Annotated in this window: 61 protein-coding genes (2 of these 61 running past the window's edge); 27 read left to right on the top strand and 34 right to left on the bottom strand. The window is 66.8% G+C overall.

The genetic code is table 11. From position 1 onward, the window contains the following. The 4 genes from QM841_RS36450 to QM841_RS36465 form a co-directional block, all read right to left on the bottom strand. Positions 1-2,297, bottom strand: partial view of an ATP-binding cassette domain-containing protein gene (locus tag QM841_RS36450; RefSeq protein WP_283335739.1) — the 5' portion only. 199 nt of this gene lie to the left of the window's left edge; the window shows 2,297 of its 2,496 coding nt (coding positions 1-2,297); it begins with the start codon at positions 2,295-2,297; the stop codon falls past the left edge of the window. A gap of 52 nt (positions 2,298-2,349) precedes the next feature. Then, complete coding sequence (locus QM841_RS36455; protein ID WP_005260756.1) at positions 2,350-2,763, bottom strand: VOC family protein; 414 nt, start codon at positions 2,761-2,763, stop codon at positions 2,350-2,352. Between the two features lie 13 nt (positions 2,764-2,776). After that, positions 2,777-3,217 carry a helix-turn-helix transcriptional regulator gene (locus tag QM841_RS36460; RefSeq protein WP_105414745.1) on the bottom strand — a complete coding sequence of 147 codons (441 nt, stop codon included), beginning with the start codon at positions 3,215-3,217 and terminating at the stop codon, positions 2,777-2,779. A 63-nt stretch (positions 3,218-3,280) separates the two neighbouring features. Next, complete coding sequence (locus tag QM841_RS36465; protein WP_009476923.1) at positions 3,281-3,448, bottom strand: hypothetical protein; 168 nt, start codon at positions 3,446-3,448, stop codon at positions 3,281-3,283. 200 nt (positions 3,449-3,648) lie between these two features. Here QM841_RS36465 and QM841_RS36470 point away from each other — a divergent pair, with 200 nt between their 5' ends. The 12 genes from QM841_RS36470 (at position 3,649) to QM841_RS36525 (ending at position 13,707) form a co-directional block, all read left to right on the top strand. Next, positions 3,649-4,350 (top strand): RNA polymerase sigma factor, encoded by a 702-nt coding sequence (locus QM841_RS36470; RefSeq protein WP_283335740.1) that lies wholly within the window; start codon positions 3,649-3,651, stop codon positions 4,348-4,350. A 12-nt stretch (positions 4,351-4,362) separates the two neighbouring features. Further along, the gene (locus tag QM841_RS36475) at positions 4,363-4,587 is read left to right on the top strand and encodes an anti-sigma factor family protein (RefSeq protein ID WP_105414927.1); all 225 of its coding nucleotides are present in this window, start codon (positions 4,363-4,365) and stop codon (positions 4,585-4,587) included. Positions 4,588-4,705: 118 nt separating this feature from the next. Next, the gene (locus QM841_RS36480; protein ID WP_283335741.1) at positions 4,706-5,011 is read left to right on the top strand and encodes a hypothetical protein; all 306 of its coding nucleotides are present in this window, start codon (positions 4,706-4,708) and stop codon (positions 5,009-5,011) included. Positions 5,012-5,132: 121 nt separating this feature from the next. Beyond that, a complete protein-coding gene (locus tag QM841_RS36485) occupies positions 5,133-6,002 on the top strand; it encodes a MurR/RpiR family transcriptional regulator (RefSeq protein WP_283335742.1) in 870 nt (289 codons plus the stop codon). 148 nt (positions 6,003-6,150) lie between these two features. Then, entirely contained in the window at positions 6,151-7,320 is a 1,170-nt protein-coding gene (locus QM841_RS36490) for an ABC transporter ATP-binding protein (RefSeq protein ID WP_283335743.1), read from the top strand. After that, positions 7,320-8,678: an extracellular solute-binding protein gene (locus QM841_RS36495; protein ID WP_283335744.1), complete on the top strand. Its 1,359-nt coding sequence runs from the start codon at positions 7,320-7,322 to the stop codon at positions 8,676-8,678. The genes QM841_RS36490 and QM841_RS36495 overlap by 1 nt, the downstream gene beginning before the upstream one ends. A gap of 30 nt (positions 8,679-8,708) precedes the next feature. After that, positions 8,709-9,458, top strand: a complete 750-nt coding sequence (locus tag QM841_RS36500; RefSeq protein ID WP_283335745.1) for a tyrosine-protein phosphatase — start codon at positions 8,709-8,711, stop codon at positions 9,456-9,458. A 25-nt stretch (positions 9,459-9,483) separates the two neighbouring features. After that, the gene (locus tag QM841_RS36505) at positions 9,484-10,347 is read left to right on the top strand and encodes a phosphodiesterase (protein WP_283335746.1); all 864 of its coding nucleotides are present in this window, start codon (positions 9,484-9,486) and stop codon (positions 10,345-10,347) included. Then, positions 10,347-11,300, top strand: a complete 954-nt coding sequence (locus QM841_RS36510; RefSeq protein ID WP_283335747.1) for a carbohydrate ABC transporter permease — start codon at positions 10,347-10,349, stop codon at positions 11,298-11,300. The genes QM841_RS36505 and QM841_RS36510 overlap by 1 nt, the downstream gene beginning before the upstream one ends. A gap of 8 nt (positions 11,301-11,308) precedes the next feature. After that, positions 11,309-12,202, top strand: coding sequence for a carbohydrate ABC transporter permease (locus QM841_RS36515; protein WP_283335748.1), 894 nt, complete (start codon positions 11,309-11,311; stop codon positions 12,200-12,202). A 32-nt stretch (positions 12,203-12,234) separates the two neighbouring features. Then, positions 12,235-13,077, top strand: coding sequence for a metallophosphoesterase family protein (locus QM841_RS36520; protein WP_283335749.1), 843 nt, complete (start codon positions 12,235-12,237; stop codon positions 13,075-13,077). Positions 13,078-13,248: 171 nt separating this feature from the next. Further along, positions 13,249-13,707 (top strand): nitroreductase family deazaflavin-dependent oxidoreductase, encoded by a 459-nt coding sequence (locus QM841_RS36525; protein ID WP_283335751.1) that lies wholly within the window; start codon positions 13,249-13,251, stop codon positions 13,705-13,707. Between the two features lie 82 nt (positions 13,708-13,789). On the opposite strand, the gene QM841_RS36530 is transcribed toward QM841_RS36525, so the two are convergent. The 5 genes from QM841_RS36530 to QM841_RS36550 are packed head-to-tail and all read right to left on the bottom strand — an operon-like array spanning position 13,790 to position 18,416. After that, positions 13,790-14,977, bottom strand: coding sequence for a serine hydrolase domain-containing protein (locus QM841_RS36530; protein WP_283335752.1), 1,188 nt, complete (start codon positions 14,975-14,977; stop codon positions 13,790-13,792). A 49-nt stretch (positions 14,978-15,026) separates the two neighbouring features. Next, on the bottom strand, positions 15,027-15,335 hold the full coding sequence (locus tag QM841_RS36535; protein WP_283335753.1) for a DUF202 domain-containing protein: 309 nt from the start codon (positions 15,333-15,335) through the stop codon (positions 15,027-15,029). Next, positions 15,332-15,670 carry a YidH family protein gene (locus QM841_RS36540; RefSeq protein ID WP_283335754.1) on the bottom strand — a complete coding sequence of 113 codons (339 nt, stop codon included), beginning with the start codon at positions 15,668-15,670 and terminating at the stop codon, positions 15,332-15,334. Before QM841_RS36540 ends, QM841_RS36535 begins: the two co-directional genes overlap by 4 nt. Continuing rightward, on the bottom strand, positions 15,667-16,851 hold the full coding sequence (locus tag QM841_RS36545) for an acyl-CoA dehydrogenase family protein (protein ID WP_283335755.1): 1,185 nt from the start codon (positions 16,849-16,851) through the stop codon (positions 15,667-15,669). The genes QM841_RS36540 and QM841_RS36545 overlap by 4 nt, the downstream gene beginning before the upstream one ends. A gap of 14 nt (positions 16,852-16,865) precedes the next feature. Then, positions 16,866-18,416, bottom strand: coding sequence for an acyl-CoA synthetase (locus tag QM841_RS36550; RefSeq protein WP_283335756.1), 1,551 nt, complete (start codon positions 18,414-18,416; stop codon positions 16,866-16,868). A 119-nt stretch (positions 18,417-18,535) separates the two neighbouring features. Here QM841_RS36550 and QM841_RS36555 point away from each other — a divergent pair, with 119 nt between their 5' ends. Next, a complete protein-coding gene (locus tag QM841_RS36555; RefSeq protein ID WP_283335757.1) occupies positions 18,536-19,156 on the top strand; it encodes a TetR/AcrR family transcriptional regulator in 621 nt (206 codons plus the stop codon). On the opposite strand, the gene QM841_RS36560 is transcribed toward QM841_RS36555, so the two are convergent. After that, positions 19,102-20,448, bottom strand: coding sequence for an MFS transporter (locus QM841_RS36560; protein ID WP_283335758.1), 1,347 nt, complete (start codon positions 20,446-20,448; stop codon positions 19,102-19,104). The two genes, QM841_RS36555 and QM841_RS36560, sit on opposite strands and share 55 nt — an antisense overlap. Positions 20,449-20,771: 323 nt before the next feature. Here QM841_RS36560 and QM841_RS36565 point away from each other — a divergent pair, with 323 nt between their 5' ends. Beyond that, a complete protein-coding gene (locus QM841_RS36565) occupies positions 20,772-21,452 on the top strand; it encodes a class I SAM-dependent methyltransferase (protein ID WP_283335759.1) in 681 nt (226 codons plus the stop codon). Between the two features lie 13 nt (positions 21,453-21,465). Here QM841_RS36565 and QM841_RS36570 read toward each other — a convergent pair whose 3' ends face one another. Then, the gene (locus tag QM841_RS36570) at positions 21,466-22,686 is read right to left on the bottom strand and encodes a cytochrome P450 (protein WP_283335760.1); all 1,221 of its coding nucleotides are present in this window, start codon (positions 22,684-22,686) and stop codon (positions 21,466-21,468) included. Positions 22,687-22,830: 144 nt separating this feature from the next. Between QM841_RS36570 and QM841_RS36575 the strand changes: the two genes are divergently transcribed. Together QM841_RS36575 and QM841_RS36580 are read left to right on the top strand one after the other, a co-directional pair. Then, positions 22,831-23,610, top strand: coding sequence for a hypothetical protein (locus QM841_RS36575; RefSeq protein ID WP_283335762.1), 780 nt, complete (start codon positions 22,831-22,833; stop codon positions 23,608-23,610). 203 nt (positions 23,611-23,813) lie between these two features. Further along, the gene (locus tag QM841_RS36580; RefSeq protein WP_283335763.1) at positions 23,814-25,220 is read left to right on the top strand and encodes a guanine deaminase; all 1,407 of its coding nucleotides are present in this window, start codon (positions 23,814-23,816) and stop codon (positions 25,218-25,220) included. Between the two features lie 54 nt (positions 25,221-25,274). Here QM841_RS36580 and QM841_RS36585 read toward each other — a convergent pair whose 3' ends face one another. The 6 genes from QM841_RS36585 to QM841_RS36610 all read right to left on the bottom strand — a co-directional run bounded on the left by QM841_RS36585 (position 25,275) and on the right by QM841_RS36610 (position 29,190). Beyond that, positions 25,275-25,742, bottom strand: coding sequence for an SgcJ/EcaC family oxidoreductase (locus QM841_RS36585; RefSeq protein ID WP_283335764.1), 468 nt, complete (start codon positions 25,740-25,742; stop codon positions 25,275-25,277). 86 nt (positions 25,743-25,828) lie between these two features. Beyond that, on the bottom strand, positions 25,829-26,992 hold the full coding sequence (locus QM841_RS36590; RefSeq protein ID WP_283335765.1) for a Gfo/Idh/MocA family protein: 1,164 nt from the start codon (positions 26,990-26,992) through the stop codon (positions 25,829-25,831). A 216-nt stretch (positions 26,993-27,208) separates the two neighbouring features. Further along, positions 27,209-27,493: a hypothetical protein gene (locus QM841_RS36595; RefSeq protein WP_283335766.1), complete on the bottom strand. Its 285-nt coding sequence runs from the start codon at positions 27,491-27,493 to the stop codon at positions 27,209-27,211. After that, positions 27,490-27,771 (bottom strand): hypothetical protein, encoded by a 282-nt coding sequence (locus tag QM841_RS36600; protein ID WP_009476898.1) that lies wholly within the window; start codon positions 27,769-27,771, stop codon positions 27,490-27,492. The genes QM841_RS36595 and QM841_RS36600 overlap by 4 nt, the downstream gene beginning before the upstream one ends. A gap of 155 nt (positions 27,772-27,926) precedes the next feature. Further along, entirely contained in the window at positions 27,927-28,328 is a 402-nt protein-coding gene (locus QM841_RS36605) for a LapA family protein (protein ID WP_280782807.1), read from the bottom strand. Positions 28,329-28,401: 73 nt separating this feature from the next. Further along, complete coding sequence (locus QM841_RS36610) at positions 28,402-29,190, bottom strand: hypothetical protein (protein ID WP_283335767.1); 789 nt, start codon at positions 29,188-29,190, stop codon at positions 28,402-28,404. Positions 29,191-29,273: 83 nt separating this feature from the next. On the opposite strand from QM841_RS36610, the gene QM841_RS36615 reads away from it, so the two are divergent. Together QM841_RS36615 and QM841_RS36620 are read left to right on the top strand one after the other, a co-directional pair. After that, complete coding sequence (locus tag QM841_RS36615; protein WP_283335768.1) at positions 29,274-30,722, top strand: GlnX family signal transduction membrane protein; 1,449 nt, start codon at positions 29,274-29,276, stop codon at positions 30,720-30,722. Next, positions 30,722-31,744 carry a glutamate ABC transporter substrate-binding protein gene (locus QM841_RS36620; protein ID WP_280782814.1) on the top strand — a complete coding sequence of 341 codons (1,023 nt, stop codon included), beginning with the start codon at positions 30,722-30,724 and terminating at the stop codon, positions 31,742-31,744. The genes QM841_RS36615 and QM841_RS36620 overlap by 1 nt, the downstream gene beginning before the upstream one ends. 515 nt (positions 31,745-32,259) lie before the next feature. On the opposite strand, the gene QM841_RS36625 is transcribed toward QM841_RS36620, so the two are convergent. Together QM841_RS36625 and QM841_RS36630 are read right to left on the bottom strand one after the other, a co-directional pair. Beyond that, positions 32,260-32,841 (bottom strand): hypothetical protein, encoded by a 582-nt coding sequence (locus QM841_RS36625; RefSeq protein WP_280782815.1) that lies wholly within the window; start codon positions 32,839-32,841, stop codon positions 32,260-32,262. Further along, a complete protein-coding gene (locus QM841_RS36630) occupies positions 32,838-33,599 on the bottom strand; it encodes a ParA family protein (RefSeq protein WP_280782816.1) in 762 nt (253 codons plus the stop codon). The genes QM841_RS36625 and QM841_RS36630 overlap by 4 nt, the downstream gene beginning before the upstream one ends. A 380-nt stretch (positions 33,600-33,979) precedes the next feature. Between QM841_RS36630 and QM841_RS36635 the strand changes: the two genes are divergently transcribed. Then, positions 33,980-34,447, top strand: a complete 468-nt coding sequence (locus tag QM841_RS36635; protein ID WP_283335769.1) for an SRPBCC family protein — start codon at positions 33,980-33,982, stop codon at positions 34,445-34,447. Positions 34,448-34,475: 28 nt separating this feature from the next. Here QM841_RS36635 and QM841_RS36640 read toward each other — a convergent pair whose 3' ends face one another. Further along, positions 34,476-34,817: a DUF6537 domain-containing protein gene (locus tag QM841_RS36640; RefSeq protein WP_283335770.1), complete on the bottom strand. Its 342-nt coding sequence runs from the start codon at positions 34,815-34,817 to the stop codon at positions 34,476-34,478. 353 nt (positions 34,818-35,170) lie between these two features. Between QM841_RS36640 and QM841_RS36645 the strand changes: the two genes are divergently transcribed. Further along, the gene (locus QM841_RS36645; protein ID WP_283335771.1) at positions 35,171-36,625 is read left to right on the top strand and encodes a carboxylesterase/lipase family protein; all 1,455 of its coding nucleotides are present in this window, start codon (positions 35,171-35,173) and stop codon (positions 36,623-36,625) included. Positions 36,626-36,697: 72 nt separating this feature from the next. On the opposite strand, the gene QM841_RS36650 is transcribed toward QM841_RS36645, so the two are convergent. The 8 genes from QM841_RS36650 to QM841_RS36685 form a co-directional block, all read right to left on the bottom strand. Next, positions 36,698-37,459, bottom strand: coding sequence for a dienelactone hydrolase family protein (locus QM841_RS36650; protein ID WP_283335772.1), 762 nt, complete (start codon positions 37,457-37,459; stop codon positions 36,698-36,700). Between the two features lie 235 nt (positions 37,460-37,694). Continuing rightward, the gene (locus QM841_RS36655; protein ID WP_283335773.1) at positions 37,695-38,273 is read right to left on the bottom strand and encodes a dihydrofolate reductase family protein; all 579 of its coding nucleotides are present in this window, start codon (positions 38,271-38,273) and stop codon (positions 37,695-37,697) included. Positions 38,274-38,456: 183 nt separating this feature from the next. Next, positions 38,457-38,942: an SRPBCC family protein gene (locus tag QM841_RS36660; RefSeq protein ID WP_283335774.1), complete on the bottom strand. Its 486-nt coding sequence runs from the start codon at positions 38,940-38,942 to the stop codon at positions 38,457-38,459. A 3-nt stretch (positions 38,943-38,945) separates the two neighbouring features. Beyond that, positions 38,946-39,287, bottom strand: a complete 342-nt coding sequence (locus QM841_RS36665; protein ID WP_280782828.1) for an ArsR/SmtB family transcription factor — start codon at positions 39,285-39,287, stop codon at positions 38,946-38,948. A gap of 836 nt (positions 39,288-40,123) precedes the next feature. Continuing rightward, positions 40,124-40,753 (bottom strand): sigma-70 family RNA polymerase sigma factor, encoded by a 630-nt coding sequence (locus QM841_RS36670; RefSeq protein WP_283335775.1) that lies wholly within the window; start codon positions 40,751-40,753, stop codon positions 40,124-40,126. 465 nt (positions 40,754-41,218) lie between these two features. Further along, the gene (locus QM841_RS36675) at positions 41,219-42,052 is read right to left on the bottom strand and encodes an ABC transporter permease (protein ID WP_283335776.1); all 834 of its coding nucleotides are present in this window, start codon (positions 42,050-42,052) and stop codon (positions 41,219-41,221) included. Next, on the bottom strand, positions 42,049-42,978 hold the full coding sequence (locus tag QM841_RS36680; protein WP_283335777.1) for an ATP-binding cassette domain-containing protein: 930 nt from the start codon (positions 42,976-42,978) through the stop codon (positions 42,049-42,051). The genes QM841_RS36675 and QM841_RS36680 overlap by 4 nt, the downstream gene beginning before the upstream one ends. Before the next feature lie 160 nt (positions 42,979-43,138). Next, the gene (locus tag QM841_RS36685) at positions 43,139-43,645 is read right to left on the bottom strand and encodes an NAD(P)-binding protein (protein ID WP_283335778.1); all 507 of its coding nucleotides are present in this window, start codon (positions 43,643-43,645) and stop codon (positions 43,139-43,141) included. 101 nt (positions 43,646-43,746) lie between these two features. Between QM841_RS36685 and QM841_RS36690 the strand changes: the two genes are divergently transcribed. The 6 genes from QM841_RS36690 (at position 43,747) to QM841_RS36715 (ending at position 48,140) form a co-directional block, all read left to right on the top strand. Then, positions 43,747-44,610: a helix-turn-helix domain-containing GNAT family N-acetyltransferase gene (locus tag QM841_RS36690; RefSeq protein ID WP_283335779.1), complete on the top strand. Its 864-nt coding sequence runs from the start codon at positions 43,747-43,749 to the stop codon at positions 44,608-44,610. 25 nt (positions 44,611-44,635) lie between these two features. Beyond that, complete coding sequence (locus QM841_RS36695) at positions 44,636-45,166, top strand: DinB family protein (protein ID WP_283335780.1); 531 nt, start codon at positions 44,636-44,638, stop codon at positions 45,164-45,166. A 454-nt stretch (positions 45,167-45,620) separates the two neighbouring features. Then, positions 45,621-45,935: a hypothetical protein gene (locus QM841_RS36700; RefSeq protein ID WP_283335781.1), complete on the top strand. Its 315-nt coding sequence runs from the start codon at positions 45,621-45,623 to the stop codon at positions 45,933-45,935. Positions 45,936-45,986: 51 nt separating this feature from the next. After that, on the top strand, positions 45,987-46,613 hold the full coding sequence (locus QM841_RS36705; protein ID WP_283335782.1) for an alpha/beta fold hydrolase: 627 nt from the start codon (positions 45,987-45,989) through the stop codon (positions 46,611-46,613). 60 nt (positions 46,614-46,673) lie between these two features. Beyond that, positions 46,674-47,591 (top strand): alpha/beta hydrolase fold domain-containing protein, encoded by a 918-nt coding sequence (locus QM841_RS36710; RefSeq protein WP_283335783.1) that lies wholly within the window; start codon positions 46,674-46,676, stop codon positions 47,589-47,591. A 66-nt stretch (positions 47,592-47,657) separates the two neighbouring features. Further along, a complete protein-coding gene (locus tag QM841_RS36715; RefSeq protein WP_029539728.1) occupies positions 47,658-48,140 on the top strand; it encodes a carboxymuconolactone decarboxylase family protein in 483 nt (160 codons plus the stop codon). A gap of 12 nt (positions 48,141-48,152) precedes the next feature. Here the strand turns inward: QM841_RS36715 and QM841_RS36720 are convergent, their stop codons facing one another. The 5 genes from QM841_RS36720 to QM841_RS36740 all read right to left on the bottom strand — a co-directional run bounded on the left by QM841_RS36720 (position 48,153) and on the right by QM841_RS36740 (position 54,375). Next, entirely contained in the window at positions 48,153-49,046 is an 894-nt protein-coding gene (locus tag QM841_RS36720; RefSeq protein ID WP_283335784.1) for a LysR family transcriptional regulator, read from the bottom strand. 90 nt (positions 49,047-49,136) lie between these two features. Then, positions 49,137-50,408 carry a glucarate dehydratase family protein gene (locus QM841_RS36725; protein WP_283335785.1) on the bottom strand — a complete coding sequence of 424 codons (1,272 nt, stop codon included), beginning with the start codon at positions 50,406-50,408 and terminating at the stop codon, positions 49,137-49,139. Beyond that, on the bottom strand, positions 50,408-51,343 hold the full coding sequence (locus QM841_RS36730) for a 5-dehydro-4-deoxyglucarate dehydratase (RefSeq protein ID WP_280782839.1): 936 nt from the start codon (positions 51,341-51,343) through the stop codon (positions 50,408-50,410). The genes QM841_RS36725 and QM841_RS36730 overlap by 1 nt, the downstream gene beginning before the upstream one ends. 25 nt (positions 51,344-51,368) lie before the next feature. Then, positions 51,369-52,964: an aldehyde dehydrogenase (NADP(+)) gene (locus QM841_RS36735; RefSeq protein WP_283335786.1), complete on the bottom strand. Its 1,596-nt coding sequence runs from the start codon at positions 52,962-52,964 to the stop codon at positions 51,369-51,371. Positions 52,965-53,013: 49 nt separating this feature from the next. After that, the gene (locus QM841_RS36740; RefSeq protein WP_061044312.1) at positions 53,014-54,375 is read right to left on the bottom strand and encodes an MFS transporter; all 1,362 of its coding nucleotides are present in this window, start codon (positions 54,373-54,375) and stop codon (positions 53,014-53,016) included. 190 nt (positions 54,376-54,565) lie between these two features. Here QM841_RS36740 and QM841_RS36745 point away from each other — a divergent pair, with 190 nt between their 5' ends. Next, positions 54,566-55,153, top strand: coding sequence for a GNAT family N-acetyltransferase (locus QM841_RS36745; protein WP_283335787.1), 588 nt, complete (start codon positions 54,566-54,568; stop codon positions 55,151-55,153). On the opposite strand, the gene QM841_RS36750 is transcribed toward QM841_RS36745, so the two are convergent. Further along, positions 55,129-55,240, bottom strand: partial view of an AraC family transcriptional regulator gene (locus QM841_RS36750; RefSeq protein WP_283335788.1) — the final stretch only. The gene runs 899 nt beyond the window's last position; only the last 112 of its 1,011 coding nucleotides appear in the window; the start codon falls outside the window, past its right edge; its stop codon occupies positions 55,129-55,131. The genes QM841_RS36745 and QM841_RS36750 overlap by 25 nt on opposite strands.

The following is a 55,240-nucleotide window of genomic DNA, read 5'->3' on the forward strand; positions in this document are numbered from 1 at the left end:
CGGTCGAGCAGTCCGAGCAGCTGTTCGACATCGGCGAGGTGCAGGCCGGTCGTCGGTTCGTCGAGGACGTAGGTGTCGCCCTTGTCGGCCATGGCGGTGGCCAGCTTGAGCCGCTGCCGTTCGCCGCCGGACAGCGTGGTCAGCGGCTGTCCGAGGCTGAGGTAGCCGAGCCCGACGTCGGCGAGCCTCTGCAGAATCTTGTGCGCCGCCGGGATCCGTGCCTCGCCGGAACCGAAGAACTCCTCGGCCTCGGCCACCGGCATCGCGAGCACTTCGGCGATATTCCGGCCGCCCAGCGTGTACTCGAGCACCTCGGCCTGGAACCGCTTCCCCTCGCACTCCTCGCAGGGGGATTCGACGGTGGCCATCACACCCAGGTCGGTGTAGATGACACCGGCGCCGTTGCATGTGGGGCACGCGCCCTCGGAGTTGGAACTGAAGAGCGCCGACTTCACGCCGTTGGCCTTCGCGAACGCCTTGCGGATCGGCTCGAGCAGCCCGGTGTAGGTCGCCGGGTTGCTTCGTCGGGAACCCTTGATCGCGCCCTGGTCGATCGACACCACGCCGTCCCGCCCGGACACCGAACCGTGGATCAGCGAACTCTTGCCCGAGCCCGCCACTCCGGTCACGACCACCAGCATGCCGAGTGGAATGTCGACGTCGACGCCGCACAGGTTGTGGCTGTCTGCGCCACGCACCTCGAGTGCCCCCGACGGTGTGCGCACCGACTGCTTCAGCGACGCCCGGTCGTCCAGATGCCGCCCGGTGAGCGTGTCACTGGAACGCAGACCCTCGACGGTGCCCTCGAACACCACCTGACCACCCTCGGTGCCGGCGCGCGGTCCGAGGTCGACGACGTGGTCGGCGATCGCGATCGCCTCCGGCTTGTGCTCCACCACCAGCACCGTGTTGCCCTTGTCGCGCAACTGCAGCAGCAGGCCGTTCATCCTCTGGATGTCGTGCGGGTGCAGGCCGATGGTCGGCTCGTCGAAGACGTAGGTGACGTCGGTGAGCGACGAACCGAGGTGGCGGATCATCTTCGTGCGCTGCGCCTCTCCACCGGACAGGGTGCCCGACGGCCGGTCGAGGGAGAGGTACCCCAATCCGATCTCCGTGAACGAGTCGAGGAGATGTTGCAGCCCGGTGAGCAGCGGGGCCACCGTTTCCACGGCGACCCGTCCTCCGTCCGCTCCTCGCTCCTTCGTCGCTGCGATGCTCCGTCGTCCTCCTGTCGCCGGCGGTTCGTCCAGACCCCGGACCCAGTCGGCGAGGTCGCTGATCTGCATCGAGCAGACGTCGGCGATGTTCTTGCCCTTGATCTTCGACGATCGGGCACCCTCGCTGAGTCGGGTGCCGTCGCAGTCGGGGCAGGTGGCGAACGTGATCGCCCGCTCCACGAACGCGCGGATGTGCGGCTGCATGGCGTCGACGTCCTTGGCCAGGAACGACTTCTGGATCTTCGGGATCAGACCCTCGTACGTCACGTTGACGCCCTCGACCTTGATCTTGGTCGGCGGCTTGTAGAGCAGGTCCTGCAGTTGCTTCTTCGTGAACTTCGCGATCGGCTTGTCCGGATCGAAGTAGCCGCAGCCCCGGAAGATGCGGCCGTACCAGCCCTCCATGCTGTAGCCGGGGATCGTCAGCGCCCCCTCGTTGAGCGACTTGCTGTCGTCGTAGAGCGCCGTCAGGTCGAAGTCGGTGACCGAGCCCCGGCCCTCGCATCGCGGACACATGCCGCCGGTGATGCTGAAGCTCCGCCGCTCCTTCGTCTCCTGACCGCCGCGCTCGATGGTGACCGCGCCCGCGCCGGAGATCGACGCGACGTTGAAGGAGAACGCCTGGGGCGAGCCGATGTGCGGCTTCCCGAGCCGGCTGAACAGGATACGCAGCATCGCGTTGGCGTCGGTGGCGGTGCCGACGGTGGAGCGGGGGTTCGAGCCCATCCGCTCCTGGTCGACGATGATCGCCGTCGTCAACCCGTCGAGTACGTCGACGTCGGGTCGCGCCAGTGACGGCATGAAACCCTGCACGAAGGCGCTGTAGGTCTCGTTGATCATCCGCTGCGACTCCGCGGCGATCGTGGCGAACACCAGCGAGCTCTTGCCCGAGCCGGAGACACCGGTGAACACCGTCAGCCGGCGCTTCGGAAGCTCGACACTGATGTCCTTGAGGTTGTTCTCGCGCGCGCCGTGCACGCGGATGAGATCGTGACTGTCGGCAAGGTGCAGATCCGGCGACCCTGAATCTTCCCGTCGCTTCGCTCGCCCCGTCGTGCCCGCCTTCGTGCCCGTGCTCATCGTGTCTCCCTCTGTTAGGCGGAGCCGCCTTCGCGGTCTCCGTCGGCGTCGATCAGCGCAGTTCCTGGATACGAACCATGTTGCCCGCGGGATCGCGGAAGGCGCAGTCGCGAACCCCGTACGGCTGCTCGGTCGGCTCCTGAACGACCTCCGCGGAGTCGCTGGCCTGCAGCTTCTCGAAGACGCCGTCGAGGTTCCTGGTGGCCAGGTTGATGGCTGCGTAGGTGCCCTTGGCCATCATCTCGGTGATGGTGCGGCGCTCGTCGTCGGTGATACCGGGGTCGGCGGCCGGCGGATGCAGAACGATGGACGTGCCGGGCTGGTCGGCCGGGCCGACCGTGATCCAGCGCATCCCGTTGTATCCGACGTCGTTGCGGACCTCGAAGCCGAGAGTGTCGCGATAGAAGGCCAACGCGGCGTCCGGGTCGTCCTGCGGGAGGTAGGTCTGGTGAATTGTGATGTCCATGGGATCACGATAATTACGAATCAGCGACCTGCGCTTCTCGATTCCTGATCGGTCTGGTGACCTGTTTCGCCACGCACGACGGAATGCCCGCCGTCGCGTCCGCCTGCTGGCGCCGGTAGGTGCTGGGCGGGACCCCGGTCAGCTCGGTGAAACGCGTGCTGAAGGTGCCCAGCGACGAGCAGCCGACCGCGAAACACACCTCGGTCACGCTGAGGTCGCCGCGACGCAGCAGCGCCATCGCCCGCTCGATGCGCCGCGTCATCAGGTACGAATACGGAGACTCGCCGTACGCGAGCCGGAACTGACGGCTGAGGTGCCCGGCCGACATGTTCACGCCACGGGCGAGCGACTCGACGTCCAGCGGCTGCGCGTGCTCCCGATCGATCCGGTCGCGGACGCGGCGCAGCAGCGCGAGGTCGCGTAAGCGCTGGTTCTCAGCGGTACTGCTCGTCACAAACGAGATCGTGCCACGTCGAACCGGAGTTGCCTAGCGTCACTCGCCCCGCGCTCACGCTCCTCACGCCGGGTCGGGTGTTGCGCCTCGGCAGTGGTCGACGAGCGAGACCTGTTCGTCCGGGGCCGGCAGCCGGTCCCGCTCGGCACCGTCCAGGTGCCGAGCTTCCACTGAACCCAGCTGCTCCCAGTAATTCTCCGACCGCGCCAGCGGAGTCCGCCGAAAGTCCATGCGTCGCCCTCCCTGGATTGCCAGGTCCAGTCGTTGTCTGGGCACCCGGGCCGCCGCGACCGTTACCGCATCGCCGCGGCCCGCCACCCCTCCGCACCGAGTCTTCCCCGCACCGCGAAGCCGAGACAGGGCCGTTCGGCCCTACCACCACGAGATCGGGCAGCGTCATCGACGGCTGCCCCCGAGATCAGTAATGTTGGATGGCGTCCGGCCGTCTCACGCGGCCACGCTTCCGGAGCACCTCGATCACCGAGGAGGAGCGGATGACCGAGATCGATACCTCGCACGAGCACTGCGTCGTCGACTCTCTACGGGCACGCGACGAGTCGGCGTTCGCCGAACTGGTCGACCTGCACACACCGATGATGCTGCGCGTGGCGCGGGGATACGTGGCCAGCGCCGAGGTCGCGGAAGACGTCGTCCAGGAAACCTGGATCGCCGTCCTCCAGGGCATCGACAGATTCGAAGGCCGCTCCACCCTCCGTACCTGGTTGTTCCGGATACTCGTCAACATCGCCAAGAAACGGGGAGTGCGGGACCGGCACGATGTCGACGCCGCGCTGGCCGCCTACACGGGCAGCGCCGCCGTGGACCCGTCCCGGTTCCTGCCCGCATCCTCCCCGGAGGATCCACACCACTGGGCGACTCCGCCGACCAGCTGGCCGGAGACCCCCGAGGGGTCGGTCCTCGGTGCGGAGGTACTCGACGTCGCCGGCCGCGAACTCGAGCACCTACCCGACCGCCAGCGGATCGTGGTCGTTCTGCGTGACGTCCTCGGCTACGACGCCGAGGAAGTGTCCGCGATGCTCTCGATCACCCCGGCGAACCAGCGGGTGCTGCTGCACCGGGGTCGCGCGCACGTGCGCCAGGCCCTCGAGGATTATCTTGGAACGGGAGCGTGAGACATGGAAGACATGGACTGCCAGGACCTCGTCGAACTCGTCACGGCCTACCTCGAGAATGACATGGATCCCGACGCCAGGGTCCGATTCGAAACCCATCTGGGCGAATGCCCGGGATGCGCCACCTATCTCGAACAGATCGAGCAGACGGTGCACACCCTCGGCGCGCTCCCCCCGGACGAGCTCGATCCGGCGTTGCGGGACCGCCTGCTCGCCGCGTTCCGCGAGTGGCGTTGACGGCGGGAAACTCGCCGCAAAAATAATCTCCGGCAGGGTGTAACGTTTCGCGCCCTCGCAGACACCGTTCAAGTAGCCGTGAACGTTGGGTTCGCGCACTCGGACAGGAATTCAGACCATGAACGCCACACATTCGCACCAAGACGACCGACGCACCCACCGCGGCTCGCTGCGGAAGCGGATCGTGACCGTGGTGGTGGCTGCAGCCGCATTCGGCGTCCTTCCCGTCGGTGTCGCAGGCGCGGTCGCGCCGGCCGCGGAACACCCGGTCGCCGCAGTGGCCGCCCCTGACACCGGCCGCGACATCCCCGGCGGCAACGACGATCGGACCCGCGATCGGCAGCGCGACCAGCGGCAGGAACGCCGGGCGGAGAACATGCCCACCGATCAGGTCCCGATCATCTGGAACGTCCCAATCAACTGAGTTTGCATACCAACTGAGGGGCAGCATCTTTCGCCACACCCTCGGCTCGGCACCTCCGCCGGTCGGCAATCGGCGGGGCTGCTGTCGCCCTTCGTTCACCGCTGTGTGTTATTCAAGGCTCATGACTGCGTCGTCGATCGATCCGCCCGTAGGAGCCACCCTCTCAGCCATCCGGGCCGTCGCACCCAAGCTGGCTCCGAGCGAGCGTCGGGTGGCGGACGTGTGTGTGGAGCGTCCACAGGATGTTGCGTGGTGGTCGGCGGCCGATGTCGCGGAACACGCAGAGACATCGACTGCCACCGTGATTCGTGCGTGCCAGAATCTGGGTTTCAAGGGGTTCCAGCACTTACGGATGTTGCTGCTACGGGATCTGGGGTCGGCCGATACCGGATCGGGGGGAACACCCGCCCACGAAGAGAACGGCACCGGACTGGTGCGGGCTGTGTTCGCCGAGCTGGCGACGGATCTCGCCGGCGCCCTGGCACCGCTCGACGAAGACTCGTTCGAGCGGGCGGTGACGGCGCTCGCGGAGGCGGAGCGGGTGCTCGTTGTCGGCAACGGAGCGTCCGGACCGTCGGCGGCTGCCGTGGCCGTGCGGTTCATTCTGAACGGCCGCCACGCCGAGGCGCCGACCGACGCCGTGATCCAGCAATTGACTGCCGGGCGCCTGACCTCCCGTGACGTGTGCCTCGCGGTGAGCGACAGCGGGTTGAACTCGGTCACCCTGCGTCCGGTCGAGGCCGCGCGGGCAGCGGGGGCCACGGTCATCGGCGTCACCAGCTACGCCCGTTCGACTCTCGTGGAGAAATCCGACATCGGACTGGTCATCGGCGGCGGTACGGGACCGTGGGGTGGACTGGGCGCATCGGCCACGGTGGTGCAGCTCGCGTTCCTCATCAGCCTGCAGATCGCTGTCTGCCGGGCGCGGGGCGACTCGGCCGAGGCAGCGGCAGAGACGTTCAAACAGATTGTGCCGCTGATCTATCCGTGATGGCATCGTGCTACAGCCGTTGCGCGAAGCATCACCGCTGATTGGATCGCCATTAGCCCGCCATTAACCTGACCCTGGCTAACTACCGATGTAACGAAATTCCCCGTCTCGCCGAGATTGGGTAACGTCATTTCATCGGGAGAGGCCAATGGGCAGGATTCGGATCGAGAATCTGAGTCGAAAGTTCGCAGATTTCACCGCCGTCGACAACATCGACCTCGACATCCGGGACGGCGACTTCCTGGTCCTCCTCGGGCCCAGCGGATGCGGAAAGACCACGCTGCTGAGGATGCTCGCGGGGCTGCTCGCGCCGACCAGCGGACGGATCCTGCTCGACGACGACGACATCACCGCGGCGCCCTCCCGCCGCCGGGACGTCGCGATGGTTTTCCAGAGCTACGCGCTCTACCCGCACCTCAGCGTCGCGAAGAACCTCGCGTTTCCGTTGCGTGTCAAAAAGATGCGTAAGTCGGAGGCAGCGGAGCGCGTCGATGCCGTCGCCCGGCAACTCGACATCGCGCACCTGCTCGACCGAAAGCCGAAGGAACTGTCCGGTGGCCAGCGGCAGCGCGTTGCAGTCGGGCGCGCGATCGTGCGTGATCCGAAGGCGTTCCTGATGGACGAGCCGCTGTCCAACCTCGATGCGAAGCTCAGGACCGCGACGAGGCGCGAGCTCACCGACCTCCATCGTCGCCTCCGCGCCACATTCGTGTACGTCACCCACGATCAGGTCGAGGCGATGACGATGGCGACGCGGATCGCGCTGCTGAACAACGGCGCACTCGAACAGGTCGGAACACCCGAGGACGTCTACGACCGGCCGGCGTCCGTGTTCGTCGCAGGTTTCCTCGGCAGTCCCGCGATGAACCTGCTCGACGCACGCGTCCGCACCGTCGACGGCACTGTTGTCGCGTCCGCCGAGGGCGTGACCGCACCGCTGTGGCGTGGACAGACCGACGGCCGCGACGTCGTCCTGGGCATCCGGCCGGAGCATCTCCGCGTCGCCGACCCTGTGGATCATCCCGGGGTACGGCTGTCGGTCGACGTCACGTCCGTCGAGAATCTCGGCAGCGAGCAGGTCGCGTACTGCGAGGTCGGGGGTGCCACGGTCTGCGTGCGCGCACCGCGACCGATTGCACTGCGCGCCCATCGATCCGCCGCCCTGACCGCGGATCCCGCCCACGTGCACCTCTTCGACCGCGCGACCGGACGCCGCCTGGAATGGGTCGACGTCCCGGAACTCACCGACTCCGACTCCGCGGCCCCCACGGCTGTGGACCACTCTCCCGAAACACTTTCCGCAACAGGAGCAGCGTGATGCGTAGACCGACATTTATTGTCGTCGTAGTGGCGGCCGTGGCCGCCGCTCTGACCGGCTGTGCCACCGGCGGAGCCGCGCCGGGCGCCTCGGGCACCGGCGCACCGGTCCCGGAACTGTCTCCCGACCAGCAGGTCGACATCGTCTTCGAGTCGTACAACCTCCAGCAGGCCGGGCTCTGGTCGGACACGATCAACGGCCTCGTCGCCGACTTCGAGACGCAGCACCCGAACATCCACGTGAAGGCCCAGCCGCCGCAGGGCAGCGGCACGGCCGGCGCCGGAACCGCGAGTAGTGTGCAGACGCAGATGCTCGCCGGCTCGCCCCCCGATGTGGCCCAATTGACCTTCGACACCCTCGATTTCGCCGTCAACGAACTCGGCGCCCAGTCGCTCGACGGACTGTTCGGAGCCGAGGCCGTGGACGCGACGTTCAGTGGAGAGCATCCGTTCCACCCGCGGGCCGCGACCCTCGGCGACTGGGACGGCGAAACGTACGGCATCCCGTACGTGTTCTCCACACCCACCCTCTTCTACAACGCGACCGCGCTCACGAAGGCCGGGCTGCCCGCCGACGCCGACCTGTCGACGTGGCCGAAGGTGGCGGCTGCCGCCAAAGCCGTGACCGCGGCGACGGGCAAGCCGGCGCTGTCCGTGTCGTGCTCGGTCAAGGGCGGCAACTGGTGCATGCAGGCGCTGTTCCGCTCGGCAGGCGGCGATGTGCTGTCACAAGACCGCAAGACCATCGAATTCGGCGAGCCCGATGCGGTGTCGGCGGTGACCGCGTTGCGGCAGATGTACGACGACGGCGTCCTCGCCAACCTCGACTCGACCACCCAGTACGAGAGTTTCGCGAAGGGCGACGTGGCGATTCAGCTGCAGACGTCGGCTCTGCAGGGGATGTTCATGAAGTCGGCGGCGACTGGCGGCTGGGACCTGCGTGCCGCGCCGATGCCCGCCTTCGAGGGTCACGCCGCGGTGCCCACCAACTCGGGATCCGCTCTGTTCACGTTCTCCCAGGATCCGGCGAAGCAGCGCGCGTCGTGGGAGTTCATCAAGTTCATGACGAGCGACCATGCGTACACCGAGATCTCCAGCAAGATCGGCTACCTTCCCCTGCGCCCGTCCCTCACCGAGGATCCGGCATCGCTGAAGGAATGGGCCGACAACAACCCCCTCCTGGCACCCAATCTCGGTCAGCTCGACACGCTCGAGGCCTGGAAATCCTACCCCGGCAACAGTTACGTGCAGGCCGACGACATCCTCGGCCAGGCGGTGGAGGACGCGGTCTACTACGGCAAGGATCCGGCCGCCACCATGCAGGCGGCGCAGCAGCGCGTGCAGGAACTCATTCAGTAACCACCTCCGACAGAACGAGACACCGACACAATGACCAGCACTCTGCCTGCGTCGACGAATCATCGACGCCTGAATCTGACCGGCACCTACAACTTCCGCGACCTGGGCGGGTTCCCGACTGATACGGGGACCACCAAGTGGAACAAACTGTTCCGGTCGGACGCGCTTCACCAGCTCGACCAGCCGGCCCGCGACCTGCTCCGGAAGCGGAGACTCGCTCTCGTCATCGACCTCCGCGAACAGCAGGAGCTCGACGACAGCCCGAGCGCACTCGACGGCGTCGGACACCGGGTGGAACACCTGCCGGTGTACGAGGGCGAGATCGACCTCGACGGTGCGAACTTCGACCTCGCGGTCGTCTACCGCGACATGGTCGAGAACTACGGACATCGTTTGACCCGCGCCGTCCGCGCCATCGCCGCCTCGGGCGACGACCCGACCGTCGTGCACTGCACCGCGGGAAAGGATCGCACCGGACTGGTCGTCGCTCTCACCCTCGCGGCGGTGGGTGTCGATCAACGGGACATCGTCGCCGACTACGCGATGTCCGAGGTCCTGCTGGCCGGCGACTGGGCGCTCGGCATGGCCGAGAAGATGCGCGGCCGCGGCCTTCCCGACGGCGTGGACGTCGATCACCTGGTCGGCGCCAGCCCGGCCGTGCTGATGCGCACGACCCTCGACTCCATCGCAGCCGCGCACGGCGGCGTCCGCGACTACCTCCTCGGCCACGGCATGACCGAACGTGAACTCGACGACCTGCGCGGCGCACTCGTCGCCTGACACCCACTTCCACAGGAGAGACCTCATGTCCCAGTACGGGGAACCCGACCATTACATCCTGCATGTGAGCGACACCCACTTCGTGACCGATGGCGCCCTGCTCCACGACTGCGTCGACAGCGACGCCAACCTCTCCCGGCTGTTCGAGCGGCTCGAGAAGGCCGGCAGACGACCCGAGGCCATCGTGTTCACCGGCGACCTCGCCGACAAGGGCGAGCCCGAGGCGTACGTGCGCCTGCGCCGGATCGTCGAGCCCGCCGCGGAGCGCCTCGGCGCAAAGGTGATCTGGGTGATGGGCAACCACGACGCCCGGCCCGCCTTCCGGAGCGGCCTGCTCGACACCGAACCCACCCAGGACTCGGTCGACGCGGTCGTCGATGTCAACGGATTGCGGATCATCCTGCTGGACAGCACGGTTCCGGGATTCCATCACGGCCTGATCAGCGACGAACAGCTGACCTGGCTGACGGACGTCCTGGCCGAACCGGCACCGCACGGCACCCTGCTCGCCCTGCACCATCCGCCGGTGCCGGGCCTGCTCGACGCCATCGAGTCGGTGGAGCTGAAGGAACAGCACCGGCTCGAGACGGTGCTCGCGGGCACCGACGTCCGCGGAATCCTCGCCGGACACCTGCACTACTCCACGACGTGCACGTTCGCGGGCATCCCGGTGTCGGTGGCATCGGCCACCTGCTACACCCAGGATCTGCTCGTCGACGAGGGCAGCATCCGCGGTCAGGACGGCGCGCAGGGTTTCAACATGGTGCACGTCTACCGCGACCGTGTCCTGCACACGGTCGTCCCCCTCGACGTGTCCCCCGCCGTGTACGAAATGACTGCGGACGATATTCGGCAGTCGATCGAGCAGCTCACGGCGCCCGGCGTCTGATGTTCGTCGAAGTTCCAGCCGCAACCCCCGCCGGCCACGCCGAGACACCGACGGTTCCGTCGCGGGCCGGGCGGGTACGACGCGGTCTCGCGCCGTACCTGTATCTCCTGCCCGCCGTCGTTCTGCTGATCGTGTGGATCTACAAACCGCTCGGGGAGACCATCGGCCTGTCGTTCTACAAGTGGAACATGGTGCCCACCAGCCCGAAGGTTCCGGTGGGAATGGACAACTACGTTCGCGTACTGTCACTGCCCGAGCTCCATCAGGCACTGCGGAACACGATTGTGTACGTCCTCGCGTTCATGGTGTTCTCGTTGCTGCTGCCGATGGTCGTCGCGCTGCTGTCGAACCGGGTCGCCGGACGGTGGAAGACGCTCTACCAGGCCCTGATCTTCGTCCCGTTCCTCATCACCCCGGTGGCCGGCAGCGCGATCTGGCGGTGGCTGTTCAATCCCGAGGGCGGCACGATTCCCCGGGTGGCCGCAACCCTGGGGTTCGAGTTGGGCAACGTCTTTCGAGAACCCGGCCTCGCGATGCTCGGTGTCGTGCTGATCGTCGGGTGGCAGATGCTCGGCTTCGGTGTGCTCGTCATCTCCGCCGGACTGGCCGGAATCAATCCCGACTACGCGTCGGCGGCGGCCCTCGACGGCGCGTCGCAAGCGACCATCACCCGCAAGATCACCCTGCCGCTGCTGTCCCCGACGCTCGTGTTCCTCGGCCTCATGACGATTCTTCTGGGGGCGCAGTGGGCGTACCCGATCATCGACATCGTCACGCAGGGAGGTCCGAGCGGTGCCTCCACCAACATCTACTACCTGCTCTACCAGTTCGGATTCCAGAATTTCGACGCAGGACTGTCGGCTGCTGCGGGAACCCTGTTCTTCCTGGGCTTCGGATTGATCGCAGTCGTGTTCGTTCGTGTGTCGGACCGGCTGAGCTTCTACGACAACTAGGACACCCCATGGCATTTGCACTCGTCGATGCGCCGGCCCGATCGTCCACCGCCGCTGCCCCGACCCGCGATCCCGGCGACGCCCCGGGCGCCACCCGTTCCAGCAGCCGGGTGGCGACCGGGCACGTGGTTCTCGCTGCCGTCACTGTGTTCAGTATCTTCCCGGTGTACTGGATGTTCGCCACCGCGTTCCGCCGTCCCGAGGACTCCCTGTCCGTCAGCCCCGTGCCCTCTCCGTTCAGTCTGGACAACTTCCGCTACGTGTGGGAGACCATTCCGATGGCGTCGATGCTCGTCAACACGTTCGTCATGGCGTTGGCGATGTCCGTCAGCCAGCTTCTGGTTGCGATCCTGGCCGCCTACGCGTTCGCGCGGTGGTCCTTCTTCGGGAAGCAGGTGTTGTTTCTGCTGTTCGTGGGATCGTGGCTGGTGCCCTTCCAGGTCACCATGATTCCGAACTACCTTCTCATCTCACAGATGGGTCTGCTGAATACCGTTGCCGGGATCGTGATCCCGAATCTGTGTTCGGCGTTCGGTGTTCTGCTGATGCGCCAGCACATGGAGGCGTTTCCGCGAGAGTTGCTCGATGCCTCCCAGATCGATGGCCAGAACTCGTGGGCCACCCTGTGGAAGGTGGTGCTGCCCAACATGAGACCGGCACTCGCGGCACTGGGTATCATGTTGTTCATCTCGGCATGGAACGAGTACCTCTGGCCGTCACTGATCATGCGCCAGTCGAATGCGGTCGTCCAGATCGGAATTCGCGGTTTCCTCGGCGCGGAAGGCAACAACTGGGGCGCTGTGATGGCCGCGTCCGGCCTCGCCTGCCTCCCCATCTTCCTGATCTACCTGTTCCTCCAGCGCTACGTGCGCGACGCATTCGTCCGCTCTGGCCTCAAATAACCGTCAGCCGAACACAACCCGAAGGAACTCCGATGAAGATCGTCCAGATCAGCGACACGCACCTGTCCGCCCGCGGCGGGCGCACACAGCAGAACTTCGAACGCGTCGTCGCCTACGTGAACCATCAGGTCCGTCCAGATCTGATCGTGCACTCCGGCGACATCGTGATCATCCACCCCGATGATGCGGACGACCGTGCGTACGCCCACGAACTGATGCAGCGGTTCGCCGCTCCGGTGCTCGTCGTGCCCGGCAACCACGACGTCGGTGAGCCGGGCTCTGCGCCGTGGAAGGGAATCGGCGTGACCGATGAGCGGGTCGCCGCTTTCGAGGAGGTGTGGGGTCCCGATCACTGGCGCCACGACGTCGACGACTGGACGGTGCTCGGACTGAACAGCGAGCTCTTCGGTTCAGGTCTCGACCGGGAAACCGCGCAGTGGGCCTGGATCGAAGACGTGGCCGCGGACGTCCCCGACTCGCAGCGGGTGATCGTATTCCTGCACAAGCCGATCTGGACTGTGCTGGACGAGCCGGTCGGGCACGCCGTCGACATCGGGGAATCCCGTACCCGGTTGCTCACAGCTCTCGGGAAGATGTCACTCGCTGCCGTCGGCAGTGGGCACCTGCACTGCTACCGGCAGACCGTCCGCGACGGGGTGCGCGAGGTCTGGGCACCGTCAACCGGGTTCGTGGCCGGCGAGGGCGAATCCCTGCCCGGGCCGCTCCACCAACTCGGCATCGTCGAGTACGACTGCACCGGAGAGGCCGTGCGCGCGAGCTACCGATCCGTGCCGGACCTCGAAGACGTCACGATTGCCGCCGTGCCCGAGGTGACCGCGGCCATCGACGCACTGGGACACAGCACAGTCGGCTGACGTCGAGTGGCGGCAGTCGCGATCCCGGATTGATCATCGTCACCGGTGACCGAACCGATCAGGAATCGAGAAGCGCCGACCACCGGGCCGCACTAGCGTCATTGCCGAGAGCCGTAGCCGGCGGCTCAGTGGTGGATGTCGCGAGGCGAAGTGACCGATGGGAGAGAGCAGATGACGAACAACCCAGGCAAGCGCAAACCCGGAACCCCCGGCGCGTTCTCGCGGTGGATGCAGCGAAAGATGAACGCCCGCATGAACCGCAAGATCCGACGCGGCCACGGCCAGTTCATGGGCATGGACGTGCTGATCCTGAACACCGTGGGTCGTCGCAGCGGACAGCCGCGGCAATCGCCGGTGGCGTGGTTCGACGACGGTGACGATGCCCGACTGGTGGTCGCGTCGGGTGGCGGCAGTCAGAACCCGGACTGGCACGCCAATCTGATGGCGCACCCCGACAAGGCGTCGATCGAATTGCCCGGCCACGACGCCACGCCGGTGATTCCGCAGCAGCTCGACGGAGCCGAGCGGGAGCGGGCCTGGCAGCGCATCGCCGCCGCCCAGCCCCGTATCGCGAAGTACCAGAGCAAATCCGACCGGGAATACCCCGTCATCCGACTCACCGCGCGGTAAATTGCCCCGCTGCGCGTCCGTCAGGTGAGCGATCCGTCAGCGGGAGTTGTGGAGGACGTCCTCGCAGGCGCTCGACGCGACATCAGACACCCACCATCGACACCTCCGACCCGATCCGGGTGAACACCGCCGGGAACGGTGGTGTCGCCACGCACGGTGAGATGATCTGCGATCCGAAATGTGCGACGACGAGGTCGAGTTCGCGGGAGACGAACAACCGCTGGCCGTGGATTCCACTCGCCATGAAGGAGTCGAACGGGTCGTTGAGGATCCACCAGTAGTCCCGGTAGCTCATCGTGGCAGGCGAATTCGCCGATGCTCGCGGCAACCGCACCGAAGCGGTGGCTCCCTCGTTGACGGTGCTGATCGCACGCACCACCGACTCCGGCACGATCTGCCGGTCGCCGAGAGCGCCGCCGCAGCGAAGCATCTCCCCCACCTTGGCGATGTCCCGGAGGGTGGCCGCGTAGCCTCCGCAGGCGGTTTCGACGCCGGCGGCGTCGAGGATGTACCGGGCGTCCTCGTCGGCTCCGATCTTCGACCAGATCAACTCGCTCATCAGGTCCGAGACGGTCGCACCGGTGACGCGGCTGATCAGGGCGCCCATCGCCTCGCAGCTGCCGTTCTCGTAGTGGAAGACCTCGCCGTACGGGCCGGTCGCGCGGGCCGTTTTCAATCGGTCGAGCAGGGTCGTCGGCCCGTCGTATCCGTCGGGCCGCATCCCGGGGGCCACGACTGCCCACCACCGGTGTGCCTCGACCTCACGATGGAACTTTCGTCCCCCGTAGGCCACCTGTGTCGTCATGTCGAGCAGATGACGAATGGTGGCGTCACCGAACGCCGTTCCCGCCAACTCTGGAACGTATGTGGAGACCTGATCGTCCCGCGTGAACAGTCCCCGGTCCTCGAGCATCCCGGCGAGCAGGCCGATGAACGCCTTGGCCATCGACGCGGTCAGGTGCAGGTCCTGACGGCGGAGGCCGTGCAGGTACTGCTCGTAGACGACCGCGCCGCGGTGCAGCACGATCATCCCGTCCGAATGCGAGTCGACGAGGAGCTGGTACAGGGTGCTCGCTCCCCCGCCTCCGGTCTCCACGGCGAGCCGTGAGAGGTCCTGCAATCGCTCCGGCAGTTCCCGGCGCGGACCGTCGCCGCGCCAGACTCGACGCGTGGGGCCGGTCTCGCCGACGGCCGTCGCCTGCCGCCGGACCTGCGCCGGGTCGGTGAATCCGAGCGTCCATTTCAGTTCTGCGAGTGGCAATTGCGGCACAGGGGATCTCCTCTGTCGGATCGGGATACGGGCCGGGGAACATCGAGTTTCAGGCCAGCGCGGCAAGGGCGGCGCCTGCCGTCGCGAGAACGCCGAGGCTGACGGCGGCGGGTATCAGAAGACCGAGCGGGCGGGGGTCCTCGGGGCGCCGACGGTATCGGCGGTGCCGCGCCACCGCGCCTGCTCCCACCGCCGCGGCAGCGACGCAGACTCCGGCCACCGCACCGACGTGGGCGAGGTGCGGGTGCACGAGCGCGGCTCGCACGAGTGCGGCGAGGCACAGGCAGACCGCCGGTAGCGTGCGGCGCCACGCCAGCACCGTGCGTTCGGCCTGCAGCGCCGGTGCCGGCGCGGTCACGTCGCCGCCCAGACGACGCCGAGCGCGGCGGCGAGACACACACCGGCGACCACGGCCGGAGCCAGACGCGATGCCGGCAGCGGCACGCCGCCGCGCATCGCGGACTGCACCGACCGCCATCGCAGCAGCGCACCGACCGCGACGAGGGCGGCCAGCAGGATGCAGACCGCACCGAGCGCGTCGTGGAACGCGGACCTGCCACGCGGGAGGGGAAACTGGCTGACCGCGACCCCTCCCGCCAGGAGTGCGAGCGCGGTGCGGATCCAGGCCAGGAAGGTCCGCTCGTTGGCGAGCGTGAACCGGTAGTCGGGCTCCGTCTCCGTGTCGGCGCTCACGGGAGCAGAAGGAATCGGGCGATGCCGTTCTTCTGGATCTCGGAGGACCCGGTGAGGATCCGGAACATCCGCAGACGCTGGAACAGCGATTCCACCTCGCTGCCGCGGACCACGCCCGACTTGCCGTGGATCTGCACGGCGGCGTCGGCGATCGCGAACGCCTTCTCCGCCACGAACAGCTTGCACATGAAGGCCTCGGTCCGCGGCCGCTCGCCCCGGTCGAGCGCGGCGAGTGCGTCGTAGGTCATCGACCGGGCCGCGTAGAAGTCGGTGGCCATGTCCGCGAGGCGGTGCTGGATGCTCTGCAGCATGCCGAGCGGCGCGCCGTGCACCTGCCTGGTGCGGGCGTAGTCGAGGGACAACTCCAGGGCTCGGCGTGCACCGCCCAGCGCCGTCGGGCAGTGCAGGAGCCGGTTGACCGTGACGCGTCCGAGCCCGATCTTCAGCCCCTGCCCCACCTCTCCGAGCAACTGTTCCGGTCCGACATAGCAGTCGTCGAGAACGATGTCGGCCTCGATGTGCTGGCCCGACATCGGGGTCTCGCCCTGCTGCACCGTGCATCCCGGGGTGTCCAGGTCGACGAGGAACGCGGAGTAACGCGGGCCGTCATCGCCGTCGTCTGCCATTTTCGCGATGAGGATGGAGAAGTCCGCGAACGGTCCGGCGGTGGAGAACACCTTGTGGCCGGTCAGGCGCCACCCGTCGCCGTCCGGGGTGGCGGTGGTGAGCATGCCGCGCACGTCGGAGCCCGCGTCGTTCTCCGTGAGCGAGAAGCAGCACGCGCGCTCGCCGCGCGTGACGGGGAGCAGGTACTTCTCGATCTGGTACTCGGTGGCGTACTGGAAGATGCTGCCCACCCGCAGCGGTCCGCCCATGTCCCCGAGCACCGAGGTCGACAGCACCCGCGGTGAGGCGCCCACTTCTTCCTTCAGGGCTGCGAGTTCGGTGAACGACAGTCCCGCGCCGCCGAGGTCCGCGGGCAGGCTGACACCGTAGAAGCCGAGTTCGCGGCTGCGTCGCCACACCGGCTCGAGCGTCTCGCGGGTGTACACGCTCTCGGAGGTGAGGCCGAGTTCGCGTTCGTAGTCGGCGAGTTCGCCGTCCAGATAGTCACGCAGCCGGGCGACGAGGTCGTGCAGGCGAGGGTTGTGGTCGTGGGTGGGGTTCAGGGTGAAGGTCATCGACGGCTCCGCTTTCAGTTGACGTGGCGGGCGGCCTGCGCCCAGTAGGATTCGCGCACCGACTTGCGGTCGATCTTGCCGTTGCGGTTGACGGGGAGGCTGTCGACGAAGTCGATCGAGCGGGGCTTCTTCATGCGCGCGAGGCGTTCGGCGCAGTGCTCGATCAGCTCGTCCTCGGTGACCGGGGTCCGTGTGACCACGACGGCTTTGACTGCCTCGCCCCACTTCTCGTCGGGGACACCGACGACGCACGTACCGGACACGGCCGGGTGCTCGTACAGCGCGGCTTCCACCTCGCTGCAGTAGATGTTGAAGCCGCCCGAGATGATCATGTCCTTCTTGCGGTCGACGATGAACAGGTATCCGTCGTGGCGGAAGTACCCGACATCCCCGGTGTGCACCCAGCCGTCGACGAACGTCTCGGCGCTGAGATCCGGTTCGTGCCAGTACTCGCGCACACAGTCGGGGCCGCGCGCGACGATCTCGCCGATCCCGCCGGCCGGCAGTTCGTTGCCTGCGTCGTCCACCACGCGAACCTCGGTGTCGAATACCGGTCGCCCGCAGGACATCAGCAGTTCCGGATCGGATTCGACCCCTCGCACGACGTCGTCGCAGGTGAGCACGGTGATACCACTCGTGGTTTCCCCGAGACCGTATCCCTGCATGATGACGGGGCCGAACATCGCGACGGCGTCGCGTAGCCGTTGCGGTGAGACCGGGGCGCCGCCCACGCCGACGCACCGCAGGCTCGACAGGTCGACGTCGTTCGCGGCGGGATGGTCCATCAGCATGTTGAGCATCGTCGGAACGACGAAGGTGGTGGTGATGCGTTCCTTCTCGATGGTGCGGAGGAACAACTCGGTGTCGAAGGCAGGCAGGACGACGACCGCGCCGCCGCGGGCGAGCACGCCGAGCATCATCATCCCGGAGGCGTGGGTGATCGGTCCCGGGGCCAGGTACCGGTCCGTCTCGGTGGGCGCGCCCGTCGGGCTCATCAAGCGTTTGCGCATGTTGGCGAGTCGGTTTCCGTAGGTCTGCACGGCGGCCTTGAGTTTTCCGGTGGATCCGGAGGTGTAGTTGAGGACGGCGGGCGCGTCTTCGGGGAGGTCGGCGGCGACGGGATCGCCGAGTCCGTCGGCGAGGAGATCGGCGTATCGGTCCGCGCCGGGTGCGCTGTTCCCGTAGTCGTAGACGGCGATGTCGCAGCCCAGATCTGCGACGACCTTCAACGCGACGTCGGCGTGCGCGGCGTCGACGAACAGCGTCGTGACGTTCGCGTCGCGCAGGACGTGGCCGAGTTCGTCGGCTCCCAGGCGCGCGTTGACGGGCACGCGCACGAATCCGGCCTTGCACACGGCCATCTCGGTCACGACGAGTTCTCCGCAGTTGCCGGCGAAAGTGGCCACCGCGTCGCCGATTCCGAGGCCGGTGCGCATCAGCGCGGAGGCGAGACGGTTGGTCGAGTCGTCGAGTTCCCGGTAGGTCAGGCGACTGTCGCCGCACACCACGGCCTCGCTGTCCGGCCGGAATTTCGCACTCCGGGTGAGGTAGGTACCGAGATTCATACAGTCTCCAAGATCGACGTGTTGATCATTACTGGACATACTGTCCAGCATCGGGCGCGATGTCAAGGGTGCACTATGCTGACGGAACTGCAGGCGTGAGACGAAGGGCGGAAGTCACCGTGGCCACCGAAGACCGGCGTGTGCGCCGCACCAAGCGACTGCTGCGCGACGCACTCGTCTCGCTCGCGCTCGAACGGGGATATTCCGCAGTCACCGTGGAAGACGTCACCGAACGTGCCGACGTCGGCCGCGCGACGTTCTACACGCACTACACGGACAAGGACGAACTGCTCGGCCAGATCGTCGCCGACCTCGGCGAGGACCTGAAGGAGCGGTTGCGGCCCCTCGTGTCCGACTCCTCGGTGGGGTTCACCGGCAAACCGGTGCTCGAAATGTTCCGGCACGCCGCCGAGGAACGCGACGCCTACCGCGTCGTACTGCGCGGCGAGGGCGACGGGCGCGCACTGCGCCGATTCGTCGACGAACGCACCGCCCTTGCCGCCCAGATCTTCTCGGCCCGATCCGCCGCCAACGGGGTCACACCCCGCATCGACATGGAAGTGCTGTCGCGGGCGTGGGTGGGCGAGCAGGTGGCCGTGCTGCAGTGGTGGCTCGAATCCGATCCACCACCGCTCACCCCGGAAGCCGTCACCGAAATGTTGCTGGAGCTGTCGCTGCGCGGGCGCTACTGGGCATCCGGCTTCGACGGCTCACCCTCGTCGGACGACGACACCACCTGAGAGTCGCGCACCGTGGCGCTGTCTCGTGCGTACGGCCGGTACAGCAGACCGGAACACAGCCCGTTGACGACGGTGAGCGCCACGGTCACGAGCAGGAGCGCCCCCTGCAACCCGATCGCATCGCCCAGATAGCCGACCAGCAGCGCATATCCCGCGTACGCGAGCGCCTCCACCGTCGACAGTGACACCGCGAAGGCCAGGGCCCGTTGTTCCGGGCGCACCACCGCCATGATCAGTGGACGGTTGACCACCGGTACCTGCCCTTGCAGGAACCCGACCACCGCGAAGATCGCGACGAAGAATCCGATCGACGACGTCGGCATCTGCAGCTCGACGAATACCGCTGCCGCGAAGGCCAACTGACTGGCCTGCAGCATCATCACCCGCCCACTCGCGGGCCACCGGCGGTGCACGGCGTCGTTGAGGCGGCCGCCGACCACGGTTCCGAGCAGGTACCCGATCGCGAACGGCGTAGCGACGATCGCTGCGGTGGCCGTCGAGAATCCCCGCTCCTCCACCAGGAACACGACGCCGAAACTCATGATCACGTTCTGCCCCGAGAACAGCCGTTGCACCAGGATGTAACGGAAGGTTTTGATGCGCAGCAGCTCCCGCACACCGGCGACGACGTTCTGAGCCTTCTTTTCCGCTTTCACCGCTGCGTCGCCGGCCCTGTTCTCGCCCCCGCCGGGGCGTGTGTCGTCGAGAAACACGACGACGAGAACACCGATCAGAATGCACATACAGCCGGAGAGGACGTAGCCGTACCGCCAGCCGTCGTCGAACCCCGACAGCTGACCGAACAGCGGGGCGCTCACGCCGGTGATGATGGCGACGCCGCCGTACAGCATCCCGGTGGCCCGGCCGCGCCGTCTGTCGTCGTAGAGATCGCCCATGATCTCGAGAGCGATGGGCCCGGCGCCCGCGAAGCCCGCAGCCGCGATGCCGTACAGGATGACGAACTGGGTGAAACTGCTCGACAGGCCCGCCAGGATCACCCACACACCCCAGAAGCCCGAGCACGTCGCAAGCACCGCCCGCCGCGAGAACCGTTTGGCCAGGAACACCCACGGAACCGCGGCGAAGATTCCCACCGCCTTGGACACCGCCACGATGACGCCGAGCGCCGACGACGAGAGCCCCAACGCCTCTCGCATCAATGGGAACAACGCCGTGGTGATGCTGTTCTCGGCGTTGTCCATCGCGGTCGAGGCCGTGAGCAGACTCAGGTTCTTCCCCCGGGTCCGCCGGCCGGCCGTCAGCGTGCGTGTGGTGGAGACGTCCAGTGCCATCTGCGTCCTCTCGACGAGTCACCCTGCGATGCGTGTGGTCCGCATCACAGGAGCCAATGCTGGCGACAGTATCCATAAATGGACGCTGTGTCTATGTTTGGATTTTCGAGGTCCGAAATAGTGACGCGTTTTCCGGATTCACGCTCGCAGGAGAGGACTGCACCGGGACCGACCCCGTGATCACCACTGATCAGCCTCCTCACGCACCCGGTGATCGTGCAAAAACCGACCGCACACCCGTTAATCTCGAATCGACAACCGGAAGTCGACCTGCGCGGGTTCGAGGCCGTGGGAACCACGGGATATCAACGAGGAGCGCGACCATGCCGATGGCACCGTTCGACCCCATCACCGCGATCTACACGCCGGCGCACGCCTGGATGTACGAGACCATCGTGGCCCCGGCCGTCTACCGCTCACGCCACGTCATCGACGAGTACTTTCTGCCGCATCTCCCACCGAACGCCCGCATTCTGGATGTCGGATCGGGCGGGGCACTGTTCACGAACTACATCGCCGACCAGCGCCCCGACGTGCACATTCTCGGCCTCGATCTGTCGGAAGCCCAGATCAAGCGCGCCACCAAACGCATGCGTCACTACGGCGACCGGGTCCGGTTCGACGTCGGCGACGCCACGCGGCTCGACTTCCCCGACCAGACCTTCGACGGTGTGATCAGCTACGGCTCCATCAAGCACTGGTCGTCGCGCGAGGCCGGACTCGCCGAGTGCGTGCGCGTCCTCAAACCGGGTGGCCCCCTGCTGATCACCGATGCGGACCGCAGCACGAGTTTCGAGGACGCCGAAAAGTTCGTGGAGAACTACAAGGCGCCGCGCGTCCTCGGCAGCATCAATCTCGCGATCTTCCACACCTGGATCGCCGGTCGCTCCATCAGCCTCGACGAGGCGCGTGACCTCGCGAGCCGACTCGATCTCGTCGACGAGCACGTCTCCCGCATCACCGAGATGCCACTCGTCATGATTTCCGGTCGTCGGCCCGCGTGAACCTCACCGTCCGTCACGTGTTCCGGGCCGGCAGTGCGGCGATGCCGCTGATGAACGCGGAGAGCAGCAGTTCCGGTTCGCCCACCGCGTGGAGTGCGGGGTGGGCGATGAAAAGTTCTTCGAGCATGACGCGCAGCTCCAGCCGTGCGAGGTTCATACCCAGGCAGTGGTGGATGTCTTTCGCACCGAAACCGAGGTGCTTACCGGCGTTCGCCCGGGTGATGTCGAACCGGCCCGGACCGTCGAAGATGCGTTCGTCGTGGTTCGCGGACACGTACCACATGACGACCTTGTCCCCCGCCGCGATGTGGGCGCCGCCGAGCTCGGTGTCGACGGTCGCGGTGCGCCGCATGTAGGGCACCGGGGAGGCGAAGCGGATCACCTCGTCGATCGTGTTGTCGATGTGGCCGGCGAAATCGGCGAGCAGCAATTCTCTCTGATCGGGGTGCTCGGTGAGCAGATGCAGCGCCCAGGCCAACGCTTGCCGGGTGGTCTCGAAACCCGCCGTGATCAGCAGGATGACGAACGAACCGAACTCGGTCGGTGTGAGGGCCTCGCCGTCGACCATCGTCGACACCAGCCGGGACGTCAGATCCTCACCGGGATCCGTCTTGCGTCTCTCACCCAGCTCGAGGGCATACCCGTAGATCTGGCCCAGGCCGGCCGCGCCGCCGGGTGCGGTGACGAACTCCTGATCACCACCTCCGGCAACGACGTCGGCCGCCGCGGCCAGGATCATCGGCCGGTCGCTCTCCGGGATCCCGATCAACTCGCAGATCACCTGCACCGGCAACCGGGTCGCTACGTCGGGGACGAAGTCGAACTCGGCATCTCGGGGAAGGTCCGCGGCGATCTGCGCAGCGTAGCCGCGCACCCGCTCGGCGATGCCCCGCACCGACGCCGCGGTGAACGCCGATTGCACGATGCCCCGCAGACGCCGGTGACGGGGATCGTCCATGGCGATCATCGACATGGCGAACTCGAGGATCTCGACCGGGACGTCGTCGATGGTGAAGCCCTTGGCCGAGGAGAAGACCTCCGGGTTCCGGCTGACCGCCACCACGTCGTCGTATCCGACGACCGACCAGAAGCCCGGACCGGCTGTTTCCGTGTGGAACTCGATCGGCGATCGCTGACGAAGCTCCTCGAACATCGCGCGACGACCCGCGAAACTGCGGTCCCAGAACGCCCGTGATGCGGGCGAGATGATTTTTTCGGACGCAGAACCCGTCACCGGTCCCCCTCGGTCGGTCGTATCGATACTGCGACCCTACTGGGGAAGCCATGGTTACGCTGATGAGGCATCACCGCAGGTCAACAGCTATGATCATAGGATCACCCGGCGGTGCGCCGGAGATGAAACGGGGAGGATCGACCTGTGGCGTCGAGGATTCGGCTCGGCAACCTGCGAGAGGTGCGCGATCATCCGTTGGGGATGACCGAGACCGGGTTTCGCGCCGACCTGACCCAGCCCGAAGCGTTCGCCAGAGGTCGTGGCCCGTTTCCCGGTGATGCCGACAGCGTCCGGTCCGAGCGTGAACTGTTCGTCACCGCGCCGGACGACGAGGTGCTCGCGGTGGCGACGATCACCGGGGTCCGCGAGCACGACGGCGAACTCGTCGTCGACGGAGACCTGGTTGTCGATCACGAACGGGTCGGGACGCGGCTGCTGATACGAACACCGGCCGAGAACGTCTTCTCCTGCGCGGACGAGGAATCGGCGTGGGCGGGCTCGATCGAGCGGGCGCGGTGGGTCTACGTGCGGGCGCTGGTCGAGGTCGCAACGGTCAAGACGGCGTCCTACGACCGCAGGCTCGCGGGCGCAGATCCCGCCGCCGACCCCGAGCTGACCCTGGCGACTGCCAACGAGACGATGCAGGTGGTTCCGCGGTACGTGATGATCCACCGCAGCGGAAAGCTGCGTCTCGGCGGGCCGTACGCCGACACCGCGGACTGGGACGGCCACGTCGAACCCTGGACGGATTACGGGTACGTCGATTGCCTGCGCCTCGACGACGTCCTGGGCACCGGCGGCGACCTCGACATCGACGTGCTCCGGCCGCTCACGTCGCGGGCCACCGCCGCGGAACTTCTCGAGTCATTGGGCTGGGACAAGGTCATCCGTCGATTCGTCGACGACCGCACACCCCCGCAGTAGCACCGAGCCGGCAGTGATTGCCGCGGGCGCTTGGCCTGTTCGGCCGCGACCCGGGTCGGATCGGTGGCATTGTTAGTACGGGCTGTTATCTCATCGTGGGTGCGGCACGCGGCCGCACAGGTGCTACTCGGCTGGGCTTCGTCCAGCCGCCGAAGTTCATTGCAGAAGGCATGATCCGTTACCACTCGACGGGAGTTCATCGCATGGCCACGCACACCCATCTCGGACACATCTTCCACATCGCCGGCACACCGAAAGTAACCGAAGCCGCGGCCGCCCTGGTAGCGATTCCCGACGGCGCCCTGGTGCTGGACGACGGCGGGCGAATCGTGTTCTGCGGTGACCGAGCCGAGATCCCGTCGGATTACGAGTCCGGCACCGTGCACGACCACAGGCCCGGCTTTCTGCTGCCGGGGTTCGTCGACACCCACATCCACTTCCCGCAGACCTACGCCGGCGACTCCTACGGCGGTGGTCAGCTGCTGGAATGGCTGACCCTGTGCATGTTCCCGTCGGAGACGAAGTTCGCCGACCCGGAGTTCGCGCAACAGGCGGCCGTCGAGTTCACCAACCGGCGCATCTCCGCGGGCACCACGGCCGCCATGGTGTTCGGGTCGGCGTTCCCACATGCGCAGGACGCGTTGTTCACCGAGACGCAGAAGGCCGGTCTGCGGATCGTCAGCGGCCGCGGAATTCAGACCGTCGGCGGCGAAACCGCTCAGCCGCTGATGACCTCCGAAGAGGACGCGATCCGGCTCACCCGCGAGGAGATCGAGAAATGGCACGGCGCCGACACCGGCGATGTCGCCACGGCGTTGCTGCACGTGGCGATCATCCCGCGGTTCTCGCTGTCGGTGACCCCCGAGACCCTGAAAAATCTCGGAGAACTCTACGAAGAGGTCCGCGACCGCGGGGTGTACGTGCACTCGCACCTCAACGAGAACAATCGTCCCGGCACCGGCGAGGTCGACTCGACCAAAGAGACCTATCAGGTGAATTCATACCTGGACACCTACGACGGGAAGTTCCTGCCCGGTTCGGAAGTGGGAGGGAAGAGCCTGCTGGGCCGACGCACCATCCTCGCGCATTGCGTGCACTGTCAGGATGTCGAGCTCGAACGGATGGCCGAGACCGGCACGTCCGTATCGCACTGCCCGATCTCGCAGCTGTTCCTGGGATCCGGAACGATGCCGTGGAAGCGCACCGTCGCGTCGGGCGTCAACATCTCGGTGGGAACCGATTTCGGCGGCGGCGACGAATGGCTGATTCCTCGGGTGCTCGGCGACGCGTTCAAGGTGCACATCACCGAGGCCGGTGACGACGGGGTGTCGATGCATCCGGCCGAGATGCTGTTCGTCGGCACCCTCGGCGGTGCCCGGGCACTGGACATGGAGGACCGGTTCGGAAATTTCGACGTCGGGAAGGAAGCCGACTTCGTCGTCGTCGACCCGTCCGGCACGCCTGCGCTCGACGGCCTGCTGCGCAACGCCGTTCGCGCCGCCGATCCCGATCTGGCCCGCGATCAGACCCTGTTCGCGTTGCTGATGGGGATACGCGACACGTCCATCTCCGAGGTCTACGTCGCAGGCCGGAAAGCCAAGGCGTCCTAGACGGGTGGTTTCCCGTGACCGCCGGACGACCTCACGGTCGACCGGCGGTCACGGCTAGGGGTTCACCGACGAATGGTGGTTGGCGATCAGCCACCTTCCGTCTTCGTACCGATAGACCCACGTCACCCTGGCCGCCACATCTAGACCGTTGGCGTTGATGACCCAACGGCCCACGTTGTAGGCGAGGTTGCAATCCGAATACTTGACACTTTCTTCCATACGGGCAATCGGATCGGCCTTGATCAGGTTGACGAAATACTCCGTTATCTCCTCCGGAGTGTCCGCCATAGGCACCGACAGGGCCGGCAGCAGCACCGCATCCGGCCGGTACAACGCGGCGACCCTCCTCGCGTCACCGCTTTCCAGTGCGTCATTCCAACTCGTGAAGAGCGCATCCAGTTCACTGTCTGTCGCGCGCACGCAATTGTCTTCGGAGTCAGAGGATCTGCCCGAGGAACAGGCGACCGCCGAAATCGCCAACGCGAGAATCGCGAAGCCCGAGCCGAACGGTGTGGTATTCATACCAACCTCCGCGGAGAAAGGCGCCTACCGGAATTGACCCGCTAACCGATAAAGCGTAACTCCGGGGCCTGGCTCTGCGGATCGGATCAGCGCACGTCGACCCACGCACGAGATGCGACCGATGCCGTGATGGCGTCGAGAGTTTCGGCCGCGGCCACGGCGTCGGCGATCGTTGCGCCACGGGGCTTTCCGTCGACGATCGAGGCGATGAAGTTGTTCCCTTCGATGACCTTGAGGTCGTCGTAGCTCATCGAGGACGCGGAACCCGGCTGGAAACGGGCATACGCTCCGGCGTCGGGGCCCACCCACACCGTGGTGATCGACTGGTCCTGGTATTTGCTCCCAAGGCTCGTTCCGAGTTCGTTCATCCGGCGGAAGTCCCAGTACACCGCACCCCTGGTGCCGTGGATTTCGAACCCGTAGTTGTTCTGCTCGCCGACGGCCACGCGACTCGCGTCCAGCGTGACCCGTCCGCCGGACGACAGGCGAACCAGCGCGCTGACGAAGTCGTCGTTCTCCACCGGCCCCAACTTGCCGCCCGTCGCGCGCGCATGCCCGCTGGTGGCACCCGTCGGGATGGCGCGCCGGGGGATGAAGATCGCGGTGTCGGCCACGACTGCGTCGATGTCGCCGAGCAGGTACCGGACCAGGTCGACACCGTGCGAGGCAAGGTCGCCCAGAACGCCCGACCCACCGCGCGCGTTCTCGTAGCGCCAGCTCAGCGCGCCGTCCGGATGCGCGGCGTAGTCGCTGAGGAAGCGGAAGCGTGAGTGCGTGATGGTGCCCAGCTCGCCCGCCGCGATGAGATCGTGCGCCATCGCAACGGCCGGTGCGTTTCGGTAGTTGAATCCGACGGTCGACTGGACGCCTGCCTTCTCCACAGCGGCGGCGACTGCCTTCGCGTCCTCGGACGACAGCCCGACCGGCTTCTCGATCCAGATGTGCTTGCCCGCCTCCGCCATCGCGACGCCGATCTCGCGGTGCAGGAAGTTGGGTGCGGTGATGCTGACCGCGTCGATGTTCTCGTCGGCGGCGATGTCGCGCCAGTCGGTCAGCGCTGCGCCGAACCCGAACTGGGCGGCGGCTTCCTCGGCGCGGCCGGGTACCTCGTCGGCGACGGCCCCCAGACGGATGGACGGCGCTTCCGGAAAGTGGTGGCGCTGACGCAGATACGCGTTCGTGTGCACGCGGCCCATCCAGCCGAATCCGGCGACGGCTACTGCGATTTCGGTGGGGTTGACGTTGGTCAAGATCGACTCCGGGACTGATCGGTGCGGCGTGTGTCTCTACGACAGTGCTGCGCGCCACGAGCGAAGTCAATCATTTGTTCTGACAAAGTGGCTCTCGAGGTGATTTTGATGGCTTTTCCGGGCCTCGCACCGCCATCGCGCGGAGGGACCGCTGATCGCGCGGACCAGCGTTCCCCTTCCGCAGCAGGTGCCGTCCCGGCGCACCTCCACCAGCGACTACGCGCCCGCGCGTCGCACCAACGCCGGTACGCCGGCGTCGACCCGAACCATCCACTGATCCAGCGACTCGAACATCTCGTCCCCCGACGGTCCACCGGGCACAGAGAGTTCATGCAACGCTTGGCCTTCCGAAGGAACAAGCGAAACCTGAGGCGGAACGTCCTCACCGGATGCCGGGCCCGACGCCACGTCCGCAGTTCGCAGGACAGCGGCGAGAATGCTGCCCTGTTCGTCCGTCAGGACCTGCATCTGGGAAACCCGAGGTGATTCCTGTGTCGTCATGCGAGGACGCCTCCTTCCAGATGGAACCACACGCCCGAAGTGGAGCTGTTGTGAATGCCGAGCACGTAGTACTGCTTGCTGGGGCCGCCGAACACCGGTGCGTTGGCGGTGCCCTGCCACTGCGTCATCAGGATCTTCGTGCCACCACCGCCCTGGCTGGCGTCGAGTCTCGCAGTCGCCAACTGCGGGCCCTTCCAGATGTCTCCAAACGAGAAGGAGAATTGATTCGCCTGCCCAGCGGCGAGAAAAAGCCCCTGAGGAGTTGTCGACCAAGCCATTTCGGTGTCCTTTCGTCGAATCACGAATGCGATACAGGACCGACCGTATGAGGACCCTCGCCAGTTGAACCGAGTAGTCGACTACTCGAATCTCTCGGCCGAGGGCCTGACCGGTCGACGCATCGATCGATGCGAACACGGAAAATGAGCAACGGTCAGGTGGTCAGTTTCCGTTGCCGGTTCGCTGCCCGCCGGATCTGAAGGATCCGGACACCGCCGACGAGCGCCATGACCACCGCGCCCGCGATGGCCGCGAACAGCAGAGTGACCCCGAGCGGGACCGTGAACTCCCAGACGAACAGTTCCAGGACGACGCTGTCGAGGTTCTGCAGGATGAACACGAGAAGCAGGACCAGAACGAGAATGCCGATGACCAGACCAGTCCACGTCGCCCCGGTACGCGTGTGCTTGATCCCCTTACCTCTCGCCACATCCGGCGGTATCCCGGAACCCGCGTCATGGGCGTGCGGGTCGGAAGGAGGCACCCCGCCGCCCGGCGTCTGTCCTGCCGGCAGGTGCGGTCCGGCGTTCGGTGTTTCGTCCGTTGGGGGCAACATGGGACCCGATTACCCAGGCCGTCACCCCACCAACCGGGTCAGGGCTGTTCCCTCCGGCACGTCGGGATGTCGATCATCGTGGTGTGATCAACAGGGGCACGAACCGGTCGATCAACTCCTGGATGGGATCCGGCGCCACCGGCGGTGGTGGTGACGCCGGATCCTCCGCGAAGGCACCGAGAACGTCACCGGTGTGCTGGTCGGCAGTGCCGTACGTGTTGGCCGCTACCGAGAAATCGGGCCCGAACGACGCGGAAGCGACAACACTGGGCCCCAGGTCCGACCACCCCCACTTGGTTCCGGTCACCGACGGCAGCCGCCCGGTACCCCAGTTCTGATGGGTTCCGTCGGCGGCGACGGGGGCCGCGGTGGCCATCCACTCCAGAATGCGGCTGTCCGGATCGGTGGTCTTCTTCGCCTCGAGGAACGTCACGGTGTCGGCGGTGCTGGTAACCGCATCGCCCCAGAATCCGGAGTCACGGGTACTGGTCAGCCCATACTCGGCGGCGATCGCATCGATCGACTGCGGGTACTTGGCGTACGCCTGCGAGGCGGCGGAGTCGTCGCTGTCGCGGATCATTTGCTGTCCGAGCGCGAGGTCCTCGGGAGAGCCGTCGCCGTGCCGGAGCATGTAGTCGGCTATATACAGCTTCACGATCGACAAACCCGGCCGGGCTTCCCCCTGATTCGCCGTCCCGACGCGGGTTCCGCTCGGGGTGTGCATGAACGACAGCGCCGTCCGCCCCGGCACCTCGTCGATCCTGTCGGGCGCCGGAGCCGAATGGGCCGTCACTCCGGACGCGGACGCGACGAGCCCGGCCACCAACAGTGACAGCGCGGCGCGGCACGCCCACCTCTTCATAACGTGCGAGTACCCGGTTCCACCCGGGCTCAGCCGCCCGATCACCGGAAATCTGGTTCCTGCGGTGCCTGTTTCCCGAGTCGGTGCGCCGCTCGGCACCGTCGGTGCACACTGAACTCAGTCCCGCGGCCCGGATCGGTGCTCTTACCGGAACCGCGGTGGCGGTGCAGGAGGACCGGATGTTCCACCGCGGCGAGCACGCCGTCACCGAAGCCCACACGCTCGACGAGGACCTGCTCGTCGAGCCCGTGGTCCGCCGCCGCCCGTGGGTCGAATTCTTCACGTCGACGCCCGGGCGGCTGACCGTGCTGGGGATCGCACTCATCGCCGCGGTCATCGCCGCGGGCGCCATCACCTCGGCGGCGGTCGGCGCGCGCCAACAGCGAGTCGAGACACTGCGCACCCACACCGAGCCCCTCGCAAACGCGGCCCAGGCGCTCTACAGCTCGCTGTCGATCGCCGACGCCGCCGCGACCACGTCGTTCGTCTCCGGTGGCGGTGGTGCCGAGTCGACTGCTGGCGCGGAGCAGTTCACCCAGGCGATCGGGGACGCGTCGAACGCGCTGGTCACGGCGACCAATGGGGTGTCGTCGCAGGACGCCGAATCGCTGGCACTGCTGTCGGACGTGGTGCGCGACCTCGCCGAGTACTTCAACCTCGTCGCCACGGCTCAGGCGAACGACCGGGCCGGTAACCCGGTCGGGGTGGCGTATCTGGCCGATGCGTCCGCGCTTATGCAGGCCACCATCCTCCCGTTGGCGGAGCGACTCTACGTCCATCAGGCCGAGGCGGTCGCCGAGATCCAGACGCACACCGCCCAGCTGCCCGCGACCGCCTTCACGGTGACCGCGGCCGCCCTCGTCGCCCTCGTCCTCGCCCAGCTGTACCTCGTCCGGAAGAGCAAGCGCCGGTTCAACCCCGGCCTCGCTGTCGCCACCCTGCTCATGGCCGGGCTTCTGCTGTGGCTGATCGGCGGAAGCCTGGTGTCGACGTCGGCGAGCGAACACGCGAGAACCGAAGGAACACAACCGATCAACGCGGTTGCCCGCGCTCGCATCCTGGCGCAGCAGGCCCGCGCCGACGAAACCCTCGCCATCCTGCAACGCGGTTCCGACACCCAGTCGGAAGTCGACTACGCGCGGCACTCCCAGGCCTTGTCCGACGAACTCACCCGGCAGCTGGAGAGCTCGCATGGTCGCGCCGCCGAGCAACACCTTCGCGACGCCGTGACGGCCCGCGACGGCTGGCTGGCCGCGCACCGGGACATCGAGATCGCCCTCGAGCGCGGTGACTACCCGACCGCCGCGGCGATCGCCGCCGGATCCGGCTCGGGCACGTCGTCGACGCAGTTCGCCGCCCTGGACGAGTCCCTCCGGAACGCGATCGACCGACTCCGCGACGACGAGGCCAACGCGGTGACGGACGTCTACCGGTCGATGTCGGCACTGGCAGTCGGTAGCATGATTATTGGCGTGTCCTGCGGATTCGCCGTCGGCGGGGGGATCTGGCCGCGACTGAACGAGTACCACTGATGACACAGGTGAGGCTTCCGAGACCGGGGGCGAGACCGCGTGCCCGGCACCTCGTCGGCGTACTCGCCGTCGCCGTGCTCGCCGGCTGCGCCGCACCCGACCCTCTCACCCCGACCGTCGCGGCCACGTACACCGCACGACCGATGACGGACGGCGCACAGATCATCCCGCCCACGGACAGTCCGCCGCCGGAGCCACCGCTCCCCGAGTCGTGTGGGGCGCTCGCGAGCCTGCGCCCCGGCCCGCAACCCCCGCCCGGGCAGATGCCGCCCGGTGGATCACTTGCCGAGATCGCAGGGCGGGGCCGGTTGATCGTCGGCGTCGACCAGAACACCAATCTGTTCAGCTTCCGAGATCCGACCACCGGCACCCTGCAGGGGTTCGAGATCGATGTGGCGAAGGAGATCGCCCGCGACATCTTCGGCGATCCGACGAAAGTCGAGTTCCGGCTACTCACCACCGCCGGCCGGTTCTCCGCACTCGAGAACAACGACGTCGACGTCGTCGCACATGGATTCTCGATCACGTGCGAACGCGCCCAACGCGTCGGTTTCTCCACCGAGTACGTCCGCGCCTTCCAGCGTATTCTGGTCCCTCGCGGTTCCGACATCGCCGGACCGGCGGACCTGGCCGGAAAACGGGTCTGCACCTTTCTCGACACCACCTCGCTCGGCACCGTCCAACGAGTCGCGCCGGACGCCACGATCATCGCGGTCCCCAACTGGGACGACTGCCTCGTCACCATGCAGAAACGGCAGGCCGACGCGACCAGCACCTCCGACTCGCTCCTCGCCGGGCTCGCCTCCCAGGACCCGAATTTTCAGATCGTGGGGCCCCGGCTGGAGACAGAAGAGCACTGGGCGATCGGTGTCAACAAGTACAAGGAGGACCTGGTGCGGTTCGTCAACGGCACCCTCGAACGCATACGCGCCGACGGAACCTGGATGCGCGTGTACGACCGGTGGCTGGCCACACCACTCGGGCCGATCGCGGGCCCACCCCCGGCCACGTATCGCGATTGAGGGTCGACGCGGACATCGGACGTGCTGGAAAGTTGTTGCGACACTGAGCGCGCCCACCACCGATCCCGAACCTCCGACGGTGTGGGGAAGGCCCACGCATTCTGGCTGAAAACCCCCCGGCGAGTCGTATCCCGGACTGCCTGATCTCGACCCGACGGGATACGGCCCGCACCCTCCACGGTAAACCGCCTCCGGACGGACCTCAATAGCCAGTACGACGGCGGTTTCCGTCGTTAGCCCGGACCGTCATTGCACCGGCGTCAGGGATGGCGTCGCACCAGCTTCGGGGCGGGAAACAACGCGTGCACCAGCGTCCTCTGCGACTGCAACCGTGCGTGCCGCGTCCATGCCTCTGCAACAACACCGCCGAGCGCGTCTGGACACCCGGCGTCGACGACGATCAAGTCCGGATCGAGGCAGCCGCGAGACCCGCACGCGCACAGAACGTCAGAGGTGTCGTCGATGCGTAGCGACCGCACCTACCGACAGCCCGCCACGATCCGCCGACGAGCCGGCTAGTTGATGCGTGGCCTCCGGACGCGTTCGGCGTTGCGCGGCGGGAAGGGTTCGCCATTGTTGTATTCGCGTTCGAGGACGGTGAGGTAGTGGGCGAGGGCTTCGTCGACGAGGCTGGACCAGCTGTTGGGGGCGCCGGCGATGTGGCCGATGGCGGCGACGGCATTCTTGCCGTTTTCGACCTTGGCGCGGTTGATGAGGACGGATTCCTGCTTCTTGTCTGCGGGGACCCGTCTGGTGGTCTTCTTTTCCTCGCCGAGGGCCACCGGTTCGGCTGTGGTGGCTGCTTCTTGTGCGACGTCCACGCCCTGTTCGACGAGGTTCGGCAGTCGTCGCTTGCGGCGTTCGAAGGGGTTGCTTGCGAGTCCTGCGACGTCCACGCCCTGTTCGACGAGGTTCGGCAGTCGTGGCTTGCGGCGTTCGAGGGGGTTGTTGGCGAGTCCGGGTTTACGTGTCACGCTCGTCAGGAGGTCCTTGTGACCGGTTGTCGAGTACGTCCCGTCCTGGTGGGCGCCTGTGCGGGGCTGGGGGCGGCGTGCGAGGGGGTTGTTGGCGAGTCCCGGCTTACGTGTCACGCTCATCGGGGGTCCCTTTCGACGAGTTCTTGGGCGGCGTCGCGGTAGGCGCGCGCTGCGGAGGAGGACGGTGCCCACCTGACGACGGGTTCTTCGGCGCTGTAACTTTCGCTGACGCGGACGGACTTCGGGATGATGGTGTGCATCGTCTGATCGGGGTAGGTCTCGCGGAGCGCGGCGAGGACCTGCTGGTCGATGACCTGGCCGAGTTCGACGCGGCCGCACAGAATGTGATTGAGCCGTGCAGTGGGATTGAGCAACTCGACCTGCTCGGTGATGTAGTTCTCGATCCGCATGAGCGCTTCGAGTTCCATGGCTCCCGTCATTACAGCGGCAAGCACTTCGGTGCAGGCGACGAGTGCGCTGATGGTCAGGTGGTCGAAGTCTCCGGGGCAGTCGAGGAGGTTGAAGTCGACGTCGGGGGCGCCGGCGAGGGCTTTGCGCAGGACGCCGTGTGCACCGGGCTTCTTGAGGAAATAGGGCCCGACGGAATCGAGTTCCTTGGTGGCGGGAACGAGGTGGATCCCGGACGCGGTGATGGTGGTGGCATCTTCGATGCTCGCCACCAGCATGAGTACCGACAGGACATCGTTGTCGACGGCTTCGGGCGTGGCGCCGAGCCAGGTGGTGGCGTTGCATTGTGGGTCGAGGTCGACGACGCGGACGGTGTAGCCGGCTTCGACGAGGGCTTGGGCGAGGTTGACCGCGCTCGTGGTTTTGGTGGAACCACCTTTATGGTTGACCACTGCGATGGTGCGGGTCATGTGGGCCTGTCCCTTCGTGTAAATATAGTGACCTAGCTCAAGATACTTAACTTGGTCGAGGCACGCGGATGACCCGCCGATCCGAGCGCGGAACCCTCGACCTCTGTGTGACGGCGGCTACACGGATGTGAACTACAGCCGCGTCAGGTGGGAGTGCGGCCTGAACGATTCGGCCTGCCCCGCCGGCCCGCCCGCCAGGCACTCCCCCGGTGGTCCGACTACCGCTGAGGTAGTACAGCGGCTACCGGTAGCGTGCTCCGCATTTCATCGGATGCAGATGTCGTGAACCGCCGCACACAAGTCGAGTGGCGTGTGAGAACGAACGAGTGGCACTCGGCGAACAGAGATCTCCTGGTGCTCCTCGGCCCTAGAATCGAGCGATGGACAGAACCGACCGCGCCAGCCGGGTGATCGCGGCATCACCGGCGACTGTCTACGGCGCCCTCCTCGACCGGGAGTCTCTCGAGGCCTGGTTGCCGCCGGACGGCATGCGCGGGCGGGTCGAACGGTGGGATCCTCGGCCCGGTGGTGGATTTCGGATGGTCCTCACCTACCTCGACCCTGCCGACAGTCCCGGCAAGACTTCGGATACGACGGATGTCGTCGATGTCGGATTCGCAGACCTGGTGCCACCGGAACGCGTGGTGCAGCTGGCGGTGTTCGAAGCTGACGACCCGTCGTACGCGGGCACCATGACGATGACCTGGCACCTCGCTGCCGCCGGTGACGGGACCGAGGTGACCGTCACCGCCACGGACGTGCCACCCGGCATAGACCAAGCGGCACACGAGGCCGGGATCACCTCCTCGCTGGCGAACCTGGCATCGTACGTCGAAGGATCCCGCTGATCAGGTCGGCTGCGACTCGGGCCGGGCCCTACACGACCTGCTTCTCGGCTCGGGCGGTCAGCGGGTACGCCTCGACGAGCTTGTCCAGTTCCTGGTGGTACGACTCCACGTTGGCGACCTTGATCTGTTCGTAACCACGGATGAGGTCGGGCAGTTCGGCGATCTCCACCGCGGCGGTCAGGCTGTGCGGGTTGAGTAGGTGAAGGAGTTGCTCGATGGTTTCGCGGTATTCGGTGATCAGCTCGCGTTCCATCTTCCGGATGTGGTGGTAGCCGAACACATCGAGCTTGGTGCCGCGGATCTTGCGCATGCGGTGCAGGGTCCGGAATCCGGGGTTGATCCAGGATCCGAGTGAGAGCTTGTTCGTCATCCCCATGGCGCGCAGCACCGGGGGGTGTAGCCGGACGGCGCTACCGGCGCGCCCGCGATGTTTCGATCGACTCTGTCAGCTGAGCTGCTCCATCCGTTGAATCGTCATGCTGGTTCTCCTACTTCGTCGCGCGGCCCCTCGTGGCCACTGGTCTTCCTGGAACGGAGCCGGACCATCGTCGGTGAGGTCTACCACGACCCACAACGACCTGGCGGCGACTATCTCAGGCCGGACACCGAGCCCATGGCAGGCTTGGACGAGGTGGGGTGCTGATTCACACGGCCACCCTCGGCCCGACCATCCGAGGTGAGGCGCACAGATGAAAGGGGACGTCGCCTATGACCGTCCGTACCGTGAACACTGAGGCAGGGCGACTCTCCGGTGACCACACCGACGGGGTCGCCCGATTCCTGGGAATCCCCTACGCAGCAGCTCCAGCGGGCGAACGCCGATTCGCACCCCCTGGTCCTACCGAACGATGGGAGGGGACCAGGAACGCCACCGGTTACGGCGCTACCGCACCCCAGCCGGCATTGCACCCCGCTCACGCGAATCTAACGCCGCTGATCGGGCCCGGATGGGTCGCCGGAGACGGCGACTACCTCAATCTCAACGTCTGGACACCCGACCCCGGCACGGGTGGGCTTCCAGTGATGGTCTACGTCCACGGCGGCGGGTTCATGATCGGCTCGGGCGCCGCCCCCGCCTTCGACGGCACCTCGTTCGCGCGCGACGGCGTCGTCCTGGTCACCGTCAACTACCGACTCGGGGCGGAGGGCTTCCTCGCACCGTCCGGTGCGGTCGCGAACACGAACATCGGATTGCGCGATCAGATCGCGGCCCTGCGCTGGGTTCGCGACAACATCGCCGGGTTCGGTGGAAACCCGGACAACGTTACCGTCTTCGGCGAATCGGCCGGCGGCTCCTCGGTCGCGTTCCTGCTGCACTCCCCGCTGGCCGCCGGACTGTTCCGACGCGCGATCGTCCAGAGCGGACACGACGAGATGGCCCGCCCGCTCGAGCTCACCGAAGAACTCACGAAGGCACTCGCCGCCGGGCTCGGAAGCTCCCCGACCACAGACGCATTTCGAGCATTCTCTGCCCCCGACCTGGTGCGCGCGCAGGCAGCTCTGCTCAGAAACGAACCCCACCCAGACCTGCGCGACGGCAACGGTGTCGACCCGGGCCACCGTCGTGCACTGTTCCTCCCCACCACGGGTGACGACGTCCTCCCCGACCCGGTCGGAGTACCGAGCACCCATTCGCGCGGCGTCGACCTGCTGATCGGCACAACACTCGAGGAGACCAACCTCGGTTTCGGTGCCGACCAGTTCGCCGCCTTCGACGCGCATGACGCCGTAGCCGAGCTGGCCGCCACCTACCCCGATGCCGAAGCGCTCCTCGAACGACACGGTCTCCACGACCCGGCCGTCACCCCCGCGCGTGCACTCACAGCCGCCTACACGGACCTGATGTTCCGATCACCGAGCCGCCGCACCGCCCGCCGCCACCCAGGCCCCACCTACGTCTACGAATTCGCATGGCGATCACCACTGCACGGCGCCGCACACGGCCTCGACGTCCCCTTCGTCTTCGACACCACACAGGCATGCCGCGGCCTCATCGGCGACGACGCACCCGGCGCCCTCACCCAGGCGATGCACCAAGCTTGGCTCGACTTCGCAACCCACGGAGATCCCGGCTGGCCCACCTACGACGACGCCAGAAAAGCGATGAGGTTCGATGCCGGCCCGCACCTCTGCGAGGACACCGCTCCCGACGACACCGGCGCCGAATACCTGCCCTGACCCAGGCCGGCGGGAGCGCGGCACTGGCGGTATCGGCGTCCGGCGCGGGGCCGGACGCCGATACCGTTCACGTCAGTCCGAAACCGTGTCGGCGGCCCGGCCGAGGTGGCGGGCGAAGAACCGGGCCGAGCTGTCGCGTTCGTATTCGGGTACCGGGTAGTGCCTGCCCGAGTAGGCGTGCAATGTCTTCTCCTTCGCGGCGAAGGCGTCGAACAACGCGACCCCGGAGGTGCGGTCGAATTCCTCGTCGTCCCACGGAATCCGGTACTCGACCGGGACGGTGATCTTTCTTGCCGCCTCGATCAGAGCGTCGCACACGAAAACCCCACCGAAGCTCACGGCAGCGATCCGGGATTCGACCGCCGTCAACATCAGCCCGGTCACGACACCCAACGTCATGCCGCCGTAGCCGATCGGCGCTTCGACGCCGATCTCGGGCAGCGCCTGCAGGGCGTCCAGAGTCGCTTGCCATTCCGGCACCGCACGCTCCGCCAGCGACATGTTGTAGTCGATCACGATCGGGGCGATCGGCTCGCCCGCCGCCCGGGCCCGATGGATCGCCTCGGCCCACCGTTGATCCTGAAGGTTTCGCGGCCGGTCGCCGTGTCCGGGCGCGTCGATGGCGGCGACGGTGTACCCATAGGTGGTCACGCAGTGGAGTGCACCGGCGACCAGCCCCGGCGCCTTCTTGTGCATGCCGCCGGAGTGCCCCGACAGCAGCAGCGGTGCGCCGACGGTTCCGGATGTGGGCGACCAGAGCACGCCGGTGATCTCATCCAGAGTGAATGTACGTTCGATGACACCGTTCGACGATGTCTCAGAGGTGAAATGCATGGTGTTGCCTTTCGGGATTGCCTTGTTGTCGAGGCGCTCCCGGCGACACCTATGTCAATCGCCGAACCGTGAACACGAGCGGGAGCACCCACATGGTTACTGCGTTCATGGGTCTCACCTCCTCGCGTGATGTCACGGTCTCGCGCACGCTATCAACCTGAACCGAATCCCGTCCAACCTATTTCCTGCACGCGAGGGCCGATCGCCGATGGGCCGCGCCTGGTATTCCTACAGGTCAATGGAGTGTGGGTCGGTAGATGAGCTCTTGGATGTGACCGTCCAGCGCCCGGTTCTCGAGCAGTTCCAGGTCGAAGTCGGCCCCACCCTGGAAGATCGGGTCATCACCGGTCTGACCGGTGATCACAGGGAAGAGCGTCACCTGCAGGCGGTCGACGAGGCCGGCGGCCATCAGCGCCCGATTCATCGACAGGCTGCCGTGCGAGCGCAACGGCACCTCGGACTCCTCCTTGAGCCGGGCGACGACGTCGACGGCGTCACCGCTCACGACGGTCGCGTCCGGCCAGTCGAGAGGCCCTTCCAGCGTCGTCGACACAACCGTCGCCGGCAGGCTCCTCATCCGGGTGACCCATGGGTCACGCACTTCGGACTCCTCGGTGCTCGAGGCCAGCATCTGCGCGAACGCCCGATACGTGTTGGCCCCGAATATCATCCGCTGCTCCGCGCCGTACAAGGCAAGGCGGTGGTCGAGCAACTCGGGGCCTTGCTTGCCCCAGTAGCCGCCCCAGTCGCCGCCGCTGATTCCGCCGAAGCCGTCGAGGCTGGAAAAGACGTCGAAGGTGTAGGTCGCGGTCATGTCGTTCTCCTCGAGTGTGGTTGTGATCGGTGTAGGTACAGACTGGGAACCACTGCGAAACTCATCGCCGTCGGAGTGGGCGACTGTGGTCGCAACAAGAGTGTCGCGTCCTTCGTGCCGGCTCGCCGCCTCGCACGTGGCGGGCGAGGCGGCGAGATCGGTCTGTGCGGTGAACCGTCAGGCTCAGCCCTTGATGAGGTCGTCGATCTGGCCGATCGCCTGCGAGGCACCCTCGACCACACCCATGTCGAGCACCTGCTGGAGACCTTCGGCGGTTGCGTAGGTACTGACGTAGGTCGCGATGGTGCTGCCGTCCTTCTCCTCGAAGGAGAACTCGTTGGTGGACACCGGCATCGATTCGATCGGGGTGAAATCCGCATCGGCGAATCCGTCGGTGAAGGTGAAGCCGGTCGGCTCATCGACGGAGACGATGTTCCAGTAGCCCGCATGCTTGTCACCCTCGGGTCCGGTCATGTAGTAGGTGACCCGACCGCCGGGAGTGAACTCGTGGTCGACCACCGTCGCCGGGTACGTCGGCGGACCCCAGATCTTCTCGAGCTGGCGAGGATCGGCATAGATCTGCCAGATCCGCGCGCGGGGCGCGGCGAACTCGGCGGTGATGGTCAGGGTCAGTGCGTCGATGTCGTGGCTGACATTGGTGACAGGCATCGTTCATTCCTTCCGTTGGGGTTCTGTCGCGATCAGTTCGTCGATGCGCGCGATTCGCCCACGCCAGACGTGTTCCAGCTCCGCGAGCATGGACGACACCGCGCGAACTGCGTCCACATCGCCCGTGGCGAGTTGTTCACGGCCGCTGCGTCGTTTGACGAGTAGGCCTGACTTCTGGAGAACGGCGACGTGCTTCTGTACCGCAGCGAAACTCATGTCGTACTTCGCTGCCAGTGCCGAGACGGAATGCTCGCCGGCCAGCACGCGACGCATGATGTCGCGCCTCGTTCGGTCGGACAGCGCGTGAAACAGGGCATCGGCCCGGTCCTCATCTGTTTCTGACACACCCCAAACATACAACCGATTGGTTGTATGTGCAAGGCCCCTGCGACTCTCAGCTTGAAGTTATTGCATGCGGCGTGCCGACGAGCGCGATCTAGCTCGGGGAGAACCCGCCGACATCGATCGAGATCCACAGCGGTGCGAACATCAGGCAGAGACCGGTGAAGCCCAGCAACACCGTGAGCGGCGGCGGTATCGCCCACGCCACCCAATACCCCACCGTTGGGCCAAGGACACCCGGTGCCCGGTCTGCGATCCAGCGAACTGGCCCAGCAGAGCGGCCACCAGCTCATACCAGGGCTCCTCACCCGCGGCCGCCGTTCCGGCGTCGTCAAGGTTCGGCACGGATCGTATCGTTCCATTGTCCTCCGCAGGATTCATCCGTGCTGGTCGCCGACGGTTTCGCACACAAGTTTCGACACGCCACGTATCTCCGTGGGGGCGCGGCCAGGCACGGGCGCACCTCATCCTTCGCGACGGGCCAGTGCGTCCATTTTCGGTCTCCTCCGTCTGATCTGGTACCCATCCCCACGGATCAAGGAGTCACCATGACCAACGCCGACAAGTTCGAAAACCCGACGACGGATCGGACGGACGCAAACCCACGGACTGCGGCACCCACGTGTTGCAGCACCGAACGACAAGCCACCTGCTGCGACCTCAGCGAGAAGTCGACGTGCTGCGGTCCGACGGCGACGGCCTGCGACGGATGCGGCTGCCAGTAGCCCTCAGGTGACAACGGTGCGGTGCGAGCGAAGATGGCTCGCACCGCACCGCAGTCTTGTCAGCGTGACCTCGCCCGGTCGCCCCGTCGCCGTCACCAGAGATGATTCGCCGGTCTACCCGTCGTCCGATGGCGTGGCTCCGCAGGCGCAGGATCCGCTGCGGGGCTGGTAGTCGTGGACATGGCCGGTGCGATCCCGGCTGATCTGACAGCAGGCGTGCAATTGGGCCTGGAGGGCGGCGCGGCCGCGTTGGACCCGGGATTTCATCCCGGACACCGAGATTCCCACCTCGCTGGCGGCGGCGGCGTTGGTTCGAGCGTCGAGGTCGACCATCCTCACCGCCGCGGCCTGCTCGGCGGGCAGCCCGGAGAGCATCGGCACCAGGCAGGAGGCGAGTTCCTTCTCCGCCGTCTCGTCGGCGTCAGGTTCTCCGTCGGGTCGGTTGTCGGGGACACTGTCGACAGCCAGCTCGCGGCGGTGGGGTGCGGACCGGTAGTAGTCGGTGATCGCGTTGCGGGTGATGGCATACATCCACCCGAGGATTCGGTCCTGCTCCCGCAGGTTGTCGAGGCTCTTGGCCATCCGCAGGAACACGATCGACAGAATGTCGTCGGCGTCCTCGGGACGGGAGACCCGGCGGGCGATGAAGGCCCGCAAGTCGCTCGAGAAGCGGCGCCAGAGCTGGTCGAGATCAGCTGGTGCCGGCTGGGGTGTCGTCGCGGTGGTGGCCGAGTCCTCGTTCATGATCTGTGGTTCCTCTCCGTCTTTCAGGATCCCCGCCTTACGGCGCGGTCGCGACCCCCTGAGGGCGTCCTCTCTCAGGTACGGACGACGGTGACCGCGGTCGGACGCACCTGCGTCCGAATCCGAAGTTCCTCGTCTGTATGGGTGTCGATGTCGATTCCGGATGCTCCGGTTCGACGTACCAGTAGAAGCACGGTGAGGAGGTGAGCAATGCTGACTACACATCTGTTGTCGGGCCTGACCAGTGAAGAGGTCGATCTGATCGTGGCGGAGGAGCTGCATCTGCTCGACGCCGCCGCATGAGCGTCATCGACGCCCGCACCGGGCGCATCTGCTGACCACAGCGCTCTCCTAGCCTCTACCCCTCCATCGGGTAGGGGCTTGGAGAGTGCCCGGCTCCGGACGGACATCGAACACGCAAAACCCGCCCCGTCCCCGTGGGATGGGGACGGGGCGGGTTCGTTGTCAGCGGGTTCGCGCTGACCGAATCATGCGGGTGACGACGGGAACGGCGGTCACCACCGCCCACAAACCGATCGCCGCGACCAGGGCGGTAAGAGTGTCCCCGGCGGTGGCGGTGCCGAGCACGTGGCCGCGCAGGGCGTCGGTGGCGTGCGCAACCGGATTCACTGTCGCCATGGCCTGCATCCAGCCGGGCATGGTCTCGATCGGCGCGAACGCACTCGAGACGAACATCAGCGGCATCATCACCATCATCCCGGCGAACTGGACCACGTCCGGCCGGCGGAGCCGGTCCCCGATCAGCCCGAAGAGGGCGCTCATCGCCCCGGCCAACACCACCAGCACGACAACCGCGGCGACGGCATCCCCTGCGGTGCCGTGGAACTCGAAACCCAAAGCGACGGCGGCGATCCCGAGCAACACAGCCCGGGCGAGGGTGAAGACGGCCTCGTTGATGGTGCGAGCCACCCCCGGCAGCGCCGTCCGCATCGGCAGGGCCGCGAAGCGGTCGTGCAGGCCGTTGGTGTGATCGATCGCGGCGGAGACTCCGGCGTTGGTGCCGGCCATCACCGTGGAGACGGCGAGCATCGCCGGGGTGAGGAAGACGATGTAGCTGACCCCGGCAGGAAAGCCCGGTCCTGCGGCGACGCTGCGGAACACCTGACTGAACAGCACCAGCATCGCCATCGGCATGGTCAGCGAGAACATCAACAGCTGCGGAACGCGGGCGCTGGTGCGCAGGTTCCGGACGGTGAGTGCGGCGAGTTGGTCCCCGACCGAGGGACGCCCTACCGAAGGGGTGGCTGTGGTGGTGGTGGTGGTGCGGATGGTGGTCATCGGTGGGCTCCGGCGGTGTGGGCGAGGTGGGCGAAGACGTCGTCGAGGCTCGGTGAGGTCACGTCCAGGTCGGTGACCTCGATGCCGCCGCGGTGCAGGTCGGCGACCAGCGCGGTCGCGGCGGGGGCGTCGTCGACGGTGACGGACACTCGCAGGCGGTCGCCGTCGACCCGCGGATCGGTGTCCGGGATGAATGGCAGCGCGGCGAGCTGACCGGCGGGGATGGTGGCGCTGAGGACCTTGCCGCCGACGATCCGTTTGAGCTCGGCGGGGGTGCCGCGGGCGGCGACCCGGCCCCGGCGCAGGACCACGATGTGGTCGGCGAGCCGGTCGGCCTCCTCGAGGTACTGGGTGGTGAGCACGACCGTGGTGCCCGCGTCGGTGAGCTCGTCGACGACGTTCCACAATCCGGCGCGGGCGAGGGGATCGAGACCGGTGGTCGGCTCGTCGAGGAACAGTACCGACGGGGAGCCGACGAGGCTGGCGGCCAGATCGACCCGGCGGCGCGAGCCCCCGGAGAGTTCCCCGACCCGCCGGGACGCGTATTCCTGCAGCCCGAGCCGGTCGATCAGCGCGTCGGCCCGCGCGCGGGCGGTGCGGCGCAGCCCGGTCAGGCGGCCGATCAGCTCCAGATTCTCTCGGGCGGTGAGAAATTCGTCGAGGCCGGCGTATTGGCCGGTCACGCCGATCCGGCGGCGGACCTCGGTGGCGTGGACGACGACGTCCAGGTTTTCAATCTGCACGCGGCCGATGGTGGGCCGCACCAGGGTGGTGAGGGTGCGGATCAGGGTGGTCTTGCCGGCACCGTTGTGGCCGAGCACACCGAGCGTGGCTCCGGCGGCAGCCTCCAAGTCGACACCGTCGAGGGCCCACGTCGTGCCGTAGGCGACGTGCAGATCCTCGACCACGACGGTCGGCGCGCTCATCGCACTCCCCCGAACCTGTGAGCGGCGGGGCGGGCAATCGGGTGGATGGTCATCGGAGGTTCCTCTCGGAAGATGTGCTCCCACCCGGTGGTGAGTGGGAGTCCGCTTCCTCAGACGAACCAAGTTCGAGTTGGACGCACCCGCGGCAGAATCAGGCAGGTCAGGAGATGGTGACGCCATCGGCGGCGGGTTCGGGTTCGTCGAAGACCCCGGCGCCGCCGCATACCCCGGTCTCCGGCAACGTGAGTTCGACGCGGGCGGCGGCGGCGTGGTCGCCGGCCAGGGCGGCGGCGATACTGCGGACCTGCTCGTACCCGGTCATTGCCAGGAACGTCGGCGCCCGCCCGTAGCTCTTCATCCCGACCAGGAACACATTCGGCTCCGGATGCGACAGTTCGGCGACCCGTGCGGGTAGACGCTGGGCCGGTCGGGTACGCCTGGTCGTCCGGCGCCACCAGCCGGTGGCGTCGAGCAGGCGGCGGGCCGACGGATCGATCAGCTCACCCCAACGGGAGAACAACCGCACGTGATTCCACTGCGCGATCGCCGCACCGGCTATCGGACCGCGGTCGAAGACCAGCGGGGACAGGCCGCGCTCACGCAACTGGGCCGCGGCAGCAAGGCCGATTGGTCCGGCCCCCACGACGACAACGGGCACAGAGTTCATCTCGGAAGTCCTTTCATCGACACTCATCGATCTTCCACTGCGGAGAGTATCGATACGCGTCGATGAAGGCAACCATCGATGGATATCGATATAGTGGGTGCATGACTGCACTGGACATTCCGGTCGCGCGCACCGCCAACGAGGTGGATGCGTTGGCGCCGGAGGACGCGGCCACCTATGCCGGGTGGTTCGCCTGCCTGGCCGATCCCACCCGGGTGCGACTGCTGCACCAGGTCGCCTCCCGCCCGGCCGGGATCAACGTGGGCGAGCTGGCCGAGGCTCTGGGCATCGGCCAGCCCACCGTCTCGCACCACGTGCGCAAGCTTGCCGACGTCGGATTCGTCTCGGTCCGCAAGAGCGGAACCAGCACCGTGGTCATGGTCAATCCGGCCTGCTGCACCGGGCTGCCGCACGCCGCCGACGCAGTGATGGGTGTGCTGACCCCGCGCCCCTGCTGCCCGGACGACCTGCCCGGCGACGTCACCGTGCGAACCATGACCGATCAGGACTGGGATGACGTGCGCCGGATCTACGGCGAGGGCATCGCCACCCGCAACGCCACCTTCACCACCGAGGTCCCCACCCAGGCGACGCTCGATGGACTGTGGCTGCCCGGGCATCGGTGGGTCGCCGAGATCGACGACGTCGTGGTCGGCTGGGCCGCCCTGTCCCCGGTGTCCGGGCGAGCCTGCTACGCCGGGGTGGCCGAGAACTCGATCTACGTCGCCGACGGGATGCGCGGGCGCGGCGTCGGCAAGGCCTTGCTGCGCTCCCAGGTCATCGCCGCCGACGAGGCCGGACTGTGGACCTTGCAGACCTCGATCTTCCCCGAGAATCGGGCCAGCATCGCCCTGCACCACTCCGCCGGATTCCGCACCCTCGGTGTGCGCGAACGCATCGCCCGACTCGACGACATATGGCGCGACACCGTGTTTCTTGAGCGCCGCTCCCCCGTCGTCGGATAATCCTCCGAATCGACTGGGGCACAAGATGTCCGAGCAGCAAACTGTCGATCGTGCCGCGATCGCCGCGGAGCTCGAACGCGCCCGGAGCGTGCTGCACGAATTACTCGACGGCGCGAGCGCCCCAGATCTCGCGAGGCGTTCGTCCGGAACCCGGTGGACCAACGAGCAATTGCTGTTCCACATGGTCTTCGGCTACATGGTCGTTCGCCGGCTGCTCCTGCTGATCCGGATGTTCTCCCGGCTGCCGGAGGGGGCGAGCCGACGGTTCGCGCACGTGCTCGACGCGGCCACCCCAGCCTTCGACGAGGTCAACTATCGGGGCTCCGCCCTGGCAGCGGTCGTCTACAACCGCCACCGGATGGGCCGCCACTTCGACCGCGTCATCGCTTCGCTGCAACGCTCCCTCGCCCGGCAGACCGATGCAGACCTACAGCGCAGCATGTCCTTTCCGGTGCGCTGGGACCCGTTCTTCACCGAGACCATGACCGTCGAGCAGGTCTTTCGATACCCCGGGAAGCACTTCGACTTCCACCGGCAACAGCTCACTCTCAACTGAACCGGGGCAGCTGCCCGTTGTCGATGGGGATGGTTCATCGATGCGCCGGCGCGCCGGCCCCGCATGATCGACATATACGACACGTAGGAATTCAATTTCTACCGACGTGACGAAATCATGGTGGACAGTTGTTTAATATCAGAATGTGAGAAAAAGCGTCATTAATTGAAACGTTCTGCAGACCCGTGTGCGATAGGAAAAGTAAGCGGAGATCGACGATCCCGTGGTTCACAGAAACAACAGAGAAGAGTATTACTCGCACTCGGCTGACGATCGAGTGATCCAGGACAGGGATTCTCGGCTCCCACCGGTAGCCGAGAATCCACACCCTGAACAGGGGTAATACGCCTCCGCAAGTGTGTCGTAGGACATTTGACAGATCGGTGGCGCGATCTCGGGAGAAAACTGACAATTCCGCTGCAGGAGTCGGGGATTATCGAATGAGGTGAGCATTATGAAAAACAAATTCGCTGTGCGATCGGCAGTCGTGGCCGCCGTCATCGCTCCCACCCTGGTTTTCGCAGGCGGCACTCCCGCCACGGCGGCACCAACACTGAACGCGGGCGGATCCGGCCAGGTAGAGGTCAGGGTCCCGACCGGTGAAAGCTGGACGTGCTTCGCATTCGACTCGAACTTCACGTTCAAGACGGGTGCCTTCGCGGCGGGTCTCGGTACGCTCGACGGATTCGCGAAGGGATCGAATGTGACCGCGTTCTGCTTCGGCAACATGGCCCCGTTCTTCTTCTCGGGCAGTGTGAAAGTCACCTAGACCGGAGTCCTTTCGCCGCATCGAACGTGGCCTCGGCAGTATGTTGGAGACATGAAGGCCTTACTCGCCCTTCTGTCTCTGCTGCTCGCCGTCGTGGTGGGCTGCTCCGGCGATGACAGCACACCGTCGGCGGGCAGTGACACGTCCGCCACCGAGATCGAGGTCGGCGGCGGCGACGCGTTGCAGTGGGGAGATGGCGAGTACGGAGTGGTGCTGGCCCACGGTGCCGTCTTCGACGCCGCCAGCTGGGAAGACCAGGCCTCGGCGATCGCCAACCAGGGTGCCACTGTCATCGCCGTCGAGGACATCACGCCGGAGTCGATCGCGGCCACCGTCGCCAGCCTCATAGACAATGGGCACCCCGACGTCGCGCTGGTGGGCGGAAGCGCGGGCGCCGACGCCATCCTGCAACTGGCCTCGCAGCAGCCCGACCTTCCCGACCAGCTGGTGCTGCTCTCCCCGAATCGAGTGGTCGACGGCCTCGGCAGTGAGCCCAAGCTGTTCATCGCCAGCGAGGACGAGCCCGTCGCCGGCGTGTCGCAGCAACTCGCCGACGACTCACCGGGCGCCGACAACAAAGTGATCCTTCTGCCGGGCTCCGCCCACGGGCAGAACATCTTCGACGGTGAGAACGCTGACGCGGCAATGGACGCAATCCTCCAACGACTGGCCAACTGAGGACCGAATTGCCGTGTCAACTCGCCGGAGGGGCCGCGCCGAGTCCGCGAACACGTCACAATGAGGGGCGTGATCATTCCCGATATTCGCCCCGCAATCGTTCACACCGGGGTTCGGATACTGCTGGGCCGCACCAAACTCCGCACGGCCGAGGACACGCGGCGCGACGTCCACGCGACGACGCTGCGGCCGGCCTCGTTCAACCCGCCACCATCTCCGCTCCTGCGCGGGGTGCGGCTCTCCGCCGACCGCACGGGCGGATTTCCCGTCTTCACCGTCGAACCGGACAACGGGCGATACGGAAAGACTGTGGTCGACTTCCACGGCGGTGCCTATGTCCGCGAAATAACGTCCTTCCACTGGCTGTTCGCGCGCACCATCACCGCGGCGGCATCGGTCCGGCTTCTGCTACCGATCTACCCCCTCGCCCCGCACCGGACGGCCGCCCGCACCGTCGCCGATGCGGCCGACCTCGTCGAATCGGCAATCTCCGCCCGAGGCGCCGACAACGTGGCGGTGATCGGCGATTCCGCCGGTGGCGGGCTCGCGCTCGCCGCAGCGCAGGAACTCAAACGGAGGGGCGCACCCCAGCCGTCGCGGCTGATCCTTGTCGCCCCGTGGCTGGACGCCACCATGAGCGACCCCACTCAAGCCACCATCGAGAAGCGCGACATCCTCCTCGCGCGCGGAGGACTGGAAGAAGCCGGCCGACTCTACGCGGGAGACCTCGAGGTCACCGACTGGCGCGTCAGCCCCCTCTTCGGCGACCTCACCGGCCTCGCGCCCATGAGCGTGTACACCGGCACCCACGACATTCTCGTCACCGACTCCCGCGCGCTCACTCAGCGAGCACGCGAGGCCGGCACGACAGTCGACTACATCGAGGAGATCGGGATGCAGCACGACTACGCACTCTTCCCCCTGATCCGTCAGGCACGTGCCGCCCGCGAAGACATCGTCCGCATACTGCAAGCGTAACCACCGACGAGATAGAACACGTGTCAGATCTTCCGCCCGCGTCACCTCCCGCTGTAGCATTCGGGGATGAGTCGAGTAGGTAGCTACAGTGACGATGACGTGGCAGGTTGGCTGTCGATCTCACCCGAGCTGGGTGGTGCACTCGGCGCTTTCACGGACGCCGTGTACAACCGGAACCGGTTACCGTTACGGGTCCGGGAGATCGCGCGGATGGCGGTCGCGGAGGCCAATGAGTGCGCCGTGTGCCTCGGCACCCGCGACAGGAGTGGCGCCGATGCGGGGATCGACGAGCACTTCTACGATCACGTTCTCGAGTGGGAGTCGTGGCCCGGGTACAGCGCCGAGGAGCGGACGGCGGCGGAGTTCGCCCACCGGTTCGCCACCGATCACACGGCGCTCCGCGACGACGAAGACTTCTGGGCGCGGTGTCACGAGCATTTCACCGACGAGATCCTGACGGACCTGGCGCTGTCGTGCGCGTTGTGGCTGGGGACGGGCCGGGTACTGCGGGTGCTCGACATCGGTCAGACGTGCAAGCTCACGCTCTGAGCACTCCGGTTCTCATTCCCATTCCCGCTTCGGCAGGACGTCCTCCATGAACCTGCGCAACGCGGGGTTCCGGTTGTCCGACCGCCAGGCGGCGTTCATCTGGACGGGCCGGTCGCGGACGGCGGAGACGGGACGGAACACAACCCCCTCCGGGTGCATCGTCTGCGCGGATTCGGGCACGAGGGCCATGCCGAGCCCGGACCGGACGAGCACCAGCATGGTGTGCACCTGCGTGACGTACTGGACGTAGCGCGGAGAGGCGCCGACGATCGTGAACGTGCTGATGAGCAGTTCGTGGAAGTACCGCGCATCGACGGGCGAATACATGACGACGGGCTGATCGTCGAAGTCCTCCACGGCCAGCTGCTCGGCGTCGGCGAGGGGGTGACCGGCGGGCAGCGCGGCGACGAGCCGTTCGTGGTGGATGGGGCGGGTGTCGATGCCGGGGCGGGTGAGGATCGGGCGGATCAGCCCGAGGTCCAGTTCACCGCTGATCAACGATTCGATCTGCACGGAGGTGACCATTTCCCGCAGAACGACTTTCACGTCCGGGAGTCTGTCCCGGGCGGCCTCGAGCAACCTCGGCAGCACCGCGTGCGCGGACGCGCCGGTGAATCCGACGACGACGGTGCCGAGGTCACCGGCCGGGACGCGCCGCACCGTCAGTGCGGCACTCTCCGACAGGCTCAGGATGCGCCGGGCGTCGGGCAGGAACGCGGTACCGGCGGCGGTGAGGGTGACGGATCGGCTGGTGCGGTCGATCAACTGCACGCCGAGTTCGCTTTCGAGTTGCTGGATCTGACGGCTCAGCGGCGGCTGCGTCATGTGCAGGCGTTCGGCGGCGCGACCGAAGTGCAGTTCCTCCGCGACGGCGATGAAACACGACAGCCGCGCGAGGGAGAACATTCGATCCACTCCTTTGCCTCGGGGTGGACTCAATGTATCCCACCCCGAAGGCGCCGACCGAGACCGCGGTCGGCGCCTCCGATGAGACAGTTACCAGCGAGGGCAGGTGTTCTCGAACGTCGGATCCACCGACTGCATGTATCCGGTGTCGTCGCGGTCGCGCACCCCGCAGTCGAGGTACTGCTGGTGCAGGGCGGCGAGGGCGTCCTCGTCGATCTCCACACCGAGACCCGGCGTCGTCGGCACCGGGACCGCGCCGTCGACGAACTTCAGCACACCGGGCTTGACGACGTCCTCGGTCTTCCACGGCCAGTGCGTGTCACACGCGTACGTGAGGTTCGGTGTGGCGCCGGCGAGGTGCACCATCGCGGCCAGGCTGATGCCGAGATGCGAGTTGGAGTGCATCGACAGGCCCAGACCGAAGTTGTCGCAGATACCGGCGAGCAACCGCGACCGCTGCAGGCCACCCCAGTAGTGGTGATCCGACAGCACGACCTGGACCGAATCCTTCCGCACCGCGGGCTCGAGCTGATCGAAAGCGACGACGCACATGTTCGTCGCCAGCGGCATCTTCGCCTCCCGCGCGACCTCGGCCATGCCGTCGAGGCCCGGCGTCGGGTCCTCGAGGTATTCGACGATGCCGTCGAGTTCCGACGCGACCCTGATCGACGTGTCGACGGTCCACGCGGCGTTGGGGTCGAGGCGCAGCGGCAGGTCGGGGAACGCGGCACGCAGTGCCTTGATGCCGGCGATCTCTTCGTCCGGCGAGAACACGCCGCCCTTGACCTTGATGGCCTCGAAGCCGTACTCGCCGATCATCTTCTGCGCCTGACGGACCAGACCGTCGGGGTCGATCGCCTCGCCCCATTCGTCGGGCTCGGCGCCCGGGTGCCCGGCCCACTTGTAGAACAGGTAGGCGCTGAACGGGACGGCGTCGCGCACCTTGCCGCCGAGCAGATCGGACACCGGCCGGCCGAGCGCCTTGCCCTGCACGTCGAGGCACGCCACCTCGAACGGGGAGAACACGCGGTCGGTGGTGCTGGCCGTGGTGATCATGCCCGCGACACCGTCACCGCCCGTGACGGTCAGGGTCGCGACCTTCTCGTCGATCGCCGCGCGGATCGCGTTGAGCGCGAACACGTCGAGCCCGACGATCGCCTCGGCGGCCGCCTCGAGCCGGATGAGGTGGGCTGTGTCGGCGTAGGTTTCACCGAGGCCGACGAGCCCGCCGTCCGTGTCGAGCTGAATGATCGCACGCAGCGCGTAGGGCTGGTGCACGCCGACGGTGTTGAGGAGCGGCGGGTCGACGAACGCGACGGGAGTGATCCGCGCGCCGGTGATCCGGATGGGAGCGGCAGCCATCAGACTGCCGCCTGCACAGCCAGGGCGTCGGCGAGCACGGCGCGGCCGGCCGCGGTGATCTGCGCGAGTTCGAGCAGGTGGGCTTCGCTCGTCGGAACGAGCGGCGGCCGCACGGACCCGGCGTCGATACCTTCCATCGCGACACCCGACTTGATCAGCGACACCGCGTATCCGGGCACCTGGTCGCGCAGGCGCACCAGGGGGTGGAAGAAGTCGCGGAGCAGCGCGTCGGTGAGTTCCTCGTTGCCGGATTCGAGCGCCTCGTAGAACCCGAGAGCGAGTTCGGGCGCGAACGCGAACGTCGCGGACGAGTACAGCGTGACGCCGATCGCGCGGTACGCCTGCTGGGTGACCTCGGCGGTGGGCATGCCGTTGAAGAACAGGAACGGCTTGCCGGACGGGGCGAGCGCATCCTTCACCGCACGCACGATGCGGCCCACCTTGTCGAGATCACCGGTGCCGTCCTTGAACCCGACCACGGTCGGGAACTGCGCGACCTCCACGGCGGCCGCCTCGTCGAACCGGGCGTTACCGCGGTTGTAGACGACGAGCGGGAGATCGGTGGTGTCGGCGACCGCGCGGGTGTACTCCACCAGACCGGCCTGCGGCATCGTCACCAGGTACGGCGGGAGCAGCAGGATGCCGTCGGCGCCATTCTCCTTCGCGCTGGCGGCGAATTCCTTGGCCTGCTGCACCGAGCCGCCGGCCCCGGCGAACACGGGGACGCGTCCGGCGACGACCTCGGTGGCCCTGGCGACGATCTTGCCGAACTCCTCCAGCCCGAGGGCGTGGAATTCGCCGGTGCCGCAGGCGATGAAGACGCCTCCGGGGCCGGCGTCGACGCCCTTGGCAACGTGCTCGGCGAGCCGGTCGTAGTCGACGTCGCCGGATGCGGTGAACGGGGTGACGGGGAAGAACAAGACGCCGTCGAGCATGGGGAACTCCTTCACGAAGGGAAAATCAGGCTTGGGTGAGTCGGCCGTCGATGCGACGCCACAACTGGTCGGGGTTGCCGTCGGCGATGGCGGCGGGGAGCAGCGAGCTCGGAACATCCTGGTAGGCAACGGGACGCAGGAACCGTTCGATCGCCAGCGAGCCGACGGACGTGGTACGCGAGTCGGAGGTCGCGGGATGCGGGCCACCGTGCACCATCGCGTGGCCGACCTCGACCCCGGTGGGCCAGCCGTTGAACAGGATCCGGCCGGCCTTGAGCTCGAGGACGGGCAGCAGCCGTCCGGCCTCGTCGAGATCGGCGTCGTCGACGTGGACGGTCGCGGTCAACTGGCCTTCCAGCTGCGCCGCCACGGCACGCACCTGCTCGGCGTCGCGGCACTTGACGATCAGACTGGACGAACCGAATACCTCCTGCTGCAACACCTCCGAACCCAGGAACGTGTCGGCGTCGCTGCTGAACAGGGCGGCCCGGCACGAATTGGGTGCGTCGGACTCGACGCCGCGGGCCTCCACGGTGGCCGCACCCTCGAGGGCGGCGACACCGTCGGCGTAGGAGCCGGCGATGACCGGAGTGAGCATCGGCGTCGGCACCGCCTCGGCGACCGCGGCATTCGCGGCCGCGACGAACTCGGCGAGTCCGGGACCGTCGACGGCGATGACGAGTCCGGGGTTGGTGCAGAACTGGCCGGACCCGAGCGTCAGCGACCCGACGAACGCGCGGCCGAGGTCGGCGCCGCGGGTGGCGAGGGCGTTCTCGAGAAGGAATACCGGGTTGATCGAACTCATCTCGGCGTACACCGGGATGGGTTCCGGACGTCCGGCGGCAGCGGCGACCAGAGCGGTTCCACCGGAACGGGATCCGGTGAATCCGACGGCCTTGATGCGCGGGTCGGTGACCAGTGCGGTGCCGAGCCCGCGGCCCGAGCCGAACAGCAGGGAGAACGTGCCCGCGGGCATGCCGGTGCTCGTGACGGCGTCGGCGATGGCGCGGCCGACGAGTTCGGAGGTGCCGGGGTGCGCGTCGTGAGCCTTCACGACGACGGGGCAGCCCGCAGCCAGCGCGGACGCGGTGTCGCCGCCGGCCACGGAGAAGGCGAGGGGGAAGTTGCTCGCGCCGAACACCGCGACGGGTCCGAGCGGTACCTTCCGCTGCCGGATGTCGGCACGGGGCAGGGGCGTCCGGTCGGGCATCGCGGGATCGATGCGGGCACCGTTCCAGCCACCGTCACGCAGGACGCCGGCGAACAGCCGCAGCTGTCCGGACGTGCGGCCCACCTCACCGGTGATACGGCCCTGGGGAAGTCCGGATTCGGCGCAGGCCCGTGCGATGAGCGTCTCGCCGAGGGCCTCGATGTTGTCGGCGATCGCCTCGAGGAACTGGGCGCGCTTATCGCTGCTCGTTGCGCGGAACGGCGCGAACGCCTCGGCGGCGGCGGCGCAGGCGGCGTCGACGTCTCGTTCGTCACCGTGCGCGAAGCCCGGTTCCAGCCGGCCGTCGGTGGTGGGGTCGATGCCGTGGATCGTCGTGCCGGAACCCTGGACGGGCTTCCCTGCGATGATCATCTGTCCGGTCACGTCGGTCCGGTTCACCGTTGCTGTCATGATTCAGTCCTCGAGTTCTCGTCTGCGTTTCGTATGTGCCGGTGAGAGGTCACTTGGCTGCCACGGTGGGCTCGTCGGAGCCCACCTCTGGCAGGTCGGCGACGTCGTCGATGTCTTCCTTGTCGCGCCGGAAGTACGTCACCGCCGCGGCGGCGGCCAGGGCGAAGAGCGACAACACGACGAGGCCGATCGTCACCGTGCCGGTCTGCTCCTTGATCACTCCGAAGCCGAACGGGGCCACGAAGCCACCCAGGTTGCCCAGCGAGTTGATGATCGCGATCGCCGGCGCCAGCACCATCGGGTGGAGTGTGCGCTGCGGAATGGACCAGAACAGCGGGCTCGCGCTCTTGAATCCCATCGTCGCGACGCACAGCAGCGGAAGCGCCAGCCAGGGCGTGACGAACGCGGCGGCCATCGTGCCGATACCGCCGATGAGCAGCGCGGCGACGAGGTAGGGCTTGTGCCGTCCGGTGCGGTCGGCGGAGCGGTTGGAGTAGTACATCGCGAAGATCGCGCAGATCCACGGCAGCGAGGAGAGCAGCCCGACGGTGACGTCGGTGGTGCCCGGGATGCGGCGGATGATCGACGGGAGCCAGAACGTGTTGGCGTAGATCGCCATGGTGATCGCGAAGAAGATGCCGCAGCACACCAGGATCCGCGGCTGCAGGAGCAGCTTCCAGCGCGAGCCCGACTCGCCGCGCTTCGCGGACGCCTCGCTGCGCAGCACGTCCTCCTCGGCGATGACGGCCTGCAGGTCGTGCTTCTCCGGGCCGGTGAGCCACTTCGCGTCGTCGATCTTCGAGTCGAGCAGGCGGTAGGCGATGCATCCGACGACGACGGACAGCAGTCCCTCCAGCGCGAACATCCACTGCCAGCCGTGATGTCCGCCGAGTCCGTCGAGGGACAGCAGCGGTCCGGACAGCGGTCCCGAGATGGCGGCCGCGATGGAGGATCCGGCGATGAACAGTGCCGTGGCGCGGCTGCGGTGGTTGTTCGGCAGCCACCGGGTGAAGTAGAAGATGATGGCCGGGAAGAAGCCGGCCTCGGCGACACCGAGGAGGAACCGCAGGGCGTAGAACATCTCCGGGCCGTTGACGAACGCCATCGCCGCGGACACCAGGCCCCACGAGATCATGATGCGGGTGAGCCACACCTTGGCGCCGAACTTCTCCATGAGCACGTTCGACGGCAGTTCGAAGATTGCATAGGCGATGAAGAAGACACCCGCACCGAAGCCGTACGCCGCAGCACCGATTCCCACGTCCGCCTCGAGATGCGTCTGCGCGTAGCCGATGTTGGATCTGTTGAGCTGGTTGCAGATGAGCATGACGATGAACAGCGGGACGACGCGACGGAAGATCTTGGAGACCGCGCTGTCGACTGCCGGGGAAACGGCGAGGGGGAGGGTCATCGGTGACTCCTCTCTGTGTGCTGGCGCTGGTGGTACGGGGAACGTTGGAGGACTCCGATCACGCCCGGCTACCAGGCGTGACCTGAGTCATAGGAATCACGCTAGAGGCATGTTCGATACATGTCCAAGTCAAAGATTCTCGTTATCGATGCCGAAGTTGAATCGACGTGGTTCCTGTAGTTTTCCTACGGTGAGCGCCGACGCAGTCACCTTCGAGTTCGTCCGCACGACCCGCGAATTCTTCCCCCAACTGCAACGATGGCTCCGCGAACCGCACGTCGCGCGGTTCTGGAACCACGACGCCGCGGACGCCGACATCGAGCGCGACTTCGGCGGCAGTATCGACGGCACCGAGCCCTGCGAGGACTTCCTCGTCCTACGCGACGGCGTGCCGTTCGGATTCATCCAGCGGTACCGGATCGCGGACTACCCCGAGGACCTCGCGCTCCTCACGGCCCTCGTCGAGATCCCGCCGGGAAGCATCTCCATCGACTACTACGTCGGCGACCCGCAACACACCGGACAGGGACTGGGAACCGCGATGATCAGCGCGTTCGTCGCCAAGTGCCGCGCCGACCTACCCGATGCCACCGCGATCGTCGTCCCCGTCGTCGTCCCCAACCGGGCGTCGTGGCGCGCGCTCGAGAAGGCCGGCTTCCGCCGCGTCGGCGAGGGCTACCTGCCGCCGGACAACCCCATCGACGACGGCGCCCACTACATCAGCAGGCTCGATCTGGACGAGTTCCGGAAGATTCAGCCGGCGTCGCCCGACCGCTGAGCGCGCCAGCGGCTCGGGCTGCACCCGAACCGCCCGCTGAACCAGCGCGAGAAGTTACTGGGCGCCGAGAACGCCAGCACGTCCGCG

Origin of the sequence: Rhodococcus sp. IEGM 1307, assembly GCF_030056915.1 — a bacterium.
GTDB lineage: Bacteria > Actinomycetota > Actinomycetes > Mycobacteriales > Mycobacteriaceae > Rhodococcus_F > Rhodococcus_F opacus_D.

Excerpts from the sequence above, each read along its gene's own strand:
- QM841_RS36515 (WP_283335748.1), top strand. The coding sequence starts at position 11,309 with ATGGCATTTGCACTCGTCGATGCGCCGGCCCGATCGTCCACCGCCGCT.
- QM841_RS36650 (WP_283335772.1), bottom strand. The coding sequence starts at position 37,459 with ATGCATTTCACCTCTGAGACATCGTCGAACGGTGTCATCGAACGTACA.
- QM841_RS36500 (WP_283335745.1), top strand. The coding sequence starts at position 8,709 with ATGACCAGCACTCTGCCTGCGTCGACGAATCATCGACGCCTGAATCTG.
- QM841_RS36610 (WP_283335767.1), bottom strand. The coding sequence starts at position 29,190 with ATGAAGAGGTGGGCGTGCCGCGCCGCGCTGTCACTGTTGGTGGCCGGG.
- QM841_RS36740 (WP_061044312.1), bottom strand. The coding sequence starts at position 54,375 with ATGACCCTCCCCCTCGCCGTTTCCCCGGCAGTCGACAGCGCGGTCTCC.
- QM841_RS36625 (WP_280782815.1), bottom strand. The coding sequence starts at position 32,841 with ATGAGCGTGACACGTAAGCCGGGACTCGCCAACAACCCCCTCGCACGC.
- QM841_RS36635 (WP_283335769.1), top strand. The coding sequence starts at position 33,980 with ATGGACAGAACCGACCGCGCCAGCCGGGTGATCGCGGCATCACCGGCG.
- QM841_RS36580 (WP_283335763.1), top strand. The coding sequence starts at position 23,814 with ATGGCCACGCACACCCATCTCGGACACATCTTCCACATCGCCGGCACA.
- QM841_RS36675 (WP_283335776.1), bottom strand. The coding sequence starts at position 42,052 with ATGACCACCATCCGCACCACCACCACCACCACAGCCACCCCTTCGGTA.
- QM841_RS36505 (WP_283335746.1), top strand. The coding sequence starts at position 9,484 with ATGTCCCAGTACGGGGAACCCGACCATTACATCCTGCATGTGAGCGAC.
- QM841_RS36455 (WP_005260756.1), bottom strand. The coding sequence starts at position 2,763 with ATGGACATCACAATTCACCAGACCTACCTCCCGCAGGACGACCCGGAC.
- QM841_RS36495 (WP_283335744.1), top strand. The coding sequence starts at position 7,320 with ATGCGTAGACCGACATTTATTGTCGTCGTAGTGGCGGCCGTGGCCGCC.
- QM841_RS36600 (WP_009476898.1), bottom strand. The coding sequence starts at position 27,771 with ATGGCTTGGTCGACAACTCCTCAGGGGCTTTTTCTCGCCGCTGGGCAG.
- QM841_RS36510 (WP_283335747.1), top strand. The coding sequence starts at position 10,347 with ATGTTCGTCGAAGTTCCAGCCGCAACCCCCGCCGGCCACGCCGAGACA.
- QM841_RS36485 (WP_283335742.1), top strand. The coding sequence starts at position 5,133 with ATGACTGCGTCGTCGATCGATCCGCCCGTAGGAGCCACCCTCTCAGCC.
- QM841_RS36655 (WP_283335773.1), bottom strand. The coding sequence starts at position 38,273 with ATGACCGCGACCTACACCTTCGACGTCTTTTCCAGCCTCGACGGCTTC.
- QM841_RS36715 (WP_029539728.1), top strand. The coding sequence starts at position 47,658 with ATGAGTCGAGTAGGTAGCTACAGTGACGATGACGTGGCAGGTTGGCTG.
- QM841_RS36520 (WP_283335749.1), top strand. The coding sequence starts at position 12,235 with ATGAAGATCGTCCAGATCAGCGACACGCACCTGTCCGCCCGCGGCGGG.
- QM841_RS36660 (WP_283335774.1), bottom strand. The coding sequence starts at position 38,942 with ATGCCTGTCACCAATGTCAGCCACGACATCGACGCACTGACCCTGACC.
- QM841_RS36560 (WP_283335758.1), bottom strand. The coding sequence starts at position 20,448 with ATGGCACTGGACGTCTCCACCACACGCACGCTGACGGCCGGCCGGCGG.
- QM841_RS36730 (WP_280782839.1), bottom strand. The coding sequence starts at position 51,343 with ATGCTCGACGGCGTCTTGTTCTTCCCCGTCACCCCGTTCACCGCATCC.
- QM841_RS36480 (WP_283335741.1), top strand. The coding sequence starts at position 4,706 with ATGAACGCCACACATTCGCACCAAGACGACCGACGCACCCACCGCGGC.
- QM841_RS36680 (WP_283335777.1), bottom strand. The coding sequence starts at position 42,978 with ATGAGCGCGCCGACCGTCGTGGTCGAGGATCTGCACGTCGCCTACGGC.
- QM841_RS36725 (WP_283335785.1), bottom strand. The coding sequence starts at position 50,408 with ATGGCTGCCGCTCCCATCCGGATCACCGGCGCGCGGATCACTCCCGTC.
- QM841_RS36735 (WP_283335786.1), bottom strand. The coding sequence starts at position 52,964 with ATGACAGCAACGGTGAACCGGACCGACGTGACCGGACAGATGATCATC.
- QM841_RS36490 (WP_283335743.1), top strand. The coding sequence starts at position 6,151 with ATGGGCAGGATTCGGATCGAGAATCTGAGTCGAAAGTTCGCAGATTTC.
- QM841_RS36595 (WP_283335766.1), bottom strand. The coding sequence starts at position 27,493 with ATGACGACACAGGAATCACCTCGGGTTTCCCAGATGCAGGTCCTGACG.
- QM841_RS36690 (WP_283335779.1), top strand. The coding sequence starts at position 43,747 with ATGACTGCACTGGACATTCCGGTCGCGCGCACCGCCAACGAGGTGGAT.
- QM841_RS36550 (WP_283335756.1), bottom strand. The coding sequence starts at position 18,416 with ATGAATCTCGGTACCTACCTCACCCGGAGTGCGAAATTCCGGCCGGAC.
- QM841_RS36585 (WP_283335764.1), bottom strand. The coding sequence starts at position 25,742 with ATGAATACCACACCGTTCGGCTCGGGCTTCGCGATTCTCGCGTTGGCG.
- QM841_RS36630 (WP_280782816.1), bottom strand. The coding sequence starts at position 33,599 with ATGACCCGCACCATCGCAGTGGTCAACCATAAAGGTGGTTCCACCAAA.
- QM841_RS36705 (WP_283335782.1), top strand. The coding sequence starts at position 45,987 with ATGAAGGCCTTACTCGCCCTTCTGTCTCTGCTGCTCGCCGTCGTGGTG.
- QM841_RS36545 (WP_283335755.1), bottom strand. The coding sequence starts at position 16,851 with ATGACCTTCACCCTGAACCCCACCCACGACCACAACCCTCGCCTGCAC.
- QM841_RS36685 (WP_283335778.1), bottom strand. The coding sequence starts at position 43,645 with ATGAACTCTGTGCCCGTTGTCGTCGTGGGGGCCGGACCAATCGGCCTT.
- QM841_RS36605 (WP_280782807.1), bottom strand. The coding sequence starts at position 28,328 with ATGTTGCCCCCAACGGACGAAACACCGAACGCCGGACCGCACCTGCCG.
- QM841_RS36720 (WP_283335784.1), bottom strand. The coding sequence starts at position 49,046 with ATGTTCTCCCTCGCGCGGCTGTCGTGTTTCATCGCCGTCGCGGAGGAA.
- QM841_RS36475 (WP_105414927.1), top strand. The coding sequence starts at position 4,363 with ATGGACTGCCAGGACCTCGTCGAACTCGTCACGGCCTACCTCGAGAAT.
- QM841_RS36710 (WP_283335783.1), top strand. The coding sequence starts at position 46,674 with ATGAGGGGCGTGATCATTCCCGATATTCGCCCCGCAATCGTTCACACC.
- QM841_RS36525 (WP_283335751.1), top strand. The coding sequence starts at position 13,249 with ATGACGAACAACCCAGGCAAGCGCAAACCCGGAACCCCCGGCGCGTTC.
- QM841_RS36700 (WP_283335781.1), top strand. The coding sequence starts at position 45,621 with ATGAAAAACAAATTCGCTGTGCGATCGGCAGTCGTGGCCGCCGTCATC.
- QM841_RS36465 (WP_009476923.1), bottom strand. The coding sequence starts at position 3,448 with ATGGACTTTCGGCGGACTCCGCTGGCGCGGTCGGAGAATTACTGGGAG.
- QM841_RS36640 (WP_283335770.1), bottom strand. The coding sequence starts at position 34,817 with ATGACGAACAAGCTCTCACTCGGATCCTGGATCAACCCCGGATTCCGG.
- QM841_RS36695 (WP_283335780.1), top strand. The coding sequence starts at position 44,636 with ATGTCCGAGCAGCAAACTGTCGATCGTGCCGCGATCGCCGCGGAGCTC.
- QM841_RS36470 (WP_283335740.1), top strand. The coding sequence starts at position 3,649 with ATGGCGTCCGGCCGTCTCACGCGGCCACGCTTCCGGAGCACCTCGATC.
- QM841_RS36565 (WP_283335759.1), top strand. The coding sequence starts at position 20,772 with ATGCCGATGGCACCGTTCGACCCCATCACCGCGATCTACACGCCGGCG.
- QM841_RS36670 (WP_283335775.1), bottom strand. The coding sequence starts at position 40,753 with ATGAACGAGGACTCGGCCACCACCGCGACGACACCCCAGCCGGCACCA.
- QM841_RS36620 (WP_280782814.1), top strand. The coding sequence starts at position 30,722 with ATGACACAGGTGAGGCTTCCGAGACCGGGGGCGAGACCGCGTGCCCGG.